This window comes from Micromonospora sp. NPDC003241, assembly GCF_053589795.1.
In genome coordinates, this window is sequence record NZ_JBSFSO010000028.1 from 1 (window position 1) to 57,671 (window position 57,671).

A 57,671-nucleotide genomic window follows, 5' to 3' on the forward strand; every position below is an offset into this window, starting at 1 on the left:
CGTTGATCCTGTTGTTCACCGCCGCGAAGTTGCTGCGTGACGCGTTCACCGGGCACGAGCAGTCGGTGGACATCGGCAACATGCGTTCGGTGCGGTTGCTGCGCCGGTTCATGCCGGTGGTGCAGGAGTACCACGGCACCAAGATGACCGTGCGGGTCGACGGCCGGCGTGCTCTCACTCCGCTGGCGCTGGTGGTGGTGGCGGTCTTCGCCACCGACGTGGTCTTCGCGGTGGACTCGGTGCCGGCGGTGTACGGCATCACCGAGGACCCGTACCTGGTCTTCGCCACCAACGCCTTCGCGCTGCTGGGCCTGCGGGCGCTCTACTTCGTGCTGCACGCCGCGCTCAGCCGCCTGGTCCACCTCACCTACGGCCTGGCGATCATCCTGGCGTTCATCGGCGTCAAGCTCGGCCTGCACTGGGCGCACGGCATCTGGGAGGGCGTGCCGGAGATCCCGACCGTGGCGTCCCTGCTGGTCATCATCGGTGTGCTGACGGTCGTGACGATCACCAGCCTGCGCGCCACCCGCAACGTGGTGCCGGGCTCCAAGGAGGTCGTGACCGAACGGAAGTGACCGACCCCCGCGGCGGGGCCGGGCGTGGTACGACTGTGCGGTGGGTATCGTCACGCCCGGCTTCCAGGGTCGGCCACGCGCCGACGCACCGGACCTGCCACCCGGTCAGTACCTGACACCCGACTTCCCCGTGCTCTCCGCCGGCCCGACACCGAAGGTGCCGCGCGAGAGCTGGGAGTTCGTCATCACCACCGAGACCGGCGCGGAATACCGCTGGTCCTGGGCCGAGATGATGGCGTTGCCGCAGGAGACCCCGACGGTCGACATCCACTGCGTCACCCGCTGGTCGAAGCTCGGCACCACTTGGCAGGGCGTCTCGCTGGACACCCTGCTGGACGGGGTGGACACCGCGGCGGACTACGCCCTCGCCCACTCCTACGGCGGCTACAGCACGAACCTGCCGCTGGAGGACCTGACGGACGGTCGGGCCTGGCTGGTGCACACCTACGACGACGCGGAGTTGCCCGCCGAGCACGGCGGGCCGGCCCGGCTGCTGGTGCCGCACCTCTACTTCTGGAAGTCCGCCAAGTGGGTGCGCGGCATCCGGCTGGGCCTGGAGGACACCCCCGGTTTCTGGGAGACCGCCGGCTATCACGACTACGGGGATCCGTGGCGTGAGCAGCGGTACCAGGGCGATTGAGCGGGCGGATGCGGTGGCAGCCGGCCCGGCTGGTGCACCGCCGGGTCGAGACGCCCACCGCGCACACGCTGGTGCTCCAGGTGCCGGGCTGGCCCGCCCACGTACCCGGGCAGCACGTGGACCTGCGGCTCACCGCACCCGACGGATACCAGGCCGCCCGGTCGTACTCGCTGGCCGCGCCGGCCGACGGCGACCGGATCGAGGTGACCGTGCAGCGGGTGCCCGACGGCGAGGTGTCGCCGTTCCTGGTCGACGGCTACCGCGAGGGTGACCCGATCGAGGTGCGCGGCCCGATCGGCGGCTGGTTCGTCTGGCGGCCGACGCAGACCGACCCCGTGCTGCTGGTCGCCGGTGGCTCGGGGCTGGTGCCCCTGATGGCGATGATCCGCGCCCGCCGGGCCGCCGGCAGCCGGACCCCGTTCCGGCTGATCTACTCCGTCCGCACCCCGACCGACGTGTTCTACGCCGACGAGCTGCGGCGGCGGGTACGCGACGACGCCGGCCTGGACGTCGCGTACGTCTACACCCGCGAGGCGCCGGACGGCTGGACGGGCGAACCGCACCGGCTCGGCCTCGCCGACGTCAACACGCACGGCTGGCCGCCGGAGCTGACGCCGTTGGTCTATGTCTGCGGCCCGACCGGATTCGTGGAGACCGTCTCCGACCTGCTCGTCGGCCTGGGCCACCCGGCACGGCGGGTACGCACCGAACGTTTCGGCCCGACCGGCTGAGAGGAGCCGCGGATGACCGCGCTGCCGTACGTGGACGGGAACATGCTCGACGGCCCGCTGGGGGAGGTGTTCGCGGTGGACCTGAGCACGGCCACCGGCCGCTGCGCCCACTGCGGCACCGCCGGCCCGATGGCCGGCCTGCGGGTCTACTCGCACGCGCCGGGACTGGTGGCCCGCTGTCCGGCCTGCGCGGACGTGATGCTGCGGCTGGTCCGCGCGCCGGACCGGGCCTGGCTGGACCTGCGGGGCGCCACCTTCCTCCGGTTCCCGATGCCGCCGGACCGACCCGTGGGCCGGTAGGTCGCCGGGGCGACGTTTGTCGGCCTGCGGGGTGGGAACGGGCCCGGAATGACGAAGCCTCGTGTGGTGATTGTGGGGGCCGGTTTCGCCGGGTACCACGCGGCGAAGACGCTGAGCCGGCTGGCCCGCGACCGGGCCGAGATCGTCCTGCTGAACTCGACCGACTACTTCCTCTATCTGCCGCTGCTGCCCGAGGTGGCCGCCGGTGTGGTGGAGCCGGGTCGGATCGCGGTGCCGCTGACCGGCACGCTGAACGGCGTCCGGGTGGTCATCGGCGAGGCCGACCACGTCGACCTGCAGAACCGCTGGGTCGGGTTCACCCAGCCCGAGGGGGAGCGCAACCGGCTGGCGTACGACCGGCTGATCCTCGCCGTCGGCAGCGTGAACAAGCTGCTGCCCATCCCCGGGGTGACCGAGTACGCGCATGGTTTCCGGGGTCTGCCCGAGGCGCTCTACCTGCACGACCACGTGGTCCGCCAGATCGAGTTGGCCGAGCAGGCCGAGGATCCGGCCGAGCAGCGGGCGCGGGCCACGTTCGTGGTGGTGGGCGCCGGCTACACCGGGACCGAGGTGGCCGCGCACGGGCAGCTCTTCACCGACGAGTTGACCGCCCAGCGTCCCCGGTTGCCGATCCGCCCGAAGTGGATGCTGCTGGACGTCGCGCCCCGGGTGCTGCCCGAGCTGGACCGGCGGATGTCGCGTACCGCCGACCGGGTGCTGCGCCGACGCGGGGTCGACGTGCGGATGGGCACCTCGGTGGCGGTCGCCACCGCCGACGGGGTCACCCTCACCGACGGGGAGTACGTGCCGACCTGCTCCCTGATCTGGTGCGTCGGCGTACGCCCCGACCCGTTCGTGGCGCACCTGGGCCTGCGGACGGAGAAGGGGCGGCTGGTCGTCGACGAGTACCTCAACGTGCCCGGCTTCCCCGAGGTGTACGCCTGCGGCGACGCGGCCGCCGTACCCGACCTGACCCGGCCCGGTGAGATCTGCACGATGACCGCCCAGCACGCCCAGCGGCAGGGCAAGCTCGCCGCGCACAACATCGCCGCCTCCTACGGGCAGGGGCGGCGTCGGCCGTACAAGCACCACGACCTCGGCTGGGTGGTCGACCTCGGCGGCAAGCAGGCGGCGGCGAACCCGCTCAAGGTGCCTCTGTCGGGTCTGCCGGCGAAGGCGGTGACCCGGGCATACCACCTGTTGGCCATGCCGGGCAACCGGGCCCGGGTCGGCGCCGACTGGCTGCTCGACGCCGCGTTGCCCCGCTCGGCGGCGCAGTTGGGCCTGATCCCCGCCGACGCGGTGCCGTTGGAGAGCGAGTCGCCGGAGCTGCCGAGCCACGCCCGCTGACCGGCCGCCGGGCGGGGGACGCCCGCCCGGCGACGGGGATCAGCCGGCTGCCGGCGGGTCCAGCAGGTCGCGCAACCCGTCCGGTACGTCCAGCGACTCGACCAGGTCGCGGTCCTGCTCGGCGAGCGCCGCCAGCGTGGCCTCGGCCTGGTAGCGGGCCTGTTCCGGGGTACGGCCGCTGATCCGGCCCACCTCGGACAGGAACCCGGACAGGTCCTGGTGGCGTCGGATGCCGTCGACCGGCACGACATCGTGCAGCGAGGCCGGTACCGCCCGCAGCAGGCGCTGGCGTTCGCCGGCCTCCAGGGCTGCGGCCAGCACGAGCACGGTCGACTCGACTCCGACCTTGGCGGTACGGAAGTCGACCCCGGATCGCCGGACGACGTCGTCGACGAGTTCCCGGTATCCCATGCTGGTGATCCCTGGGGCGTTCGTGCCCGGCTCGGGTCGGGGCCGAGGGTTCGCGGCGACGCCGGCCGGCGGAGGTGTGGGTCCACCTCGCGTCGTGTCCGGTTTGCGGCCCTTTCCGGCCGGCGGCGGGCCGGCGCGCTTGGCCTGCTTCAGGTGCGTGGGCTGTTTGGAGGCGCTCAGGCTCGCGCCGGTGTCGGCGGCCTGCATGCCGCGCTCGCGGGCCTGCCGGGCCAGAGCACGGCGGCGCTGGTTGTCGCCCTCCATCTGCTTGCGCACGGTGACACCTCGCTTCCGTCGGTTCTCGTCGGGCCTCACCACGTCGCGTTCCCGTTGCCACCGAGCAGGAAACGGCCGCCCGGGACGGCGAGACGACCGCCCGGGCCCCGCCGGAGGGCTTCATCCGGCCCGGGTGAGGGGCGCTCACCCGCGTCGGCCGGACGATCGGGATGGCCGGAGAACCCGGTGTGAGGCACGAACTTCCGAGGCACGCGGAAGGGAAGGTCCGATGAAGCAGATTGTCGAGATCGTCCCCGCCCGACCGGGCTGGTACGCGCGATGGCGTCTGACCGCCGAGAGCACCCGGTGTTATCCGGTGACGTTGTGGGCGTTGCTGGAGGAGTCCGACGGCACCGGCCGGGAGGTGATCGGTGTCGACTGTGCCGGCCAGTGGCCCGGCGCGGAGGACGACGGCACGGACGGCGAGTTCGTCCGATATCTGTTCCAACCGCCGGAGGCGGGACCTCCCGACGACGCGGAGAGCATCGCCGAGCCGCAGCGCATGGGCACCCGTCCGGTGCCGACGCCCTGAGCCATCCTCCGGCCCCCGGCCCCTGGTCCCAGGGTCGGGGGCCACCCCTGCCGGGCTGCGTCTCGCGCGCTCAACCGACCGCGGTGATGCCGTCGCCGTCCACGGCCGGCGGCAGTTGCAGCAGCTCGGCCAGGCCGGTGCGGTCCAGCAGTTGACGCAGGGACGGGTTGACGTTGACCAGCCGGATCGGGTCGGACCCTCGGCGGTGAGCCACCACGAAGGCACTCAGCCCGGAGGAGTCGCAGAGGGCGACCCCGGCGAGGTCGATGACGAGTTGCTGATAGCCGGAACGGTGCAGCTCCGTGACGGCGGCGATCAGGTCGGGTGCGCTGTCGAAGTCCAGGTCACCGGTCAGCCGCAGCTCGGCGCGCCCGGCGTCGAGACGGCTGACCTCGATGGCCAACAGCGATGAGGACATGACTCCATGCTCCCAGCCCGTGCGTCTGACGCAAGTCGCGGGGTCGGCGTTTTCCCCGAAGACTGTTTTTTCACGCGGTGACGGTCGGCTGGTCCTCCGGCCCGGTCGCCGGTCCGCCGCCGCCGACCGCACGGGCGAGCAGTCCGGTGACACCGGTCATGTCGAGGATGGTCTCCAGGAAGCGCGGCACCGCGCGCAGCTCCACCGTGCTGCCGTGCCGCTGCCCCTCACGCCAGGCGTGCACGATGACGCTGAGCCCGGTGCTGTCGATGAACTGCAGGTCGGCGAAGTCGAGCACGAGCGTGGCGGGACCGGTGCCCAGCAGCCGGTCGATCTCCACCCGCAGCGGGGTCGCCGTGGTGTAGGCCAGGTCGCCGCCCACCCGGATCACGGGTGCCCGGGGATCGGCCCGGTCGACCGACATGCTCAGTGGCGTCGACTCGGGTCTCCGACCGTGTGACAGCAACGATCAGCCTTCCGCAGGGGTGGGTGGCAGGGGCGTTCCGGATCGTAACAATCCCTGAGCTGCCCCGCCTCCCGGGCGCGACCGGCCCGGACGCGTGCCCCGACCTGCGCTCCGAAGGCCCGGCCACCCGGCATCGCTGCCGGGTGGCGGTGCGGCGGGAGCAGCGTAGGGTGGGTGGAGGAACGCGACCGTGCACCCCGCGCAACGCGGGTGCGGAATCGACAAGGAGTAGGGCCGAGCTGGTGACGGGTGCCGACGTCAGGGATCTCGAGCCCGGCGACGGACGGTTTACCCCGCCGCGTGTCGCCCGGGTCTCGGCATGGCGCCCAGATGCGCCCCGGACCGCCGGTCTCTCCGCCCTGGAGCGCTCCCACGCCGCGGCCGACTGGCCCGAGGTGGTCGAGCACCTCCGTGAGGGACTCGTGGTGTGCGGTCCCGACGACACCGTGTGGCACGTGAGCCCGGTCGCCGAGCGCCTGCTGCCGGAGATCACCGTCGGCGGCACGCTCGGCACGGTCGACGGACTGCGTACCGACCAGACCGAATTCGTCCACCACGGCCGCCGACTCCGGACCCGACGGGTGCCGCTGACGGCCGGTCGCAGCTGCTGGTACGTGGAGGACGTCAGCGAGAGCGCCGCGCGCGCCGACGCGCTCTCGGCCGAGCGGGCCAGATCCGCCTTCCTGGCCGTGGTCGGCGAGAAGCTGGGCAACCCGCTGCATCCGGACCGGGCCGCCGCGGCCGTGGTCCGGCTCGCCGTACCCACCCTCGCGGAGGTGGCGGTGCTGGTCATGGCGCCGCGCTCCGGCCGGGCCCGCTGGTGGCGGGCCAGCCGCGCCGACGACGAGGCGCCGGTGGTGGACCGGGGCGTGCTCTCCGCCACCGAGCTGCCGCAGGCCGTCTCCGACAGCCTCCAGGTCGTCCAGCCGCACACCGTCGACTGGCTCGTCGAGCAGGCCGTCGAGGCGGGCTGGCTGCCCGGGATGTCCGCCGCCGACGTGTGTGCCCGGCTGGTGCAGCTACCCGGCCGCGACGCGCCCGCGGGTGTGCTGCTGGTGGCCCGGGCGGCCACCGACTGGTACGCCGAGGAGGACGTCGACCTGATCCGCGCGTTCGCCGCCCGCGCCGGTGCCGCGCTGACCACCGCACTGCTCTATCGCGAGCAGGCGGAGGTGGCCGACACGCTGCAGTCCAGCCTGCTCCCGGTGGCACCGGCCGAGGCGCCGGGCGTGCAGTGGGGTACGGCGTACCGTCCGGCCCAGGCGGGGCTGCGCATCGGCGGCGACTTCTACGGCTCGCACCGGCTGCCCGACGGCGGCTCGGTGTTCTTTCTCGGCGACGTCTCCGGCAAGGGTGTGGAGGCGGCCGTCTTCACCGGCCAGCTCCGGCAGTGCCTGCACGCGCTGCACCGGGTCGAGCAGCAGCCCGCCCGGCTGTTGCAACTGCTCAACGACGCGCTGCTGGAGACCACCCTGGCCCACGGGCAGGGCCGGTTCGCCACGCTGGTGCTGGGTGTGGTCCGGCCGCACCGCGACGGCGGCCTGTCGCTGACCCTGGCCGGCGGTGGGCACCTGCCCCCGCTGGTGCTGCGGGCCTCCGGCGAGGTCGAGCAGTTGCCGCTGCGCGGAATGCTCATCGGCGTCGTGCCGGACCCGCGCGTCGGTCAGGTCACCGTCCGACTGGCCCCCGGTGAGACGTGCCTGCTCTACAGCGACGGGGTGACCGAGGCGCGCGGCGGGCGGCGGGGCGACGAGCAGCTCGGCACCGACCGGCTGGTGCAGGCGGTCACCGGCTGCCAGCGGATGCCCGCACCCGCCCTGGCCGAGCGGATCGAGCAGGTCACCGGCGACTGGCTGGCCCACCGCGACCACGACGACATCGCGGTGCTCGCGCTGCGCGCCACCGGCACCGGCCCGCGCTCGCACCGGCACCTGCACGCGGTGCCCGCCCCGCCCGGGGACGGGACGACCGGGTCGTGACCACCGCGACCAGGGGTGTCCTCGACGCCACCGCGTACGAGGAGTATCTGCACTGTCTCGCCGAGGCGGACGAGCCGGCCGCCATCGAGGTGGCCCGGGGCCTGCTCGACGGTGGGGTGGCGGCCGAACGGGTGCTGCTCGACCTGGTCGCCCCGGCCCAGGCCGAGGTGGGGGAGCGGTGGGCCCGCAACGAGTGGAGCGTGGCCCAGGAACACGCCGCCACCCACATCAGCGAGCGGGTGGTGGCGGCGGTCGCCGCGTACTGCCAGGTGCGGCCGACCCGGGGCCGAATCGTGGTGGCCTGCATGGACGGCGAGTGGCACGCGCTGCCGGCCCGGCTGGTCGCCGAGATGCTGCGGCTGCGCGGCTGGCAGGTGACCTTCCTGGGGGCCAGCGTGCCCGCCGCGCACCTGGTGTCGTACCTGCACCGGCACGACGCGGACGCGGTCGCGCTGGCGTGCGCGCTGCCGATGCGGTTGCCGCACGCGCACCGCATGGTGGAGGCCTGCCAGCGGGCGGACGTGCCGGTGGTGGTCGGCGGGCGGGGCTTCGGCGTGGACGGCCGCTGGGCGCGGCGCCTCGGCGTGCTGTGGGCGCCCGACGGGCCGACCGCCGCCCGTCTGCTCGCCGACGAGCGCACGCTGCGGGCCGGGCCGCCGGCCGCCAGCCTGGCGCACCTCGCCGACGACGAGTACGCCGCCCTGGTCGCCCGGCGCGGCGAACTGATCGACAGCGCGTTGGCCGACCTGGCGCAGCGGCATCCGGCCGCCCGGGACTACAGCCCGGCACAGCTCGACTCGACGGTCAGCGACCTCGGCCACATCCTGGACTTCCTGGCCGCCGCGCTCTACGTCGACGACGACACGCTGTTCACCGAGTTCGTCGACTGGCTGGTGGCCGTCCTGGACAGTCGCGGCGTGCCGGAGGTCGCGGTGGACGTCGTCCTGAGCCACTACGCCCGCGTCCTGCAGGACTTCCCCCGTGCCGCCGGATACCTCCGGTCGGGACGCTCGGTGGTCGCGGCGCGCTGCGCCCGCTCGGCACCCGCCGGGGCGTAAGATCCGGCCGGCCGTCAGGCTGGCACTATACTTGCGCCACTGCAAGCATCCGGCTCTGTACGGCGGGAGGGATCACCGTGACGTTCACCGTCACGTACGCCGAGCGCCTCGGTGGCGGGCCGACCCGCCTCCGGCTCACCGGTGAACTCGACATGAGCACCGCCGGGGAACTCACCGCCGTCATCGACCGGCTGGCCGACTCGGGGGAACGCCGGTTGCTGGTCGACCTGACAGACCTCACGTTCTGCGACTCCACCGGCATCTCGGTCTTCGTCCGGGGGGACAACCGGGCGGCGGCCGAGGGCGGCTGGTTGCGCGTCACCGGCGCGACCGGCCGGGTGGAGCGGGTGCTCAAGGTGACGGGCCTCGCCGAGGTGCTGGGGTACGGTGCTGACGCCGTCGACCCGGCGGCCACGGACCGCCCGGGGATCGGCTAGATTTCCCGCCAGCGCGGGGCCGAGAGGCTCCGCCCTCGACGACCTGAGGGCAGGCAACGATGGGCGCACGCACCCTTGACCCGGTACACATCCTCGTCGTCGACGACGACCCGGGTGACGTGCTCATGATCGAGGAGGCGTTGGCCACCTCGACCGTCGACAAGGTCATCGACGTGGTCAGCGACGGCCAGGAGGCGATGGAGTTCCTGCGCCGCGAGGGGCGGCACACCGGGGCGCACCGGCCGGACGTGATCCTGCTCGACCTGAACATGCCCCGCATGGACGGGCGTCAGGTGCTGGGCGAGGTCAAGAACGACGAGGACCTGCGGACCATCCCGATCGTCGTGCTGACCACGTCGAACGCGGACACCGACATCATCAGCAGCTACACGTTGCAGGCCAACGCGTACGTCACCAAGCCGATCGACCTGGACGACTTCAACGACGTCGTGCACCGCATCGACGAGTTCTTCGGCCGGGTCGTGGTGCTGCCCAAGCGCGCCTGAGACCCGCCGTCGCGGTCGGTCCGGCCCCGCCGGCCCGGCTGTCGCCCACGCAGACGCGAGAACGGGCCGGACCGGCGACGACGGGTCAGGTCAGCGCCGCCACGATGGTGGCGGCCCGCTCCTCGTGCTGCGCGTACGCGTACGGGTAGGCGGAGATCTGCACGGCCTGGGCGGCCATGGTGAGGCTCATCTGCTGCCAGCCCGGCACCTTCAGCAGCGCCTCGTAGAAGGCGCGCGAGGCGTACGCGGGGCGCATCAGGTCGCGGACGCTGCCCCAGCCGCTGCTGGGGCGCTGCTGGAAGAGCCCGACCGAGTCGTGGTCCCAGCCGATGGCCTGGTGCGGGTAGTTCTGCGACTCGGGCAGCACGCCGCTGGCGTAGTTGAGCAGCGTGCTCTCCTGCATGGCGGTGGCGACGGCGACGACCAGCCCCTGGCGCGGGATCTTGAGGTCCGCGCCGACGTCCACGATCACCTTGGCGTTGTCCATCTGCGCCTGGGTCAGCCCGGCGACCGGCTTGGGGCGGGCCGGCGGGGCCGGGGTCGTCTTCTTCGGCTTCGGGGAGGTCGTCTTCTTCGGTGTCGGCGAGGCGGTCGGCGACGCGCTGGGGCTCGGGCTGGCCGGCGTGGGCGAGGGACTGCGGTCGTAGGAGCGGGAGGCGGGGTCGTCCTCGGCGGCCAGGGCGCGGTCGGCCACCGACTCGGCGACCTGGGCCCGGGGGGTCTCGTCGTCGTCCCGGTTCGCCGTCGCCACCGCCGCCGCGCCGAGGCAGCAGGTCACGCCGGTGGCGAGGGCCACCCGGACCGGGGTGGAGGCCAGCAGGGCACGGACGCCACGACGTGGGGTCACCACGCGTCGGTGTCGCCCTGTCGCCCGTTCGGACGATGCTCCGTCGGCCGTACGGCTCGCCGGTGGCTCGGGGTTCAGCTTCTGGTCGATGGGGTCGTCGGGATGCACCCGCCGAGGCTAGAAAGCCCTCGGCCCGATGCCACCGGCCCGCTTGGTGGCATGCGTCACAATTTGTGGTTGTCGACCGGTCGATACTGCACGGTTCACCGGATAGCGGATGCACCTCGGCTATCCGTCGTTCCCGCCATGCCGGATTTGCCGGTGTGAACAGGACGAAGTAGGGATCTCATCGCCGTCTATCGACGACCGGCGGTGCCTCCCCCGAACGGTGGAGGGTCGCCTGGGCTCACCGTGTCCTCGCCGCTCAGGCGGTCGGCCCCCCGGTTTCCACCCGCCCCACCACCCCCACGCGCCCCACAGCCCCGGGCGTCCCGTCGATCATGGACTTGTGGCGACGGCATAACATCCCAAATCCGACTAGCCGGGTGCCACAACGCCATGATCGGCGGGCCGGGCGCCACGACGCCATGATCGGCGGGGCGGGTGCCACGACGCCATGATCGGCGAGGGCCGGCGGTGCGGGCCGCTGCGCCCCGGGCGGGTCAGTGCCGGCCGTTTTCCGCCGGAGTGACCGTCAGCCGGTGCCGGCCGCCGTCGGCGCTGGAGAACGGCCACAGCCGGTCGGCCTGCTCCACCAGCTCGCTGAGCTGCTGGCGGGTCAGGCCCACCGACGAGATCGAGGCGTGCACGTCCGCCCGGTACCGGCCGTCGTCGTCGCGTCCGAGGCTGGCCTCCGCGCGTACCTGCACGGTGTGCGCCTCGTCGGTGATCCCCCCGGCCGCCTCGACCGCCGCGTGGTGCAGGCAGGAGGCGAAGGCGGCGGCGAGCAGCTGCGACGGGGTGAGCCCGCTGCAGTGCGCCGCCAACGGAGAGGCGAGGCCGGTGGAGAGCGCCTCGTCGTCGGTGTGGATGTGGCCACCCTCGGCGGTGGCCGTGGCAACCTCGTTCAGCCAGGAACTCATCGCGTTCCTCCCGTCGGTTCCCGCCCGGCTACCCGACCCCGATCGGGTGAAACTCACCGTGGATGCCGGCTCCACTGCACGCGCGGCGCGGCCTCGGTGACCTCGGCCGCCGCCCGTTCCGTCCACGGGCTCACCGCCGGGCGCTGGCGGGGCAGCAGGGGCTGGTGCATCGGCACGTACACCCGGGCGTCCACCGCCTCGGCCAGCAGCAGGGCGGTGACCAGGCTGGTCGGCCGCCGGTCGGGATCGTCGGCGAGGCAGCGCCGGCACAGGTCGGCCACCTCGGCGGGCAGGCCCGGCACCTCGGGCAGCGGGCGCGGGGGCTGCCGCCCGTGCGGCCCGAGCAACTGGGTGACGCTGTCCGCCGAGTACGGCAGCCGACCGGCCAGGCAGCAGTAGAGCAGCACGCCGAGGGCGTACATGTCGGCGGCCGGGGTGGCGGGCGCCCGGCGCAGCTGCTCGGGGGCGAGGTACGCGGGCGTACCCACCACCACGCCGTCGGGGGTGGGGTCGGCGGTGCCGGTCGGGGTGGCGATGCCGAAGTCGAGCACCTTGACCCCGGACGGGGTGAGCATCACGTTCGCCGGTTTGACGTCGCGGTGCACGATGCCGTGCGCGTGGGCGGCGGCCAGCGCCGCGCTGACCTCGGCGCAGACCCGGACCGCGATCTGCCAGTCCAGCGGCCCGGCGCGCAGGTGCGCGGCGAGCGTCAGCCCCTCGGCCAGCTCCATCACGATGTACGGCTGCTCGCGCCCGGGCAGACCGGCGCAGGTGCCGAAGTCGTGCACACTGGCGACGTTGGGATGCACCAGGCGGGCCGCCGAGCGGGCCTCGGCGCGGATCCGCTCGACCGAGGCGTCGCCGTCCGGCTGACCCGGCGACACCAGCTTCACCGCGACCGGCCGGTCGAGCACCGTGTCGTGGGCCCGCCACACCTCGGACATCCCACCGACGCCGATGCGCTGTTCGAGCCGGTAACGCCCGTCCAGCGTCCGCATGGACCGCTCCTCGCCCTCGTGTCGCCATGCCGCGCTCCACCTGACTGCGCGGCGTCGGGCACGGTACCCCGTCGTTGATCAGGGCAAACCGGCCTCCGACGGCGGCCGGTGCGTTAGCGTGCGAGCCGGGACGGCGACGAACCGGACGAACGGAGAGCGGAGCACACGATGAGTGAGGTGACCGTACGTTTCGTTGGCGGCCCGGCCGACGACCTGGTCCGGGCGTTGCCGGCCGGCCCCGACGGGGCGCCGCCCCGGCTGTGGGTGCTGCGCCGGCCGGAGTCCGCACCGGACCCCGCCGCCGACCATCTCTACGCGCGGCAGCGGCCCGACGGCACGGGGGACTGGACGATGCGCTTCGTCCGGACCGACCCGGTCGGCGTGAGCGAGTGAGCGAACCCGTACGCGGGGGGTCCACACAGCCGGCACACAGCAACCGCACAAGCGGAGCCCAGTCCGTCCGCTCACGATGGGGACCATGATGAGCGAGGGAGCGGCCGGGCCGGGTCGCGTCGAGCTGCGCCGGCCCGACGGCGAACCGGTCCGGGTGCTGGTCGTCGACGACGAACCGACGCTGACCGACCTGCTGTCGATGGCGCTGCGATACGAGGGCTGGCGGGTCCGCACCGCCGGGGACGGGACGGCGGCGGTCCGCGCCGCCCGGCAGTTCCAGCCGGACGCGGTGGTGCTCGACGTGATGCTCCCCGACCTCGACGGCTTCCAGGTGCTGCGTCGGCTGCGTGCGGAGAGCGCCACCCTGCCGGTGCTGTTCCTGACCGCCCGCGACGCGGTCGAGGAGCGCATCGCCGGGCTGACCGTGGGCGGCGACGACTACGTGACCAAGCCGTTCAGCCTGGAGGAGGTGATCGCCCGGCTGCGGGCGCTGCTGCGTCGCTCCGGGTTCGCGGTCGCCGCCCGCCCCGACTCGGTCCTCACCGTCGGTGGCCTCACGATGGACGAGGACAGCCACGAGGTACGCCGGGACGGTCAGTTGGTCACGCTCACCGCCACCGAGTTCGAGCTGCTGCGCTACCTGATGCGCAACCCGCGTCGGGTGCTCAGCAAGGCGCAGATCCTCGACCGGGTGTGGAACTACGACTTCGGCGGGCAGGCCAACGTGGTCGAGCTGTACATCTCGTACCTGCGCAAGAAGATCGACGCGGGCCGACCGCCGATGATCCACACGCTGCGTGGCGCCGGGTACCTGCTCAAGCCGGCGGAGTGAGGGTGCTGCGGCGCTGGCTGGCCGGCTGGTCGCTGCGTACCCGCCTGGTGGTCACGCTGGTCGCGCTGCTCGCCGTGGTCAGCCTGGCCATCGGCGGCCTGACCACGGTGGCGCTGCGGCAGTTCCTGATCTCCCGGGTCGACCAGCAGTTGCAGTCGATGCCCGGCGGTCGTCCCGGCGTGCCGTGGGAGCCCGGGCCGGGCGGCGGGCCGTGGAACGGCGACGTGCGGGTCCCGCGCGGCTTCCCGTCCGGCACGATCAGCGCGCGGGTCGTCGACGGCCGGGTCACCGAGGCGTGGACGCTCGTCGACCGCCAGGAGCGGGAGGTACCGGTCGAGGAGGTCTCGGCGCTGGCCCGGGTGCCCACCGACGGTCGCCCACGCAGCGTCGACCTGGGCGACCGGGGCGGCTACCGGCTGGTGGCCCGCCCGTCGGCCACCGGGACCGTCCGGGTGCTCGCGGTGCCGCTGTCCGGGGTGCGGGAGACCGTCTGGTGGATGGTCGCCGCGCAGACCGGTGTCACCGCGGCCGGGTTGCTGGTCGCCGGCACCGCCGGGGCGCTGATCGTGCGGGCCACGCTGCGTCCGCTGCGTCGGGTCGCCGCCACCGCCGCCCACGTCAGCGAACTGCCGCTGGACCGGGGCGAGGTGGCCCTCTCCGAACGGGTGCCGGTCGCCGACACCGACCCGCGTACCGAGGTCGGTCAGGTCGGGTCCGCGCTCAACCGGATGCTCGGGCACGTCGCCGCCGCGCTCGCCGCCCGGCAGGCCAGCGAGACCCGGGTACGCCAGTTCGTCGCCGACGCCAGCCACGAGCTGCGCACCCCGCTGGCCGCGATCCGCGGGTACGCGGAGGTGGCCCGCCGGGGTCGTGACCAGGTCCCGCCCGACGTGGCCCACGCGCTGCGCCGCGTCGAGTCGGAGAGCACCCGGATGACCCGGCTCGTGGACGACCTGCTGCTGCTGGCCCGGCTCGACTCCGGCCGACCGCTGGCCGTCGAACCGGTCGACCTCACCGCGCTGGTCGTGGACGCGGTCAGCGACGCGCACGTGGCCGGCCCGGAGCACCGTTGGCAGCTCGACCTGCCCGACACCGTCGTCCGGGTGTCCGGCGACCCGGCCCGGCTGCACCAGGTGCTGGCGAACCTGCTGGCCAACGCGCGGGTGCACACGCCGCCCGGCAGCACCGTCACCACCGGCTTGCGGCTGGCCGACGGCGTCGCCGAACTCCGCGTCGCCGACGACGGGCCGGGCGTACCGCCCGAGCTGTGTCCCGAGGTGTTCGAACGGTTCGCCCGGGGGGACAGCTCCCGTTCCCGGGCCCACGGCAGCACCGGCCTCGGCCTGTCCATCGTCGCCGCCGTGGTGGAGGCCCACCACGGGACGGTCACCCTGGACACCCGGCCCGGCCGGACCGTCTTCACCGTCCGTCTCCCGCACCTCGCCGCCGACGGCGGGTAAGCAGGGGTCCCCTGCTAACGCCTCGTGCATAGCAGGGGACCCCTGCTTGCATTCACGCCGGCTGGCGCGGGTGCCGGCGGTGCGGCGCGGGTGCGGGCGGGCGGAATCGAACGCGGGGAAGTGCTCGGTTGTGCCCGACCGGCAGCGCCAATCCGCGTACGGTGGCAGGAGTCCGGCAAAACGTGCGAAACGTGAATTGTGTGCCGGATCAATGACGAGAACGGCGAGGGGAAGGAGCGGTCGGTGGAGCACCTGGCCTACCTGGACGCGGGATCCGGCAGCCTGATCGTGCAGGCGGTGGTCGGCGGCGTCGCCGGCGTCGCGGTGGCGGCCAAACTCTACTGGCGCAGACTCGTCGACCGGTTCCGCCGCCAGCCCACCGACCAGAACTGACCCGCCGGCATGGCGATCCCCGACCTCGGCCGGTCCACCCGGCCGGCCTCGTCCGGCGTCGAGCTGCGGGCCGAACCCGGCTCCTTCCGCGACCCGGCCAACCGGGTCTTCCACGCCGGTGACGACGTGCTGCGGGCGCTGGACGAGACCGCGGCCCAGCACTGGCGGGCGCTCGCGGGCAGCACCTTCTTCCCGCCCCTGCTCGCCGCCGGCAAGGTCTGCGGCACCGAGGAGCTTCCGGCGGGCGCGCAGGTGCCGCCCTCCGCCGCGCCGGTCGGCACGGCGGACCCGACCGGCACGGAACACCCGGCGTGGGCGGCGGTGCTGCGGCACGAGCGCATCCCGTTCGTCTCCCACCCGTACGAGTGGTCCTTCGCCATGCTGCGCGACGCGGCCCTGCTGCACCTGGAGATCCTCCGGGCGGCCCTGCCAGCGGGCTTCACCACCAAGGACGGCTCGGCGTACAACCTCCAGTGGCGCGGCGTGGAGCCGGTCTTCATCGACGTCGGGTCCTTCGCCCCGCTGCGCGACGGCGAACCGTGGGCCGGCTACCGGCAGTTCTGCCAGACGTTGCTCTATCCGCTGATGCTCGGGGCCCACCTGGGGATGGACTTCCGGCCCTGGCTGCGGGCCCGGATCGACGGCATCGAACCGGAACAGATGGTCCCGCTGTTCCGGGGCGTACGGCGGCTGCTGCCGGGCGTACCGACCCATGTGCACCTGCACGGCAGCGTGCAGCGGCGCAGCGCCGACACCAGCACCGCCGACGTCCGCGCCCAGTTGCGCGCCGCCGGCTACACCCGGGAACTGGCCCTGGCCACCGTGCGGGGCATCGAGAAGCTGGTCCGCCGCCTCGACCACCGGCCCACCGCCACCCACTGGGTGGACTACCAGCGCACCTGCGGCTACTCCGGCGACGACCGAGCCGGCAAGGAACGGTTCGTCGCCGCCGCGCTGACCTGCGCCGCCCGGCCGCGCCTGGTGCTCGACCTGGGCGCCAACGACGGCCGGTACGCCCGCCTCGCCGCCCGGCACGCCGACTACGTCGTCGCCGTCGAGCAGGACCCGGCGGTGCTCGACCGGCTCTACCGGACGCTGCGCGACGAGGGGGAGCGGCGCGTCCTGCCGCTGGTGATGGACCTCGCCGACCCGTCGCCCGGCGGCGGGTGGCGCGGCGTGGAGCGCGCCTCGTTCGCCGCCCGCGCCGAGGCGGACACCGTGCTCGCCCTGGCCCTGGTGCACCACCTGGCCATCGGACGCAACGTGCCGCTGCCCGAGGTGGTCGCCTGCCTGGCCGGGTACGCCGCCCGGGGCGGCCGGCTGGTGGTGGAGTTCGTCCACCCCGACGACCCGATGGCCGCCCGGCTACTGGCGAACAAGCCCGACGGTCTCTTCCCCGACTACCGGCGGGACGCCTTCGAGGCGCTGCTCGCCGCGCACGGCACCGTCGAGGACCGGCTGGAGCTGCCCTCGGGCACCCGCACCCTCTACCGGGTGGCCCTGGGTGGCTGACCGACCCACCGACGCGACCGACCCCACGGACGCCGGCCCCACCGACCCCGACGCGACCGGTACGGGCGACGACGCCGACATGACCGGCCCGGGCGCCGACGCGACCGGTGCCGACTCGACCCGCGCCGACTCGACCCGCGCCGACTCGACCCGCGCCGACTCGACCCGCGCCGACTCGACCCGCGCCGACTCGACCCGCGCCGACTCGACCCGCGCCGACTCGACCCGCGCGGACGGGGCGGACGTCGACGGGGGCGGGGCCGCGCAGGCGGAGCGCCGGTGGGGACGGGGCACGTGGTCGTGGGGCTGGGGCGGCTGGCGGACCGAGGGCGGCCGGGTGCTGGAGGTGACCGCGCTGGTCGGGCTGGCGATCACCCAGCCGCTGCTGGACGTCCTCGGCCGTAGTCCGGACTTCTTCCTGTTCCACCGCGCCGACCGGGGCGAGATCCTGCTGCTGGTCGCCCTCGTCGCGGTGGTGCCCACCGTCGCGCTCGGGTTGCTCGGTCTGCTGTCCGGGCTGGCCGGCCGGCTCACCCGGGCCGCGACGCACATGCTGCTGCTCGGCCTGCTGGTCGGCGCGCTGGCGGTGCAGGTGGGTCGGCACGTGACGCCGCTGCGGGGCGTACCGCTGCTGCTGGTGGCGGCGGTGGCCGGGGTTGGTGCGGCGCTCGTCCACCGGCGGTGGCGGGCACCGGGGCGGGTGCTGCGGGCGGCCGCCGTGGGGCCGCTGATCTTCGTCGCGCTGTTCGTGTTCGCCTCGCCGACCGGGCCGGTGGTGCTGCCCCGGGGCGACGGCGGCGCGGCCGGCACGGCCGTCGGCGACCTGCATCCGCCGGTGGTCATGCTGGTGCTGGACGAACTGCCCCTGGTCTCGCTGCTCGACGCGGACGGCGGCATCGACGCGGCCCGCTTCCCGCACTTCGCCGAGCTGGCCGCCGGCTCCACCTGGTATCGCAACTCGACCGGGGTCAGCGGCTGGACGCCGTACGCGCTGCCGGCCATGCTGACCGGCCGCTACCCGGCCCAGCCGTACGCCCCGCACTACTCGCACTACCCGGACAACCTCTTCACCGCCTTCGGCGGGTTGTACGACATCCGGGCCGAGGAGAGCATCACCCGGCTCTGCCCGCCCAGCCGCTGCGAGCAGCCGGTCACCCCGGAACAGGGGATCGGGGTACTGGTCCGGGAGACCGGCACGCTGGCCCGGCAGATCACCGCCCCACACGACAGCCGGATCGACCCGGAGGACTCGTACCGGGAGCGCACCGCCGAGGAGGCGGGCATCGACGCCGCCGAGCCGGTGCCGAGTGACCCGAAGTTCCGCTGGGACAGCCTCAACGTCAACCAGCCGGCCCGGTTCACCGGCTTCCTCAACGGCCTCACCCCGTCGACCCGGCCCACGCTGCACTTCCTGCACCTGCTGATGCCGCACAGCCCGTGGGCGTACCTGCCGTCCGGCGCCCGCTACGAGGCGCCCGAGGACTTCCCGAACGAGGGGCGGGGGTGGGTGGACCTGGCCCGGCAGCGGCACCTGGCGCAGCTCGGCTACACCGACCGGCTGATCGGCGAGACGATCCGTACGCTGCGCGCCAATGGGCTGTGGGACCGGGCGCTGGTGGTGGTCACCGCCGACCACGGCGTCAGCTTCACCGAGGGGGCGCAGGGCCGGGGCGAGGGCGCCATTCGTGCCGCGCCCGATCAGGTGGCCTGGGTGCCGACGTTCGTCCGGACGCCGGGGCAGCGCGCCGGGCGGGTGGACGACCGCAACTGGGAACACGTCGACCTGCTGCCGACCATCGCCGACGAGGCGGCCATCCGGCTGCCGTGGCGGGTCGACGGCCGCTCGGCCCGGCAGACGCCGCGTACCGATCCGGGCAAGGTCTTCTACGACCGGCCGTCACAGCCCATGCCGATCAGCGGCGGCGTGCCCGCCGCGCTGCCGTCGCCGGCACCGCACCCGCTGGTCGGCACCACCGTGGGTGACGCGCCGCCCGGCGGCACCGCGGTCGTCGGCGGGCAGGACGCCTTCCAGGCCGTCGACCCGGACGACGGCCGGCTGCCGGCGATGGTCTGGGGAACGGTGCCCGACCAGGTCGCCGACGGCACCTCGCTGGCGGTGGCGGTGAACGGCGTGGTCGCGGCCGTGGTGCCGGTGGTGGCCCCGGACCCGGGCGGTCGCCGCTTCGCCGCGCTGCTCGCCGACGACAAGCTGTTCCGTCCCGGCGCCAACCGGCTCGACCTGTACCTGGTCGACGCCGCGGGTGACCTGCGTCGGCTGACCGTCACCTGACGTCGCGAGGGCGGTCCGGTCGGCCGTCAGCCGACGCTGCCGACGCGCCCGCACACGACCTGGCCGTCGCCCCGCGCCGGGTGCGTGACTGAGCGCTCGGACAGTTCCGTACCCGTCGCGTACCGACACTCTTCGTGCTTTCTTCGTGCCTGTACGTCCTCGTCGTCGGGGTTTCCCAGCGCTGTGGTCGGGAATCGGGTGACGCATACCTCACCGCCGAACCACGGCAGGCGGTGTCGCCGCAACCGCAATTACGGTAGAAGCGAAGGCAATTCAACGTAGATCTGCCGGCGAAGCGAGGAACCACATGACGGAAGTCAAGCTCGATCACCCCGGCGGGCAGCTGTCGATGCCGGTACATTCCGCGGTCGAGGGCCCCGGCGGGGTCGGCGTGGGCAAGCTGCTGAAGGAAACCGGGATGACGACCTACGATCCCGGTTTCGTCAATACCGCCGCCTGTTCGTCCGCGATCACCTATATCGACGGCGATGCGGGCATCCTGCGCTACCGTGGCTACCCCATCGAGCAGTTGGCCGAGAAGAGCTCCTTCCTGGAGGTCTCGTACCTCCTGATCTACGGTGAGCTGCCTTCCACCGAGCAGCTCACCGAGTTCACCGAACGCATCCGGCGGCACTCGCTGCTGCACGAGGAGATGCGTCGGTTCTTCGACGGGTTCCCCCGGGACGCGCACCCGATGGCCGTGCTCTCCTCGGCCGTCAGCGCCATCTCCACCTTCTACCAGGACAGTCTGGACCCGTTCGACGCCGAGCACGTGGAGATGTCCACGGTCCGGCTGATGGCGAAGGTGCCCACCATCGCCTCGTACGCCTACAAGAAGTCGATCGGGCAGCCGCTGCTGTACCCGGACAACTCGCTGGGCTACGTGGAGAACTTCCTGCGGATGACGTTCGGCGTGCCGGCCGAGCCGTACGAGGTCGACCCGGTGATGGCCCGCGTGCTGGACATGCTGTTCATCCTGCACGCCGACCACGAGCAGAACTGCTCCACGTCGACCGTGCGGCTGGTCGGCTCCAGCAACGCCAACCTCTTCGCCTCGGTCTCGGCCGGCGTGAACGCGCTGTTCGGCCCGCTGCACGGCGGTGCCAACCAGGCGGTGCTGGAGATGCTGGAGCGGATCCAGGCCGAGGGCGGTGACGTGCAGTCCTTCGTCCGCAAGGTCAAGGACAAGCAGGACGGCGTCAAGCTGATGGGCTTCGGCCACCGGGTCTACAAGAACTACGACCCGCGTGCCGCGATCGTCAAGAACGCGGCGCAGGACGTGCTCGGCCGGATGGCCAAGCCGGACCCGCTGCTGGACATCGCCATGCAGTTGGAGGAAATCGCGCTCGCCGACGACTTCTTCGTCGACCGCCGGCTCTACCCGAACGTGGACTTCTACACCGGGCTCATCTACAAGGCGATGGGCTTCCCGACCAAGATGTTCACGGTGCTGTTCGCGCTGGGCCGGCTGCCGGGCTGGATCGCGCAGTGGCGCGAGATGATCAACGACCCGGAGACCAAGATCGGCCGTCCGCGGCAGGTCTACACCGGTGCCGTCGAGCGGGACTACCTCCCCTTCGAGAAGCGCTGAGGTTAGCAGGGGTCCCTTCCTATGCCGTAGGCGTTAGGAAGGGACCCCTGCTTACATCCAAGACGCGCGCGAACGGTCAGTGCGCCGGGTGGCCGTCGTCGTCCTCGCCCGCCGTGGTGGGCAGCGAGCCGAGGACCCGGTTGATGACATGGATCCGGGTGCCGGCGGCCTGGTAGTCCGCACAGACGGTCTGCGCCTCGTCGCCGAACCGGGCGGCCTCGCCCTGTCCGGTGACGGTGAGTTCGGTGTCGGCGAGGGTGCGTACGGTGCCGGCGGCGACCAGTTCGGAGGCCGACATCGGCCCGGTCACCACGTGCTCGCGCAGCAGGTCCCGCAGGTCGTCGACGTCGTGCAGCAGCAGCTCGTCGAGGTTGGTCCGGGAGAACTTCGCCGAGAAGGCGTCGTCGGTGGGGGCCAGCACGGTCACGCCGGCCAGTTCGCCGCCCAGCCCGGTGGCCCGGACCGCCGCCTCGAAGGTGGTCAGCACGGGAATCCACTGGAGGGCCTGGTCGGCGGGCTGGCCGACCAGCGAGCCCGGGTTGCCGGGTTCGCTGCCCGCCGGCAGTTGTTCGCAGAGCGGGCCGGTCACGGCGACGGCGACGGGAGTCCCGGCGTCCGCCGCGTCGGCGTCGCGATCCGCGCCGCCGGTGCAGCCGGCGACCGCGAGCAGCGTGGCCAGGGCCGCACCGGCGACCGGGACCGCGCGCCGTCGGGCCCGTCGCAGGTCCGTCGTCGAGGGTCTGAGGGTGTCGGTCACGGTTGCCTCCACGTGCGTAGGTGAGAGGGGGGTACCGGCAGGCCGGGCGCGGATCCGGCCTGCCGGTACGTCGGTCGGTCGAGGTTCAGCAGGTCACAGGCGCGCGCACTGGCCGGACTTCGGACCGCTCACCGAGTTGACGACCTCCAGGCTGACCGGCGCGGCGGTGTTGCCGGAGCAGGACAGCGGGCCGTTCACGGTGTTGCCGGCGACCAGCGGAGCGTCACCGGTGTTGTTGACCACGTTGACCGGGCCGTTGGTGCGGTTGCCGACCAGGACCACCGGGCCACGGACGCCGGTCGCGTTGACCGGTCCGTGCACCGTGCTGGCGGTCAGGACGAACCCGGCCGCACCGCTGGCGTCCACCGGCCCGTTGATCGAGCTGCCGTTGACGATCAGCGCGGCACCCGGCTGGACCTTGATCGGACCACGGAGGGTGGCGTCGGCCACGCAGGTCACCCCGGAGACCGTCAGCGGACCGTTACGGGTACCGGTCACGGTGGCGGCGATCCGCTCGCCGACGACCAGACCCTCCACGGCCTGCTCGTCGAGGAGCAGCGGCACCAGACCCCGCTCGGGCTGGGACAGCGGCACGACGTACCCGTCGGCGACCTTGATCACCTTCCAGCCGTGCGCGGCGAGCCGCTGGGCCACGGTGGTCTGCCGGCCGGCGGGACCGTCGGTGCGGGCACCGTTGTACTGCGCCTCCGTGAGCTTGTACGCGCACGGCGCCTGCTCCAGGATCCGAGCCGGCGTGGGGGCGTCGACCGGCGGCGGGGTGTCACCCGGGTGCGGGGCGGGGTGCGCCTCGATCGGGCGGGAGCCGCGGAAGACGATCCGGCCGGTGTTGGCCGACTGGAACTTGATCGCCTCGGCCCGGGCACTGGTGAGGTTGGTGGCGCTCGCCTGGTGGTAGGCCAGGAACTGGTTGAACGTCCACAGCGCCGAGTAGGTCTTGCGGCGACGGTTGTTGGCCGTGTTGGTCTCGTCCGGCCGGGTCGGGCCGCCCGAGCTGCGCAGCTCCAGCAGGGAGTTGACCACGTTCTTCAGACCCAGCGTGTTCCGGAGGATGGTCTCCTCACCCAGGCCGACGTTGGCCCCGGTGCACCCGTACGGGCAGGCCCACCAGCCGTCCTTGGCGCCCTGGGTGTACATGTGACCCTCGATCATGTTCTGCGACTCGTCGAAGATCCCCTGCGCCACGTTGGCGTGCCGCGGCGGCAGCATCGGCAGGTCACCGGTGTTGGCGTTGCCGTACTCGTGACCGTCGTAGCTGGCGATCGGGCGGTAGTCGCGGATCATCTCCACGAAGGTCTGCGTCTCCGGCTGGCGGATCAGCGAGTAGTCCCGGTTCAGGTCCTGGCCGGTGGAGTTGCCCCGGCTGTTGGCGGCCCGACCGTCGCCGTTGATCGTCGGCAGGATCAGCATGGTGGTCTTCGACAGCCGGTCGAGGGTGGCCGGGTCGTCGGTGAAGGCCAGCTGGCGGGCCATGATGAAGCAGGCCTCGCGGTCACCCGGCTCGTTGCCGTGCACGTTGCAGTTGAGCAGCAGCGGGTTCGTCGCGGCCACGGCCTCCGGGGTCGCCGGCGGGGTGGGGTAGCCGATGACGAACATGTTGATCGGCCGGTTGTTGATGGTGCGGCCGAGCTCCACGACGCGGACCCGCTCGCTCAGCTCGTCGATGGCCGCCGTGTAGGCGTACTCGTTGACGTCGCTGGTGTACTGCGCGCCGAGGGTGTTCTCCCACTGCGTACGCAGGTTCTGGCCGGCAACGTTCGGGTCGCCCCAGTGCGCCTTGGTGGCGCCGCTGACGGCCGCCGAGTACGGCTGCGCCTCGGTGCCGAAGCGGGCGCGTACCCGCCACTGGAACCGGTTGCCCGGCACGAAGCCGGCGTCGGCGAAGGTGGGCTCGGAGTTGTTGATCTGACGATTCGGCCGCCAGACACCGACGATCACACCGTTAGCGGAGGGGGTCCCGTCCTCCGCGAGAGCGGTGCGCTCGATCTGGTAGTCGGTGGCGCCGTCGACGTGGGTCCAGGCCAGCGTGGCGTACCCGTCGCTCTGGACGACCGTCAGGCCCTGGACCTGGTTCGGTTCCGCCTGCGTCAGGGCCGTGGCGGGCAGTTGCCCGTACGCCGGGACGGGCTGGGCGGTCGCCGCGAGTACCGCGACGAGGAGTGTGGAGAAGACACCGGCCGTTGTCCGTCTGTATCTCAAGGGGGGTTCTCCAAACAGGAGGGAGGGCTTGGATACCGACAGCACACCTGCAGACGGCCGACTACGGGGCTGCGAGCAGGGATTCTTGAGGATGCCTTGAGGTTCGCGCACCCCGGGCCTGAGTCGACGCTCAGCCGGCCCGAAGGCGATAACCGACACCGCGTACGGTTTCGACCAGTCCGGTGTCGTCGAGCTTGGCGCGCAGCGCGGCCACGTGGACGTCGAGGTTGTGCCGGGTCGCCCAGGTGGTCTGCCAGACCTCCAACTGCAGCCGGTCCCGGGGCACCACGGTGCCCGCCTGCCGGGCCAGCGCCAGCAGCAGGTCGAACTCCTTGCGGGACAGCCCGACCTCCCGGTCGGCCACCCAGACCCGCCGGGCGTCCACGTCGATGCGCAGCGTGCCCACCTGCACCAACGTCGCCGGCTGGGCGGTCCGCGTGGTCCGCCGCATCACCGCCTCGATCCGGGCCTGCAACTCGACCATCGAGAAGGGCTTCACCACGTAGTCGTCCGCCCCGGCCCGTAACCCGGCCACCCGATCGTGCTCCTCGGCGCGCGCCGTCACGGCGATGATGGCGACCCCCTCATTGTGCTGGCGGATCCGCCGGCACACCTCCAGGCCGTCGCGGTCCGGCAGGTTCATGTCGAGCAGGATGAGGTCCACCGGCTCCGCCTCGACCGCCTCGGCGGCCGTCAACGCCTGCACGACCTCGTGCCCCCGCCGCCGCAGCGCGGCGGAGAGACCCGCCGACACGCGTAGGTCGTCTTCCACCAGGAGCACCCGCACGCACACCCTCCTCGACCTCGCGTAGGCGGGGGCCTTCCCCGAATCCTTGCGAGTCTGTCGGATGTTAAGGAGCGGTGACCAGTGCGGATACAAGATCGTAACGACAAAAACCTCTGGCCGAACGGGTCTGGCCGCCACCCGGAGCAGGCCGACAGCCACCCGTTTGGTTCGGATTGGACGGATCTGTCATCCGCGCGTCGCCGTCAGGTCGGTGCGCTGGGGGCTGCTCGCCGTCGCGGTGGTCGACCACCCTCGACGCCTGTCGAGCTGACCCGTCCGTGCGTTCGCGGCCAGGGCCGAGCATCTGGGCGGCCTCCGTTCGCGGCCAGGTCGAGCATCTGGGCGGCCTCCGTTCGCGGCCAGGGTCGAGCATCCGTCGGCCCTCGTCCACCAGCCGGTCGAGCGGACCTGGACGGCGTCGGCGATCCGTTCTCGCCGTCAGCTCGACAGGCGCGGCGAAGGAGTACCTCTTCCGCCGCCACCGACCGCCAGGCTGGCCACGTCCCGGTCGGTGGCGACATCTGCGGCGGTCGCATCACCCGGGCAGCGCCCACGCGGCACTCCCGCCACGCGGCACTCCCGCCACGCGGCCCGAACGGCGGCGGCCGGAGACGGTGACGGCCGGAGACGGTGACGGCCCTGGCGCCCGCGTGCGGCGGGAGCCAGGGCCGTGTCGTGCGACGGCGCGGGGTGTCGGTCAGCGTAGGCCGGCGGCGGCCAGCAGGTTGCCCTCCGGGACCACCGGGCGCGACCGACCGTGCGCCATGAGCTGCGCGGCGCGTTCGGCGGCGACGTTCGGGGCCTGGGCGATGGCCGCCGCGTACGCCGAGCCGGTGCGGCTGGCGATGGCCGCCCAGCCGTACTGCTCGTGCACCATGGCACGGGCGCGACGGGCCAGCGCCCGGGCACGCTCCCGGTCGGAGAGCACCGCGTGCACCGCGTCGGTCAGCGCGTCCGGGTCGTGCGGCCGGAACGTCATGCCGGTGACGCCCGGCTCGACGATCTCGGCGAGCCCGCCGGTCTCGGCGACCGCGAGTGGGGCACCGGCGGCGGCACCCTCCAGCGCCACCATGCCGAACGGCTCGTAGATGCTGGGCACCGCGAAGCAGTCCGAGGCGGCCATCACGGCCGGCAGGTCGGTGCCGCCGAGGAAGCCGGGCAGGCTGACCATGCCGCCCAGGCCGAGCCGGTGCACGTCGGCCTCCAACTCGCCACGGTACGGCCCGTCGCCGACGATCACCGCGCGCAGCCCGGGGTGCCGTTCGCGCAGCTTGGGCAGGCCGGCGAGCAGGTGCTGCACGCCCTTCTCGTAGACCAGCCGCCCGGCGAAGGTGACCAGCGGGCCGTCCCCGGCGAACCGGGCCCGGGCCTGCGCCACCGCGCTCGCCGACACCCGCCAGCGGTGCGGCTCCACCCCGTTGGGCACCACGTCGACGCGGTCGGTCGGCACCCCGAACAGGGCGCTGACCTCCTCGCGCATGTATCCGGAGCAGACCACCACCCGGGTCGACTCGGTGCTGAGCCAGTGCTCGACGCCGTGGATGGTGCGGTTCATCTCCTCGGGCAGCCAGCCCTGGTGCCGGCCCGCCTCGGTGGCGTGGATGGTGCTGACCAGCGGCAGGTCCAGGTGGTCGCGCAGGGTCATCGCGGCGTGCGCGACCAGCCAGTCGTGCGCGTGGATGACGTCGTAGCCACCGGAGGAGGCGGCGCGCAGCGCGGCCCGGGTCAGCGTGTGGTTGAACGCCATCGTCCAGGCGAGCAGACTCTCGGTGGCCAGCGGGAAGGCCACCGGGTCCTCGGCGGCGCGGACGACGCGGACGCCGTCGACGTACTCCTCCAGCGGAGCGCCCTCGCAGTGACGTGTGACGACGGTGACCTCGTGGCCGGCGGCGGCCAGGGCCACCGAGAGCGCGTGCACGTGCCGGCCCAGGCCGCCCACGAGCACCGGCGGGAACTCCCACGACAGCATCAGGATGCGGTGGGTGCGCGGCGGGGTGGCCGGACCGGGCTGGGCCGGGATCTGGGGTCGCGAGGTGAGGGTGGGCCGGTGGATTCGGTCCGTGGCGGTGGCGGTACGCCCGCCGATCCGCAGGGTCGTCACAAGAGTCTCCGTCCGTGCAGCAGAGAGTGCGCCGGCATCGGTGGCGGCGGGGGAACAGCGTCGGATTTCGGGCACGCGAGAACTTGCCCGGTAACAAGGAAACGGCATGATGGCCGATAACGCACCTTGAGAACGGTCACAGTGACGGACGGCACCGCAAGGGTTCATCTCGCATCAGTCGGCCGGATACCGGGCATTCACCCGATCGGATGGATTGGTGGCGGACCGTGCGGGGCATTACCGCCGCGCGCCTCGGCCGGGCTCCCCCGGACGGGTGCGCTCACGGGCGCGGGCGCGCGCTCGTGACAGGTGGCCGAAGGAGCGACATGCAGGTCTGGCCGGGCGAGCGGTACCCCCTCGGGGCCACGTACGACGGGATGGGCACCAACTTCGCGATCTTCTCCGAGGTGGCGGACAAGATCGAGCTGTGCCTCTTCGACGAGTGGGACGTCGGACACGAACGTCGGGTGGAACTGCGCGAGGTGGACGCGTACGTCTGGCACGCGTACATCCCGGGGATCGGGCCCGGCCAGCGGTACGGCTACCGCGTGCACGGCCCGTACGAGCCGGGGAACGGGCTGCGCTGCAACCCGCACAAGCTGCTCATCGACCCGTACGCCAAGGCGATCGACGGGGACGTGCAGTGGGACCCGGCGGTCTACGACTACGAGCACGGCGACCCGGACCGGATGAACGTCACCGACTCGGCGCCGTTCATGCCCAAGTCCGTGGTGGTGAACCCGTACTTCGACTGGGGCAACGACGCCCCGCCGCGCATCCCGTACCACCGCTCGGTGATCTACGAGGCGCACGTGCGCGGGCTGACCATGCGGTTGCCCGGCATCCCCGAGGAGCTGCGCGGCACGTACGCGGGCATCGCCTCGCCGCCGATGATCGAGCACCTGACCCGGCTCGGCATCACCGCCATCGAGCTGATGCCGGTGCACCAGTTCGTCAACGACCACCGCTTGGCCGACATGGGGCTGCGCAACTACTGGGGTTACAACACCATCGGCTTCTTCGCACCGCACCACGCCTACTCCGCCCTGGGCCACCTGGGCCAGCAGGTGCAGGAGTTCCGGGGCATGGTCAAGGCGCTGCACGCGGCCGGCATCGAGGTCATCCTCGACGTGGTCTACAACCACACCGCCGAGGGCAACCACCTCGGCCCGGCGCTCAGCTTCAAGGGTGTCGACAACCCCAGCTACTACCGCCTGTCGGAGGAGAACCGGCAGTACTACGTCGACTACACCGGGACCGGCAACAGCCTCAACGTCCGCAGTCCGCACTCGCTGCAACTGATCATGGATTCGCTGCGGTACTGGGTCACCGAGATGCACGTCGACGGCTTCCGGTTCGACCTGGCGGCCACCCTGGCCCGCGAGTTCTACGAGGTCGACCGGCTCTCCACCTTCTTCGAGGTGGTGCAGCAGGACCCGGTGGTGAGCCGGGTCAAGCTGATCGCCGAGCCGTGGGACGTCGGCCCCGGCGGCTACCAGGTCGGCAACTTCCCGCCGCAGTGGACCGAGTGGAACGGCAAGTACCGCGACACGGTCCGCGACTTCTGGCGCGGCGAGCCGGCCACCCTCGCCGAGTTCGCCTCCCGGATCTCCGGCTCCGCCGACCTCTATCAGGACGACGGGCGTCGCCCCTTCCACAGCATCAACTTCGTCACCTGCCACGACGGCTTCACCCTGGCCGACCTGGTCTCCTACAACGACAAGCACAACGAGGCCAACGGCGAGGACAACCGCGACGGCGAGAGCCACAACCGCTCCTGGAACTGCGGCGTCGAGGGCGACACCGACGACCCGGGCGTACGCGCGCTGCGCGCCAAGCAGCAACGCAACTTCATCGCCACCCTGCTGCTGTCCCAGGGCGTACCGATGATCGGCCACGGCGACGAACTGGGTCGCACCCAACGGGGCAACAACAACGCGTACTGCCAGGACAGCGAGATCGCCTGGGTCGACTGGGACGCAATCGACAGCGACCTGCTCGACTTCACCCGCCGGCTGGTCCAGTTCCGGCGCCAGCACCAGGTGTTCCAGCGCCGCCGCTTCTTCACCGGCCTGCCGGTGCACGGTCGCGGGGTGGACGAGCCTCTGCCCGACCTGGCCTGGTACACCCCGGACGGGCGGGAGATGACCGGCGAGGACTGGGGCAACGACTTCGGCCGCTCGGTGGCGCTGTTCGTCAACGGCGAGGGCATCCGGGAACGCGGTCAGTACGGCCAGCGCCACCACGACGCCTCGTTCTGGCTCTGCTTCAACGCCCACGACGCGCCACTGGACTTCACCCCGCCGCCGGCCGAGTTCGGCCAGCGCTGGAAGCTCGTGATCAGCACCGCCGAACCCGACCAGGACAAGGGCACCACCGTGGAGACCGGCGATTCGGTCTGCGTACCGGACCGCTCGCTGGTGGTGCTGGAGAGGGTGGACTGACCATGACCGTGACCCCCGTCGGGGCGACCTACCGGGTGCAGGTGAGCCCGGGATTCGACCTCGACGCCACCGCCGGCCTCGCCGACTACCTCGCCGACCTCGGCGTCACCCACCTCTACAGCGCGCCGCTGCTGGCCGCCGCACCGGGCAGCACGCACGGCTACGACGTCGTCGACCACCGGCAGGTCAACCCGGAGATCGGCGGCGAGCCCGCCCGGCAACGCCTGCTGCGGGCACTGCGCACGGCCGGGCTCGGGTTGGTCGTGGACATCGTGCCCAACCACGCCGGAGTCGCCGTACCGGCCGCCAACCCGGCCTGGTGGGACGTGCTGCGCCGGGGACGCGACTCGGCGTACGCCCGCTGGTTCGACATCGACTGGACACGCGCCCGGCTGCTGCTGCCGGTGCTCGCCGACGACCCCGACGCGCTGGCCGACCTCAAGATCGCCGACGGCGAGCTGCGCTACCACGAGCACCGCTTCCCGATCGCCGACGGCACCGGCGACGGCAGTCCCCGCGAGGTACACGACCGGCAGCACTACGAGCTGGTCTCCTGGCGACGCGGGGACGCCGAGCTGACGTACCGCCGGTTCTTCTCGATCGCCGCCCTGGCCGGGCTGCGGGTGGAGGACCCGGAGGTGTTCGCCGCCACCCACGAGCTGATCCTGGCCTGGGCGGCGGCCGGCGAGGTCGACGGCATCCGGGTCGACCACCCCGACGGGCTGCGCGACCCCGGCGGCTACCTGGCGCGGCTGCGCGAGGCCGCCCCCGACGCGTGGCTGGTGGTGGAGAAGATCCTGGAGTACGGCGAGGAGCTGCCCTCCTGGCCGGTGGAGGGCACCACCGGCTACGACGCCCTCCACGCCGTCGGTGGACTCTTCGTCGACAGCGACGCCGAGGCCGACTTCACCGCCCTGGACACCCGGCTGGTCGGCCGGGCCACCTCCTGGGCCGACCTGACCCACGACACGAAACTCGGCGCCGCCACCCGACTGCTCGCCACCGAGCTGGCCCGACTCGCCGCACTCGCCCCCGACGTGGAGCCGGACGCGGCCCGCGCCGCCCTGGCCGAGCTGGCCGCCGCGTTCCCGGTCTACCGGGGCTACCCGCCCGACGGGGCTCGACACCTGGCCAACGCCCGTGCCGAGGCCGGCCGCCGCCGCACCGACCTGACCGGCGCGCTGGACGCGGTGACCCGGCGGCTGCGCGACCCCGACGACGAGCTGGCCCGACGCTTCCCGCAGTTCACCGGCGCGGTGATGGCCAAGGGCGTCGAGGACACCGCCTACTACCGGTGGACCCGGTTCGTCGCGCTCAACGAGGTCGGCGGCAGCCCCGCCCACTTCGGCACCCTGCCCGGCCGCTTCCACCGCTTCGCCGCCGCCCGGCACGAACGCTGGCCGGCGAGCATGACCACGCTGTCGACCCACGACACCAAACGCGGCGAGGACGTCCGCGCCCGCCTGGCCGTCCTCGCCGAGCTGCCGCGCCGCTGGGCCGAGCAGGTCACCGCCTGGACCGCCGCCGTGCCGCTGCCGGATGCCGCGCTGGCCCACCTGCTCTGGCAGACCGTCGTCGGTGCCTGGCCGATCGCGCGCGAGCGGATGCACGCGTACGCCGAGAAGGCCGCCCGGGAGGCCGCCGCCTCGACCGGTTGGACCGACCCCGACCCGGCCTTCGAGCAGGCGATGCACGCCCTGGTCGACGCCATGTACGACGACCCCGCGGTGCACGCCTCGATCGCCGCGTTCGCCGCCGAGATCACCCCGCCCGGCTGGTCCAACTCGCTCGGGCAGAAGCTGGTGCAGCTCGCCATGCCCGGCGTGCCGGACACCTACCAGGGCACCGAGCTGTGGGACGACTCCCTGGTCGACCCGGACAATCGACGCCCGGTCGACTTCGCCGTACGCCGGGAGCTGCTGGCCCGGCTCGATGCCGGCTGGCAGCCGGCGGTGGACGAGACCGGCGCGGCCAAGCTGCTCGTGGTGTCCCGCACCCTACGGCTGCGTCGCGACCGCCCGGAGCTGTTCGGCGACTACCAGCCGATCGTCGTGCACGGCCCGGCCGCCCGGCACGCCGTCGCCTTCGACCGGGGCGGCGCGCTCGCCGTCGCCACCCGGCTTCCGCTCGGCCTGGCGGCGGGCGGCGGCTGGCGTGACACCACCCTGTCATTGCCTGTTAACGAGATGTCGTGCCAGTTCACCGGGCGGGTCTACAGTGACGGTCAGGTCCGTCTGGCCGACCTGCTCGCCACCTATCCCGTCGCGCTACTCGCCCCTCTCGATGGCTCCGGGAAGGCGTCATGACCGAGTTCACCGTCTGGGCACCGGAGGCGTCCCGGGTCCGACTGCGCCTGCCGGGCGCCGCCGACCACGAGATGCGGGCCTCCCGGGGTGGCTGGTGGCGGGTCGAGGTGCCCGACGCCGGCGACGACTACGCATTCCTGCTCGACGACGACGACCGGGCGCTGCCCGATCCCCGCTCGCGGTGGCAGCCCGCCGGGGTGCACGGCCCGAGCCGCCGCTACGACCACGCCGCGTTCGACTGGACCGACACCGCCTGGACCGGGCGGCAACTGCCCGGCAGCGTCCTCTACGAACTGCACGTCGGCACGTTCACCCCGGAAGGCACCTTCGACGCCGCGATCGGCAAGCTCGACCACCTGGTCGACCTCGGCGTCGACATGATCGAGCTGCTGCCGGTCAACGCCTTCAACGGCGAGCACAACTGGGGGTACGACGGCGTGTGCTGGTTCGCCCCGCACGAACCGTACGGTGGCCCGGACGGCCTGAAACGCCTCGTCGACGCCGCCCACGCCAAGGGGCTGGGGGTGATCCTCGACGTCGTCTACAACCATTTCGGGCCCTCCGGGGCCTACGCGCCGATGTTCGCGCCGTACCTCAGCGAGCGGGACACCCCCTGGGGCCAGGCGGTCAACCTGGACGGCCCGCACTCCGACGGCGTACGCCGCTTCATCACCGACAGCGTCCTGATGTGGCTGCGCGACTACCACGTCGACGGCCTGCGTCTGGACGCCGTCCACGCGATGCCCGACTCCCGCGCGGTGCACCTGCTGGAGGAGATCGCCGTCGAGGTCGAGTCGCTCTCGGTGCACCTGGGCCGCCCGCTCTCCCTGATCGCCGAGTCCGACCTCAACGACCCCCGACTGATCAGCCCCCGCGAGGCCGGCGGCTACGGCCTGCACGCCCAGTGGAACGACGACGCCCACCACGCCCTGCACACCCTGCTCACCGGCGAACGGCAGGGCTACTACGGCGACTTCGGCACCATGGAGTGCCTCGCCGAGGTGCTCACCGGCGCGTTCTTCCACACCGGCACCTGGTCCACCTTCCGCCACCGCCAGCACGGCCGCCCGGTCGACCCGCGTACCCCCGGCCACCGCTTCGTCGCGTACCTGCAGAACCACGACCAGATCGGCAACCGCGCGGTTGGTGATCGCCTCTCCGCGACGCTGTCCCCGGCGCTGCTGCGGGTCGGCGCGACGCTGCTGATGACCGCCCCGTTCACGCCGATGCTGTTCATGGGGGAGGAGTGGGCGGCCTCCACACCCTGGCAGTTCTTCACCAGCCACCCCGAGCCCGAACTGGCCACCGCCGTGGTCACCGGCCGGCGCAGCGAGTTCGCCGCCCACGGCTGGCCGCCCGGCGACGTGCCCGACCCGCAGGACCGGCAGACCTTCGTCCGCTCCCGGTTGGACTGGGCCGAGCTCGACAAACCCGAACACCGCCAGATGTACGAGTTCCACCGCCGACTGATCGCGCTGCGCAAGTCCCGCCCCGAACTGTCCGACCCGCACCTGTTCGCCATCGACGTCCGTCACGGCGACCGGTTCCTGGTGATGCGACGTGGTGGCTGCCTGGTGGCGGCGAACCTCGCGGACAAGCCGCAGCGGGTGACCCTGCCCGGAGTGGCCCGTCGGGTGCTGCTGGCCACCGGGGAGGGCGTCACGGTGCAACGCGACCGCATCGAACTACCGGCGGAAACGGCAGCGATCGTGGCGGTTTGACCGGCCGGTCGTCCTGGACCACGGGTGCGGGTCGCCGACTACCAGAAGCGCCACTCGGCGGGATCCTCGCGGCCCTTGACCAGCCGGATCGAGGCCGCCAGCTTCAGCGCGTCGTCGCGCTCCCCGACTGCGGCGGTAGCGCTCCGGGCGATGTGGAGGTACGCGACGCACTCGGCGCACCCGCCGGGCAGCTGCGCCACCCGGTAGACCCCCACAGTTCCGCTACCGCGCGATTCGGAGGCGGTGGCGGGCCGGCCCGCCACGGTGACTTCGTCGTTGTGTCTGGTGCGGAGCAAGCTCTCGGTGCTGATGCCGACCGTGACGACCGGCCGCCGTTCCCGGTGATTTTCGTCGATCTGCTCGACCTGCCCCACCAGGTAGTCGGCAGCGAACCAGATAGGCTGGTCCGCGTCCCAACTCAGGTGTGCACGTTCGAGTAGGGCACCGTCAGGCAGGCCCTTCACTCGGAACGGGAGGGCTCGCGGCGTGGTGTCGAGACGAACGCCCTCGGCTACCTGACGCGCCAACTCGTCCCGGCGGTAATCGAAGCTCACCGTGCTCAGCGTCATTCGGATCCATGCGTCCGGTGCGTACTCCCAGGCCAGCACCCGATTGGAGTCCGATATGCCCTCGAAGGCGGGTCGACCGTGCACCGGCGCGATGGGGTCATCGGGAACGGGCGGCTTGCCCGAGTCCTCGTCGTCTGGAACGAATCGGTGGACGTCGGCGCCCCGCGCTGCCATCAGGATGTCAATGTGCCAGTCAGAGCCGCCCGAGGAGGTGTCGTCCTTCTCGGGGGTCGAGGCGGCATCGAATGATCCGCGAAGAGCGAGACGGTGAACCTCCGGCCCGGTGGTGTAACTGGCGCTGTCCACGGGGCCAGGCAGATAGCCGAAGCGGAGCAACTGCTGGCTCGGGTCGAAGCGGACGGGTACCGACGTGGCGATGCCGCCCGTGTTCGAGGCCCGTCCGGCGACCCACACGCTCAGACCCGCCACCACCGCCACCACGACCGTCACTGTCACCAGGATCAGGAACCGACGGTTGGTGCTCGCCATGGACATCCTCCCCGATGCGGTGCGCCGTGCGGCGGCGCGGTGTGGCAGTTCCGATTACCAGGTGCGCCACTGGGCGGGATCCTCGTGGCCCTCCACCAGCCGGATCGAGGCTGCCAGCTGCAGTGCGGCCTTCCTGTCCTGCACCATGGTGGCGCCGGCGCTTCGCTTGGGTATGTGCAGCTCCGCGACGCACTGGGCGCACCCACCGGGGAGTTGACCCACCCGGTAGGTCCCTGCGCTGCTCTTCCTACTGAAGACGTGTGCGGTGGCGGCCCGGCCCGACACGGTCACGGCTTCGGTGCCGCTATCCAGGCTCTCGGTGGTGAGACCCACCGTGAAGTCGGGATCGATGAAGCCTCCGTAGTCCTTCTGCTCCAGCAGGTACCCGGCGGAGGACCGAACAGGTCCGTCTTCGGTCCATTCCAGGACCGCACTGCCGAGTACGGCGCCTTCGGGCAACCCCGCCGTCTCGAACGGCAGGGCGAGCGGTCTCGTCTCCCAGCGAATGCCCTCGGCAACCTGACGAGCGAGCGCGAGCTCAGCGCTCCGGTCGACACCGTGCACCGTTATCCGGATCCATGAATACCGCACGTACTCCCAGGACAGCACCTGACCCTCGTTGGTGAAGGCGGGACGCCCGCGCACCGGCGCGATCTCATCGCCCGGTAACTTCCATCCGGCCTCTTCGTCGTACTCCCGGTCCCAACGGTGCGCGTCGACGTCCTGTGCCGCCATCCTGACCTCGACCCGCCAGCTCCGATCGACGGGCTTTGGGGGGTCTCCCGACTGCCAGTTCCAGTCGCTGGGCGGCTGCCCGCTCACCATGATGCTCTGCATTCCGGGCTCGGTCTCGTATCTCGCCCAGCGGACGGTGCCAGGCAGAAAAGTGAGGTGGATCAGTTGCTGGCCGGGGTCGAATCTGAAGGGCACCGATGTGGGTAGGCCGTGGGAGATGTCGTCCGTCTGCGAAACCCGTCGGGTGGCCCAGACAGTCAGGCCCGCCACCACCGCGACCAGGGTCGTCACGGTTACCAGGATCAGGGCCCGGCGGTGGGTGCCGCGTCTGTCGACCCGGGGCATCTCGGCGGCGGAGGCAGGAGGCAGCTTCCCCGGTTCGTGCGCGTCACTCGCCACGGACGTCCTCCCCGGGTCGGTGCGCCGTGCGGCGGCGCGACCCGGGGAGTCTATGACCTATCCCGTCCCGGCTGCTGTCCCTTAGCTCGACCAGGGTCCCTGTTGATGCCGCACTCACCGATGCCGCACCGGCGTCCACCATCATCGTGGCAGTGCAGCTGTTTCCAGCCCGGCGTGTCGAACAGCTACGCTGCCACGATCACGGCCGCCGACTGAGGTGCGGCCGCCGGCGCGTACTTTCCTCGCCGAGATCGCGCGGGGACCGGCGCAGGCCGGCGTGGCCACTCTGGTCGGCCTCACCCGCTGATCATTCGCGCCAAGCCGATTGCGATGGTCGATCCGTCAGGACAGGCTCCAAGGGGCGTTGGAGCCCGTCGGCCGGCAGTGCGTATCAACGGTTGCTTGACGCTTCATCAATGAGCTTGCGTGGTTGCTCCATGCTGAGGTGCGGGATAGCCGGTCTGGTGATCATCGGGGAGTGGCATGTCCAGTTGGTCGTCGTGGAAGCGGTGGGCTCCCAGAATGATGATTCCCCTGCTGGCTGTGCTGTCCGTGGGGCTGATCGGATTGTCTCCGGTGGCGATGACGTGGATGGCGAGCCTGCCCGTGCAGTGGAATGACCTTTCCGACATGGGGCAGGCGTACGGCGGCACGTCGGCGGTCCTCTCCGGGCTCGCGTTGGCCGGTGTGTCGGCATCCCTTCTGATGCAGAACAGGCTGAATCGGGTCAGTCAGCTCCATGCGATTCGGCAGCGGCACTTCGACATCGTCAGACTGGCCTCGACAATCCCAAGTACCTCCATGTCGACGGATCCGCAGCGCTCGGCGACCCGGACAGCCAACTCAAGGCGTACACCAACCTGGTCGTCAGTCACTGGGCGATGCTCTGGGATCTCGCGGAGGTGCCTGAGGAAAGGCTGCATGTCATTTCGAGGCGTTTGTTCGAGTCGGCGGTGGCGCGCGACTGGTGGAAGGTCAACGGCCAGTCGTACAGTTCACGCTGGCGGAAGAAGTTCGTCGCGATTCTCTCCGATGAGTGTGATCGTGCGGCCCCGGCGGCCCGGTCGTCTTCCCTTTCGACGGTGCCCGCTTCGGCGCCGACCCCGCCGCAGCTCGCGTCTTCGACCGACGGTCGGAGCCGTGCTCTCGCGGTCGGTGTGGTCGCCGGCATCGGTATGGGGATCCTGCTGTACTCCGCGACGCGCAAACGCAGGGTGATGTGCCTCGTCGGCTCTCGTTCGTGATCCGGCCGCAGGTCACGCGCTTCCGCTTGTGGTTGCCGGGTCTAGCGTTGTGCAGGTGGGGTCGGTGGGGAGGTAGATCGGCCTGCGTCGGGATCGGGCGTGGAGAGCGGCGCTGATCCGGTGGGCGACTGCGGCGGGGAGGCGCTTCTCGGCTTCGGTGGGCGGGAAGAAGGCGGCCTCGGTCAGTTCGTCGTCGGGCAGGTCGAAACGCTCCGTGCCGGTGAGCGTGCCGCAGTCGAAGGTGAAGTGGACCAGGGAGCGCAGGCGCGGACCGTCGGGCGGTGCCCAGTCCACCACGAGCAGGTCACCGACGGGCAGGGTGAGGCCCAGTTCCTCGTGGACCTCGCGGGCGCACGCATGGTGCGGGTATTCGTCGGACTCGATACCGCCGCCGGGGAACGCCCAGTAGTCGCGGTAGCGGGGCTTGACCAGCAGGACGTCACCGGCCGGGTCGGTGATCAGGGCACCGGCCGAGGCGTGGAAGGTCGGCAGGTCGGCGTACCAGACGGAAGGCTCGGTCCAGGTCACGAACCGACGGTAACGGCCCGGGTGCCGACGGTGGGAGGTCCCACGCCGAGGTCGGTCGGTGCTGCTGATCCGTCTACGCCGTCAGCTCGAAAGGGGCCGAGGGAGCACACTTCGGGGCGCGGGCGGGGGTGCGCCTGCGTGAGGCGCGGGCGGGGGCCATGCGCCGTGTCGTGAGGCATGAGCGGGGGGCGCGCCTGCGTGAGGCGCGGGCGGGGGCCGCGCGCCGTGTCGTGAGGCATGAGCGGGGGGCGCGCCTGCGTGAGGCGGGGGCGGGGGCGGGGGCGATGCACCGTGTCGTGAGGCGCGCAAGCGGGGCCAGGCGCGGCGCGAGCGAGGACCAGGTGTCACGCGGGTCAAAGGCGGGTCGGTGGTCGGCGCGTACTCCTGGGAGGCAATGTCTGGCGACGGGCCGCACCGGCCGGCGTCGCGCGCCTGGCCGGTGCGGCCGTGCCAAGGGTTCGCGGTCAGCGGCGCGTCGCGAAGACCACGCCGGTCAGGCAGAGCGCACCGCCCAGCAGGGCGAGTGGCGCCGGTACCTCGCCCAGCAGCGTCCAGGAGAGCAGGACCGTGACCGGCGGGACCAGGTAGGTCGCGGCGGTGGTGCGGCCCGCCGTCCAGCGGGACAGGACGTAACCCCAGGTGAGGAAGCCGATCGCGGTCGGGAACACGCCGAGGAACAGCACGCCCAGGGTCGCCGGGAGCGGGGCGGCGGCGAACTCCGTGAGCAGCGTGGGCGCGAACGGCAGCAGGGCAGCCGTCCCGGCCAACGCACCGAGCCAGGTCATCGTCACCGCGTCGACCCGCGCCAGGAGACGTTTCTGGAGCAGTACGCCGAAGGCGTAGAGCGCGGCGGCGAGTACCGCCAGCGTGACGCCCACCGGGTCGGCGTGCCCGGTGAAGCCGCCGACCGCGATCAGGGCCACGCCCGCGAAGGCGATCGTCACGCCGACGCCGAGGCGGCCGGTGAGCCGCTCGCCGAGTACCAGCGTCGCGGCGATCGCCACGAGGATGGGTGCGACCGCCACCAGCAGCGCTGCCGTCCCGGCGTCGACCAGCCGCTCGGCGGCGTTCAGCGCCACGTTGTACCCGCCGAACCAGGCCACGCCCCAGAGCACGATCAGCCTCAGCGTGCCGCCCCGGGGAACGGCGACCCGGCGGGGCGCCGCCACGTCGGTGTGCAGGACCCGGAACCGTCGGGTGACGACGACGAACAGGGTCAGCGCGGCGGACGCCGCCACCATGCGGCCCAGCGCCATCGCGCCCGGCGAGTAGTCGTGTCCGGCGAAGCGGATGCCGACGAACGCCGAGGCCCACAGCACCACCGTGGTCCCGGCGGCGGCCAGGATCGGCCACGACCGTCGGCGCGGTGCCACAGGTCGGGAGTACGCCGTGCCACGGGACCTGTCGGCGGCGGCCCTGGCAGGGGCTTCGGTGAGCGTCATGGAACGATTCTCGAACGCCCGACGATTCAGCACCAGCGACTGTTTCTTCACGACTGTTAAGTTCTGCTTTACGGTTGGGGGGTGCTCGACGTCCACCGCCTCCGGGTCTTCCGTTCCGTCGTCGCGTCCGGCTCCGTGCAGGCCGCCGCCGCCAACCTCGGCTACACCCCCTCCGCCGTCAGCCAACACCTCACCGCGCTGCAACGCGAGACCGGCCTCACCCTCCTCGCCCGCGCCGGTCGTGGCCTGCGCCCCACCGCCGCCGGCCACGCCCTCGCCGCCGAGGCGGACCGGGTGCTCGCCCGCGTCGGCGCGGCCGAGTCGCTGATCGCGGACCTGCGTACCGGCCGCACCGGCTCGCTCTCCATCGCGTACTTCGCGTCGGTGGGCGAGGCGTGGATGCCGCTGGTGGTGCGGCGCATCCTCACCGAACTCCCCGGCGTCCGGATCGACCTGCAACTGCGGGAGCACATCCCGGACAGCCGGGAGGAACGCGCCGACGTCCAGGTCGTCGTGGCGGACCCCGGCTTCGAGCCCGGTACGGGCTTCACCGCCCAGCACATCGTCGACGACCCCTACGTGGCCGTCCTGCCCGCCGGGCACCCCCTCGCCGGCCACGACGAGGTGGACCTGGCCGAGCTCGCCGAGGAACGCTGGGTCGACAACGACTTCGCCCGAGGCTGGTGCCGCGCCAAACTCCTCGAAGCGTGCACCGCCGCCGGATTCAGCCCGGCGTTCCGGGTCGAGGCGCACGACTACCGGACGGCGCTCGCCTTCGTCGCCGCCGGTATCGGCCTCACGGTGCTGCCCGCGCTCGGCGCCGCACACCTGCCCGACGGGGTGACCCCGATCCGGGTGGTCCGCCCGACACCGATGCGCTCGATCCACGTGGTGGTGCACGACGCCGTCGCGCACACTCCCGCCGTACGCACCACGATCACCGCCCTCCGAGAAGCCGCCGGCACTGCGCACACGCGATAGGGCGCTCAGCGGCCGGCGCGTTTCCAGGCGCGGTAGAACTCCTTGTAGAGGAAGCGCTGGACCGGTGTGCCCGTGGCGGAGACCTGCTTCCCGATCGCCCGTGCGCCGATCCACATGCCGGCGACCTTGGGCACGCCGGGCACCGACTCGGTCACCGACGCGACCCCGTTGACCAGTTCCTGCTCCACCGCCGAGAGTGCGACCTTGCGTAGGCCGAGCCGTTCCAGCAACTGTCGCTTCGCCCCGCTGATGTCCCGGGCGAGACGCAGGTAGTCCTCGTCTGTGACGCATCTGGCGACGGCGACGCGCAGGTCGACTGCCTTCTCGCGATACTCGGCGATGCGCGCGACGACCAGCCCGATCCAGTCGCGCTCGTTCATCCGGCCGGTCTCCGCAGCCTGCCAGAGACGCCCGCCGAGCAGCGGAAGTTCGAGTTCCAGAAGCTGCACCCGGTGGGTGTCATTGTCGTCCGCCGCCGTCACGAGAGTCTCGTGGATGCCGCGAATGGCCTTGATGACGTCGAGTACGACACCTTCCGTCGCGCCTTCGGCAGAGAGATCGAAGGTCAGCAGGAAATCACGTCGGATCGGATGCGCCTGATAGGTCAGCCCGGTGGCGTCGGCCCGCGAGCGGTACTTCAGGCCCCGCGCGAGAGTCGCCGCGACGTACACCTCCTCGCCGGGCGGAGCCATCGACCGCAGCGGACCACGGAGCACGATCGATGCCGCCCGCGCCCAGATACCGAATGGATCGTCCTCCACACCGTCGGCGGTACCGATGCGATCGGTGTGGTGGCCCTCCACCCGTACGTGTGCCGCCTGGAAGGCACACCATCCATGGATCCGCTTCGACAGCGAGTTGCGCTCGCCGGGTATCGCGTCATCGCACGCGATCGCCTGCTCGATGAACTGGCCGAGCACCTGATTTCCGCGCCGGCTCTGCAACTCGTCCAGTGCCTCCTCCTCGGCACCGCGTACCCGGCTCGTCTCGGCGTCGTCGAGTTGCAGTGGGTGCAGCAGCCCGGCGTCGGCGAGCGCACGGAGCAGGTGCGGTTTGCCACCGAAATCAGCGGCGAAGGGTCGGGCGAGGACCGGGTGGGCGACCCAGACCCGCTCCATGAAGATCAGGGACTGGATCAGTTCCACGAACGACTGACGGGCGAAGGGATCGCCAGGGCGAGTGCCGTGATTCTGGGCTACCACGAAATCTTCGGCACTGATGATCGACGTGACGTCTACGAGGACTTCGGTGTTCCGGTGGGGGAGTCCCGAGCTAGCTCCACGAACCACTTCACGGCCTCCGGGCGACCCATCACGGTGCTGGCGAAAGTCGGCTCTGGTTGGGCGAGCGTTTCCATCGACACCGGAAGGCGACGATTGGCATTCACGTCCGTGGACATTAGACCGACGATCTCACCGAGGCACAAGCCCGCGAGGCCGTCCCAGACCTTCTGCCGAGGACGGTAGAAGAGGTCGAAACGTGGCGAGTCCGCCGCGAGATCGGTGAGGTCCAGGGCAGTGCGGAGCATGTCCAAGGTCTGTGACGTGGTGCGCGTCTTGACCGCGTACCCGGCGTCGATCATGCCGCTCTCGTGCGGCGGGGCCGCCGAGCCTGCGCTACGCGTCAGGGATACGACACGTGTTGGCTCCTCGCGGTGACGGGCGGGCCTGCCGTTGACGGTGATCGTCCGTCCAAATCGTGAGGCGACGACGACGACCGGCGTGCGACCGGTGCCGAGTTCGGGGGCGACGATGAGTGCGGCCACCGGTTCCCGGTGCTCCAACAGGCAGACGACGGAGCAGAACTCCGCGCTCTCCGGCTTGACGAACTCGGCGGTGCCGTCGATCGGATCGATGACCCAGATCCGCTCGGGCTCCTCGTCCGAGCCCGGCCGCCACGTGCCGCTGCCGGACTCCTCCGCGAGTATCCGTGCCTCGGGATCGATCTCCCGGATCCTTCCGATGATCATTTGCTCGATTGCGAGGTCGGCTTCGGTGAGCAGGGTGTGGTCGGCCTTCTCCCGTACGTCCAGCTCGGCCACTCGCGACCGGTACGTCGTGAGTTTCTCCAGCAATTCCGCCGTGAGGTCGGCCCACAATTTGCCAAGATCCATCGGCTCGACTCTCCTCGCGACCAGCTCGGGATGGCCTTCGATCGACATGTCCCATCATTCCATCCACCGCCCGTCTGGCCGAGCGCTCCGATCGTCGGAGAGCCGTTCGACGCGGAGCCACCCTGGGCACGCGGCACCCGGATGTAAGGAAGGGTCCCCTGCTATGCACGAGGCGTTAGCAGGGGACCCTTCCTTGCGCCGCCAACTTGCATGGGTATGCGGGGTGGTGCATACTCTTCCTTGTGTCCAAGGTTCTTACCTCCCTGCCCACGGGTGAACGTGTCGGCATCGCCTTCTCCGGCGGCCTCGACACCTCGGTCGCGGTCGCGTGGATGCGCGACAAGGGCGCGGTGCCCTGCGCCTACACCGCCGACATCGGCCAGTACGACGAGCCCGACATCGCCTCGGTGCCCGGTCGCGCGCTCAGCTACGGCGCCGAGTTGGCCCGCCTGGTCGACTGCCGGGCCGCCCTCGTGGAGGAGGGGCTGGCGGCGCTGACCTGCGGCGCCTTCCACATCCGCTCGGGCGGACGGGCGTACTTCAACACCACGCCGTTGGGGCGCGCGGTCACCGGGACGCTGCTGGTGCGCGCGATGGTCGCCGACGACGTGCAGATCTGGGGCGACGGGTCGACCTTCAAGGGTAACGACATCGAGCGCTTCTACCGGTACGGCCTGCTGGCCAACCCGCAGTTGCGGATCTACAAGCCGTGGCTGGACAGCAGCTTCGTCACCGAGCTGGGTGGCCGCACGGAGATGTCCGAGTGGTTGCAGGAGCGCGGCCTGCCCTACCGGGACAGCACCGAGAAGGCGTACTCCACGGACGCCAACATCTGGGGCGCCACGCACGAGGCCAAGACCCTCGAACACCTGGACACCGGTATCGAGACGGTCAACCCGATCATGGGCGTCCGGTTCTGGGACCCGGCGGTGGAGATCCCCACCGAGGACGTGACGATCGGCTTCGACCAGGGCCGCCCGGTCACGATCAACGGCAAGGAGTTCGGCAGCGCGGTGGACCTGGTGCTGGAGGCCAACGCCATCGGCGGCCGGCACGGCCTGGGCATGTCCGACCAGATCGAGAACCGGATCATCGAGGCCAAGAGCCGGGGCATCTACGAGGCCCCCGGCATGGCGTTGCTGCACGCCGCCTACGAGCGGCTGGTCAACGCCATCCACAACGAGGACACCCTGGCGAACTACCACAACGAGGGTCGCCGTCTCGGCCGTCTGATGTACGAGGGTCGCTGGCTGGACCCGCAGGCGCTGATGCTGCGCGAGTCGCTGCAACGCTGGGTCGGCACGGCGGTCAGCGGCGAGGTGACGCTGCGACTGCGTCGCGGCGAGGACTACTCGATCCTGGACACCACCGGCCCGGCCTTCAGCTACCACCCGGACAAGCTGTCGATGGAGCGTACCGAGGACTCGGCGTTCGGCCCGGCGGACCGGATCGGCCAGCTCACCATGCGCAACCTGGACATCGCCGACTCGCGGGCCAAGCTGGAGCAGTACGCCAACCTGGGCATGGTCGGCGGTGCGCCGCAGCGGGTGCTCGGTGCCGCGCAGGCCGCCTCGACCGGGCTGATCGGGGCGATGCCGGAGGGCGGCGCGGAGGCCATCGCCTCCCGGGGCGTCTCCTCGACCGAGGACGCGGCCCTCGACCGTGCCGCCATGGAGTTCGGCGTCGACTGACCGCCGGGGCTCCGACCAGGCTCGTCCGCCCGCCGTCGACGGTCACCCACCGTCTGCGGCGGGCGGTGCCGTCTCCGGCGGGCCGATCCGCGACCGGTACGCTGGCCGCCCCCGGGTGTCCCGCACGTCCGACGCCCCGGGTGTCCCCGAAGGAGGTGGCCGTGCCCGCAGCCGTCCGACCCTGGCTGGCGGTCGCCGTGGCGAGCGTCGTCGCGTTCCTCGCCTGGGCCGGCTTCTGGTATCTGGCCGTGCCGCGCGTCGACGTGTGCCCGGCGATCCATCCCGCGCCCGCCGGATGCCGGGTCGACGAACGGATCTCCACCGCGTGGGCCTGGACGATCATCGTGGCGCTGCTCTACGTGGCCACCGTCGTCGCCCAGGTGCGTCCGAGTGCCCAGCGCCGCCAGGCGGTCGTGTTGGGCACGGTGGCACTCGGCGTCTCGGCCCTCTATGGCCTCTGGAAGGTGTGGCAGGCGGGCGGCTGATCCGCTGCCGCGCGTCGACCGCGCCGAGTCCGGCGGTACGCCCGGCGACCGGGGGCGGTGTGACTGGGCGGCGCGCGGCCATCGATCGATGACCGATCGACCGAGGTGACCTTCTCGCGGTGTGCGCTCTACTGTGCGTAGCCGTCCGGTCGCGTTTCGTCCACGCTCGGTGAGAGGCGGCGCCGACCGGTCACCCGCTTCCCGAGGAGGACCCGTTGAGGTTGTCGACCCGCCTGTCCGCCGCCGTGACCGCGACCGTGCTGGTCGCGTCCGCGCTGACCGTCCTGCCCGCCTCTGCCGCCTACGCCACCCCGCTCACCTACCGCGCCGTCGACCTGGGCACCCTGGGCGGTGCCGCCAGCGCCGCCACCGCGACGAACGACCGGGGCACGGTCGTCGGCTGGAGCCTGACGGCCGGCGGCGCCCGGCACGCGTTCGTGTGGCGCGGCGGGGTGATGACCGACCTCGGCGTCTTACCGGGGCACCTGGAGTCCACCGCCGTCGACGTCAACGAACGCGGCGACGTGGTCGGCACCTCGACCGGGCCGGAATGGATCACCCGGGCGGTGCTCTGGCGCAACGGTCAGATGATCGACCTGGGCACCCTCGGCGGCGACTACAGCGAGGCGGTGGCCGTCAACGACCGGGGGCAGGTGCTCGGGCTGAGCAACCCGCCCACCGACATCCCGCACCGCTTCCTCTGGCAGGACGGCGTCTTCACCGACCTGGGCCGGCAGGACTTCTACGAGACGACCGACGGGCTCAACAACCGGGGCGACGTGGTGGGCACGTTCAACGTCCCGCCCTACGACTACCCGTGCACCTGCGTGGGCGGCCGGCTGCGCGACGGCGTCGTCACCCCGATCGGTCACCACGCGATGGCGATCAACAACCTGGGCCACGTGGTCGGCTCGGCCGGCGGCCGGGCCTTCCACTGGCGCGCCGGGGTGCTGACCGACCTGGGCACGCTGGGCGGGCCGAGGAGTCGGGCGACCGACGTGAACGACCTGGGCGTGGTCCTCGGATACAGCGAGACCCCCTCCTACGCGCAGCGACCGGTGCTGTGGTGGGCCGGTCGCACCGTCGACCTGTTCACCCGGGGGCTCGATACCGCCGACCAGGTGAACGACCTGGACATCCGGGGTCGGCTGGTGGGCAGCCGCGACGGGCGCGCCACGCTGTTCCGGTAGCGGTCCGGCTGCGGGCGTACGCGGTCGACGACGGGCTGCCCGACGCGGACCGCGCGCTGCTGGTCGACTGGCTGCGTCGCAACACCACCGGCGACACCACGATCCGGGCGGGTGCGCCGGACGGCTGGGTGGTGGGGGACAAGACCGGCTCCGGCGGGTACGGCACCCGCAACGACATCGCGGTGCTCTGGCCGCCGGACCGGCCTCCGATCGTGCTGGCCGTGCTCTCCCGCCGTGGCGAGAAGGACGCCGGGTCGGACGACGCCCTTCTCGCCCGGGCGGCTGCGCTCACCCTGGCCGCCCTGCGCTGAGTCGGGCTCACGGCACGGCGGCACCGGTGAAGTCGAAGTGCGCGGTCAACGGGGTGCCCCGTACCCGCAGGGGCTGGGCGCCGCCGATCTGCGCGGCGTTCGGATACCAGCGGCTCGGCGTGTACGCGCAGTCGCAGCGCAGCACCACCGACTGCCCCGGCAGCAGCCGCAGCGTGTACTCGGAGGCCGCGTCCGCCACGCCCAGCACGTCACCGGTGCCGGCGTGGAACGCGATCACCTGCGCGTAGTGGGAGATGTCCGGGGCGGTGACGGTGCCGCTGACCACGGTGCCGGGGCGCAGCGTCTGGTCGAGGGTGGCGGTCGCACCGGCCCGGACCCGCACCGTGCGGGCCTGGCGCCAGTCACCGGTGCCGCCGGACCACTGGCTGGCCAGCCGGGTTCCGCTGAAGTACAACGGCCAGTGGTACGGCCCGAGGCCGGTCAGCGTGTAACGGCCGTCGTCGTCGCTGAGGGCGCCCCGGCCGCCGTACTTGGGGTCCGGGACGTCCGGCATCGTCGAGGCGTACCCGGAATAGGCCAGCGGCGTACCGTCCGTCCTGGTCAGTCGGCCGGTCACCGCGCCCGCCGGGTCGAAGCGGACCGTCGGCGCGGTCACGGTCCGGCCGGCCCGCACCGTGACGACCGTCGCCTTCTCCCGTTGTCCGGTGCCGCCGTGCGCGCCGACCCACTGCAGGCCGTGGTGGGGTTCGTAGGGGCGGGCCAGCAGGCGGTAGCGGCCGGGGGGCACGTCGGTGGCGACCACCGCGCCGCCTTCGGTCCCGGTGCAGCCGGCGAGCCGCCCGACCTGTTCCTCGCCGATGGCGACGACGGTGAGCGGGTCGCGGTCGACCGGGACCAGGTGCAGGCAGCCGCGGGCATCGGCGCCGGTGGCGGCGTCCCGCACGGTGGTCCGTAGCTCGCCGGTGGTGCCGGTACGCGCACCGGCGGTGGCGGGCAGGGGATGGACGGCGCCGCCGACCAGGGCGAGCGCGAGCAGCGGTACGGCGGCGCGGGCGACGGAGTGACGGTGTGACGGTGGCATCGGCGGATCCTCTCGACCCGGCGGAAGGAAGTCGCTCCTACGCTAATGCCCGTGCCCGTCCGGTCACTCTCTGTGTCGGGAGGTCGTCAGGGGATCGGCCACTCGTGGACCGGGCGGTTGCTGTGCATCAGCTCCACGTAGTGCCGCAACACCTCGCGCAGCGCCTCCGGTCGGTCGAGCTGGTCGGTCGACTCCAGCCGGTGCAGCGTGGCCACCTGCCAGCTCGCGCCGTTGCGGCCGGTGAGGCAGCGCTGCTCGATGACGCCGAGCAGGCGGTCCCGCTCGTCCGGGTCGACGCCCGACCGGTCCAGGCCCTGCTGGGCCAGCGGGAGCAGGCGACGCAGCACCAGTTCGGTGACGGGCAGGTAGCCCAGGCCGGGCCAGAAGACGTGCGCGTCGATGCCGTGCCGGGCGCAGGTGTTGAAGTTCTCCTCGGCGGCGCTGAACGACATCTGCGACCACAGCGGACGGTCCGCCTCGGCGAGTGCCCGGACGAGTCCGAAGTAGAACGCGCCGTTGGCGACGGTGTCCAGCACGGTCGGCCCGGCCGGCAGCACCCGGTTCTCCACCCGCAGGTGCGGCCGGCCCCGGTGCACGTCGTACACGGGTCGGTTCCAACGGTAGACCGTGCCGTTGTGCAGCCGCAGCTCGGCCAGGTTCGGTACGCCACCGGCGGCCAGCGTCTCCGAGGGGTCCTCGTCGTCGCAGACCGGCAGTAGTGCCGGGAAGTAGCGGACGTTCTCCTCGAACAGGTCGAAGACCGAGGTGATCCAGCGTTCCCCGAACCACACCCGGGGCCGTACGCCCTGCGTCTTGATCTCCTCGGGGCGGGTGTCGGTGGCCTGCTGGAACAGCGGGATGCGGGTCTCGCGCCACAGCTCCCGGCCGAAGAACAGCGGCGAGTTCGCGCCGAGCGCCACCTGGATCCCGGCGATGGCCTGGGCGGCGTTCCAGTAGTCGGCGAACTGCGTCGGGGAGACCTGAAGGTGGAACTGGGTGCTGGTGCAGGCGGCCTCCGGGGTGATGGTGTCGGCGGTCACCGACAGCCGTTCCACCCCGTTGACCGAGATCCGCAGGTCCTCGCCACGGGCGGCGAAGATCTGCTCGTTGAGCAGCGCGTAGCGGGGATTGTTCGACAGCGTGTCGGCGGTCAGGTGCTCGGGGCGGACGGTCGGCAGGATGCCGATCATCACCAGGTGCGCGCCGACCGTCCGGGCGCGCTGGTCGGCGGCGTTCAGGCTGGCCCGTACGCTCTGCTCGAACTCGCGGAGGCCGGTGCCGGCCAGCCGTCGGGGCGCCACGTTGATCTCGACGTTGAACTGCCCGAGCTCGGTCTGGAAACTCGGGTCGGCCACCTCCCGCAACACGTCGGCGTTGCGCATGGTGGGCATGGAGTTCTCGTCGACCAGGTTCAGCTCGATCTCCAGGCCGGTCATCGGCCGGTCGACGTCGAACCGGGACTCGCGCAGCATCTCGGCGAAGACGTCGAGACAGCGCCGCACCTTGTCCCGGTAGCGAGCCCGATCCTGGCGACTGAACGTCTGCGCGCCGACTTCCTCGCCCATGGTCACCACCCTGTCACCCCTGGTACCCCCGACGTGACCCGTCCATGCATCCGGGCGGAGGCCCCGACCGCGTGCGGTTCCCGGATCCGCTGGCACATACCATGGCTGACGTGCGCGAAAAGGTGACCCGACTGTTCGTGGTGGCGGCGATCGCGGAGGCGATCTCCTGGGCCGGCCTGCTGGCCGGCATGGCGGCGAAGTACGGCCCGCCCGACAACGAGCTGGGGGTCAAGGTGTTCGGCCCGATCCACGGCGCGCTCTTCGTGGTGTACGGGCTGCTCGTGCTGGCCGTGGCCCGGGTGCACCGGTGGAGCCTGACGGCCACCGTGGTGGCGCTGGCCTGCGCGGTGCCACCGTTCGCCACCATCGTCTTCGAGCGCTGGGCCCGCCGACGCGGCATGCTCGACACCAGCCCCGCGCCGGAGCGGGAGCCCACCCCGGTCGGCTGAGGCTCAGGTCAGCGCGGTGCAGGCGGCCAGACCGGCCAGGAGCAGCAGGCCCAGCATGGCCTGGAGCAGCAGCGGCGGGCCGAGGTGCGACCACACGGTGGCGGTGCGCGGCCGCAGCAGTTGACCGGTGGTCAGGTTGACGATCCGTTCGATCTTCGGTGCCAGGTCCGGGTCGCCCTGGTCGCGCAGGGTGAGCTGGACGTGGTCGGCCGGGTGCAGCGCGCTCTGCGGCAGGTGCCCGTGCAGCTCCACCTCGTACAACTTGCCGTCCGAGTCGCGCAGGCGGACCGGGGTGACCAGGTACTCCGGCCCCTTCTTCAGCTCCTTGAAGCTGCGTCGGCCGGTGCCGGACCCGGCGCTGAGCGCGGCCCGGACCAGCTTGGCGAGCAGGCCGATCAACCCGGCGGCGGCGACCACCACCACCAGCACCGGTTGCCCCACGCGCACCTCTCGCGGGTAACCGTCCATCAGCCGCACGATCTGCGCGGTGAGGATCCGACCCGTCGGATGCAGGCTGCGTCGGGAGTACGACGTCGTGTCCATGTCCACCACCCAGAGTCCGCTTTCGCCTACAGATCGTATCGATCCTCGGGGTTGAACGACGTGAATGAAAACCGGTCACGCAGTGGCCGGCAGGTGACAAGCCGGGTGGTGCGGGTAAGCGGTGGGCCGAGCCGGAAAGGGGTCGAGCATGCAGCTGTCCTTCCTGCGCCCGCTCTACCAGCGCCCAGGTCCGTGGTGCTCGGTCTACCTGGATGCCTCGATGGACACCGAGGACGCCCACGCCGCACTCGACCTGCGCTGGCGCGGTCTGCAACAGCAGCTCGCCGAGCAGGGCGCCGACGAACCGACCATCGCCGCCATCGACCGGGTGGTGCGTGGCCACGACCCGATGCCCGGGGACTACGGGCTGGCCGTCTTCGGCGCCCAGGGGCGGGTGGTGCTCTCCGAGTACCTGTCCGCGCCGCCCCGGCGGGACCTGGCCGCGTACGCGCCGCTGCCGCACGTGATGCCGTTGCTGGCCCAACGGGGCGAGCAGGTCGCGTGGGTGCGGGTGCTGGCCGACCGGACCGGCGCCGACGCGATGTCGGTCAGCGCCGGTGGGGTGCCCCGACGGGCGCACGTCACCGGTCGGGAGAGCTTCCAGTTGCGCCGGGTCAAGCCCGGCGGCTGGTCCCAGTCGCGCTACCAGCGCGCCGCCATGGAGGCGTGGCACCACAACGCGGGCGACGTCACCGCCGCCACCGTGGAGCTGGCCGAACGGGTCGGTGCCGAGGTGGTCGTGGTGGCCGGTGACATCCGGGCCACCGGCATGATCGCCGCCCAGATGCCGGCCCGCTGGCAGGACATGGTGGTCCGCACCGACGCCGGGTCCCGGGCCGAGGGGGCCGACCAGAGCCTGCTCGACGACCTGACCGTGCAGACCATCGCCGAGGTGGCCGACCAGCGGGTCACCGCCGCGCTGGACCGCTTCGGCACGCAGGAGGACGTCGGCGCCGGACTCGACGCCGTGGTCGCCGCGCTGCAACGCAACCAGGTCGACACGATGCTGCTGGTGGACGACCCGTCCGCCGACGGGGAACTCTGGATCGGCCCGGCGGCCACCGACATCGCCACCGACCCGAGCCAGCTCGCCACCGTGTCGGACCCGGCCCGGGTACGCGCCGACGCGGCGCTGGTGCGGGCCCTGGTCGGCACCGACGCCGAGCTGACCGTGCTGGGCCCGGACGAGGCTCCGGAGCTGGTGGAGGGCGTCGGCGCGGTGCTGCGCTACGTCGACCCGGTCACCCCGGGACGGGGCGGTGCCTGACCCGGCCGTCGCGGACGCGGTCGTCGCACGGTTGCTGGCCTGGCGGGTCGCGCGGGTCTACGGCGCGCCGGGCCCGGCGACCGCGCCGCTGGTCGAGGCGGTGCACGCGGCCGGTGGCGAGCCGGAGTTCGTCCCGGTGCGGCACGCCGAGAGCGCCGCACTGATGGCCGCCGGGCACGCCCGGTTCGCCGGTGGGGTCGGCGTCTGCCTCTCCGACGGCGGGCCGGACGCGCTGGGGCTGCTCGGCGGTCTCGACGCCGCCCGCCGGGCCGGCCTGCCGGTGCTGGCGGTGCTCGGCGAGCAGCAGCTCGACGGGCACCGCGACGACGGGCCCCGCTTCGCCGGGACGTGCCGGCACGTCCGGTACGCCGCCGACCCGGCCCGCGTGCCGGAGCTGGTGGACGAGGCGCTGGGCAGCGCGCTGCGCGGCGGCGGCCCGGTCTGCCTGGTGCTGCCCGGTGACGCGTCCGGCCGCCGTCCCCCCGGAGACGCCGGCCGGGCGGTCGACCCGGGGCAGGCCCTCGACGACCTGGTCACCCGACTGCCGGCGGGCGGCGCGGTGACCGTGGACGGTGGCGGCACCGTTGCCGGGTACGCCCGCCACCTGCGCGTACCGGCCGGTGTCGAGGTGCTGCGCACCGATGGTGCACCCGGCACCGCCCTGCCGTACGCGCTGGCCGCCAAGCTGGCCGCGCCGGACCGCCCGGTGCTCGCCGTCGTCGCCGACGAGGGGATGCGCGCCTCCGGGCTGGCCGAGTTGGTCGCCGTCGCCCGGCACCGGGCGGCGTGGACCGACCCGCGCCTGGTGCTGCTGGTGCTGAACACCCGGTCCGGGCATCCCCGGTACGCGCAGGCGCCCCGCCCGCCCGCCGACGACGTCCCGTACGCGGGCTGGGCCCGTCTGCTGGGGCTGCGCGGCATCCGAATCGACCGGCCGGAGCTGATCGGAGCGGCCGGGGCCGAGGCGTTCGGCGCTGATCGGCCGTGCCTGCTGGAACTGGTGGTCGGTCCGGTCGGCGTGGGCCTCGCCGGGGCGTTGCGCACCGTCGGGGTGGACGGACGAAGATCACCTGATTGATCCCGCTCGGTGGAGGGATGCCCTGTTTAAGCCGCATCCGGGCGGGAAGCCGGGCCGCGTGAGCGAACGGGGCACGGTGGGGCCGGCGCGAGGATCGCGACCGGGACTCACGGCAGCGGGTGCGGGGCTGGCCGGCGACCGGGTGGTCGCGGTGGGCAGCACCTCCCGGATTCTCGTCGCGGCCATCGCCCGCGCGCTCCGCGGCGCCGACTGTGCCGATCTCGGTCACGTCGGGCCGGTGTCCCGCTTCGCCGGCACCCCGGACCCGATCCGTCGGGCCGCCGCCGCGCGTACCGCCGGTCGGGTGGCCCTGACCGCCGGACAGGCCGCCGAGGTCGACGCCGCCCGGGTCGCCGGGTGGTTCGTCGACCAGTACCCGCGCGGCCGGTACCCCGGGGTGCTGCTGGGCTCGCCGCACGGCGCCGCCGCCCACCTGGCGACCGCGCTCGGGATGCCGTGGCTGCCCGCCGGGTTCGAGATGACCGCGCACTGGCCGCGCGGCGCGGTGGACCGCCCCCGCGCCGCCCTGGACCACGGCGCCGCCCTCACCGGACGGCTGCTGGCCGGCAATCCCGACCTGCACGTACGCCAGGTGCACTGCCCGGCCAGCCGGGGCTCGCTGGCCGGCGTCACGGTCTCGTTGACCGCCCGCTGGCGGACACTGCCGACCGCGTACCGGCGGTTCCTGACCGACCGGTTGACGCCCGGCGCGCCGGTGCTGGTGCTCAGCGACGCGCGGACCTGGCCGGTGCACGACGCCGCCGACGGGCACAGCTTCCAGGTCGGCTCCCCGGCCAGCGGGCTGGAACCGGTCGACTTCCACCCAGACAGCCACGCGCTGCGGCAGGTGCTGCGCTCGGCCGGGGGCGACGGCGTGAACTGGGACCCGCCGGAGATCTCCGCCCCACCGGCCGCCGCCGAGCACGGCGTGGAGCCCGGTCTGGACCGCGCCGTCCGGGAGTGGACCGCCCGCGCCGGACGACCGGTGCACCGGCTGCTGTTCCCGGGACCGGAGGTGCTCAGCGCCGCCGTGGCCGACCTGTACCGGAGCTGGCTGCGCGCCGCCGGCAAGACCGGTGACCGGTTGGTGGTGGAATGCGGCCGACTGCTCGACCCGTGGCAGGTGGTGCGGGCGGGGATGGTGCCGTACTGGTGCGAGAACGCCACCCGGCGCAGCGTCGAGCAGGCCGAGTGGTGGCTTGCCGGCAGCGAGCCGTTCGCCTCGGTGGACGTCCTCCCCGAGCCGCCCGGGGTGCGCTCGCCGGCGCTGGCCGGGCTGCCGCAGTGGCTGGCCGTCGCCGGGTTCGGGCGTCGCCGTCGGGCCCTGGACCGCGCCACCGCCCGGGGCTACCCGGTCACCTCCGTGCCCACCCGCCGGGCCACCGAGGTGCTCCGCGCCCAGCCGTACGACCTGCCCGTCCTGCCGCCGCTTCGGGTGTCCGACGCCCTGGCCGCGCTGCGCGCCAGCGGCACCCCGCTCGGCCTGCTCATCTGTTGAGGCGGGGCTGACGAAACATCCTCGCGAACCCGTGCCGCCGTGATTGAGTACCTACGGAGCGGGAACACCGCCGGCTGCGACAGGCTGATCACCTGTGCCGTGGCGTGGCGTCGCCCGCTGGCATCCCAATCACGAACCCACTTTTCGGCCCGTGCGTGTCCACGCGCGTGCCCGGTGTCCACGAATCCGGGCGGGGGTCCTTCCTGAGGGAGGCGCGGATGTTCGGACAGACCACCACGACCACACCACCACCGACGGATCGGGGACTGGAGGATCTCGACGCGGCGGCGCTCGCGTACGCGGCGCGGATCGAGGGTCTGCCGCCCGAGCGCCGCCACGAGGCGCGCGACGACCTGGTCCGCTTCGCGTTGCCGTTCGCGGGCCGGCTGGCCCGGCGCTACCGGGGACGCGGGGAACCGCTGGAGGACCTGGAACAGGTGGCCCGTCTGGGGCTGGTCAACGCCGTCGACCGGTACGACCCGGAACGCGGCTCGTTCACCGCGTACGCCGCGATCACCATCGTGGGTGAGATCAAGCGGCATTTCCGGGATCGCACCTGGGGTGTGCACGTGCCCCGCCGACTGCGTGACCTGATCCTGGAGGTCGGGCAGGCGACGGCGGCGCTGACCAGCGAACTGTCCCGCGCGCCCACGGTGGCCGAGTTGTCCAAGCGGCTGGAGACGCCGGAGGCGGAGATCCTCGCCGCGCTGGAGTCGGCGGCCGGCTACAGTCCGGCTTCGCTCAACGCGCCGGTCGGCGGGGAGAGCTCGGCGGAGTTCGGCGACCTGGTGGGCGAGTCGGACATCGCGCTGGAGTCCGTCGACGACCGGGTGACGGTCAGCGGACTGCTGCACCGGCTGCCCTGGCGGGAACGGCGGATCCTGGCGATGCGCTTCTACGGCAACCAGACCCAGGCCGAGATCGCCGCCCGCTTCGGCATCTCCCAGATGCACGTGTCCCGGCTGCTGTCCCGGGCGTTGACCTGGCTGCGCCAGGCGATGCTCGCCGACGCGCCGCCGCCGTGGCAGAACGGCCCGGCCGAGTCCGAGACCACGAAGACGGCGCGGACGACAGTTCGGTAAGGAGGGGTCCCCTGCTAACGCCTCGTGCATAGCAGGGGACCCCTCCTAACGCTTCCCCCCGCCCAGCGGTACGTGCGATCCGGCTCAGTTCTCGGTGCCGTCACCGCGCCCGCGCGGGTGCCGCCACCGGTCGTTCTGCTCCCGGCGCTCGGCGCCCAGCGGGTTGTCCTCCGGCTCGTCGGTGTCGGCGAAGCTGGGACGACGCACCTCCTCCGGCGCCGGCACCTGCACCGGCCGGGCCCCGGACTGCGGCGCGGGTTGGTACGCCTCGGCCTCCGGCGCGCCGTGTGCGCCCCCGGCCGCCGGCGACTCGGGCGGCTGCGTCTCGCGGTGCAGTTCGTCGCGGAAGTCCTGCGGCGGCTTGACCGTCCGCTGCGGAAGGTCGCGACCCAGGTCGGAGACGAGTTCGCCGTACTTGGCGTCGAAGGCCGGGCGCTCGGAGCGGATTCGCGGCATCCGGTCGAAGTTGCGCAGCGGCGGCGGGCAGGTGGTCGCCCACTCCAGGGAGTTGCCGAAACCCCACGGGTCGTCCACCGTCACCTGGGCGCCGAACCGCCAGGACTTCCAGGCGTTCCAGATGAAGAACAACGTGGACGCGCCCAGCACGAAGGAGAAGACGCTGGAGATCGTGTTGAGCGTGGTGAAGCCGTCGGTGGGCAGGTAGTCGGCGTACCGCCGGGGCATGCCCTCGTTGCCCAGCCAGTGGTGCACCAGGAAGGTGCCGTGGAAACCGACGAACATGGTCCAGAAATGGATCTTGCCGAGCCGCTCGTCGAGCAGCCGCCCGGTCATCTTGGGCCACCAGAAATAGAAGCCGGCGAAGAGCGCGAAGACCACCGTGCCGAAGACCACGTAGTGGAAGTGCGCCACCACGAAGTAGGTGTCGTGGGTGTGGAAGTCGGCCGGCGGGCTGGCCAGGAGTACGCCGGTGAGGCCGCCGAGCAGGAAGGTCACCAGGAAGCCGATGGAGAACAGCATCGGCGTCTCGAAGGTGAGCTGCCCCTTCCACATGGTGCCGATCCAGTTGAAGAACTTCACCCCGGTCGGCACCGCGATCAGATAGCTCAGGATGCTGAAGAACGGCAGCAGCACCTGGCCGGTGGCGAACATGTGGTGCGCCCACACCGTCATCGACAGCACGGTGATCGCGATGGTGGCCAGCACCAGGCCGGTGTAACCGAAGATCGGCTTACGGGAGAAGACCGGGATGACCTCGGTGATGATGCCGAAGAACGGCAACGCGATGATGTAGACCTCGGGGTGCCCGAAGAACCAGAACAGGTGCTGCCACAGCATCGGCCCGCCGGTGTCCGGGTTGAACACCTGCGCGTCGAGCAGCCGGTCGGCGGTCAGCGCCAGCAGCGCGGCGGCCAGCAGCGGGAAGACCAGGATCACCAGCACGCTGGTGAACAGCATGTTCCAGGTGAAGATCGGCAGCCGGAACATGGTCATGCCGGGCGCACGCAGGGTCAGGATCGTGGTGATCAGATTGACCGCGCCGAGGATGGTGCCCAGACCCGACACGACCAGGCCGACCACCCACATGTTCGCGCCGACGCCGGGGGAGTGCTCCACCGTGCTCAACGGCGTGTAGGCGGTCCACCCGAAGTCCGCCGAGCCCTGCGGGGTGAAGAACCCGCCGATCACCATCAGCCCGCCGAACAGGTACAGCCAGTACGCCAGCGCGTTCAGCCGGGGGAACGACACGTCCGGCGCGCCGATCTGGATCGGCACGATGTAGTTGCCGAACCCGAACGCGGCGGGCGTGGCGAACAGCAGCAGCATCACCGCGCCGTGCGAGGTGAACAACTGGTTGTACTGCTCCGGCGAGAGGAACTGCAGACCCGGGCGGGCCAGTTCGGCGCGGATCAGCATCGCCTCGATCCCGGCCAGCACGAAGAAGCCGAACGAGGTGAGCAGATAGAGCAGGCCGATCTGCTTGTGGTCGGTGGTGGCCAGGAACCTGACCAGCTTCGCGCCGGGCAGTGGCGTGCGGAGCGGGCCCGGGTAGCCGCCGAACCGGGCCGGGGCCAGGATGGCCGGCCCTCGGTCCTGTCCGGGTTCGGTGGTTACCCGCTTGGGCATGCGCTCTCACCCCGCTGACGACGCAAAAGGACGGGCGTGGCTACCCGCCCCGTCGACCATGTAACCAGGCGAGAGGGGGAATTTCGGTCAATTGGCCGGTAGCGTGGCCCAAACGGCCTTTCCGTCACCGGCCGGCGCGCTGCCCCAGCGGTCGGTCAGCTCGCGTACCAGCAGCAGGCCCCGACCGCCCTCGTCGCGGTGCCCCGACCGGCCGGGTCGGGCCGGCACGCTGCTGCCGTCGACCACCGCCAGGTGCAGCCACGGCCGCCGCAGCGTCACGGTCACCTGCATCGGCGTGCCCGCGTGCCGGACCACGTTACCGACCAGTTCGCTGAGCACCACCGAGGCCGGGCCGACCGCCTCCGGCAGGTTCCACCGCGCGCAGGCGTCCACGACCAGCTCCCGGGCCCGCCGGCAGGCTGCCGCCACCGGCTCCAGCCGCACCCGCAGCCGGGGCACGGCCGACGCGCCGGCCACCCGGGTCGCCTCGTCGCAGGAGTTTCGCATCGGCACCACCCGGCAGGCCGTCGAGTCGGTCAGCGAGTCCGCCGTCGGGCCCGGCGCGCAGAGCACCATCGGCACCACCGGCCAGCCGGCGGCCCGGCGCGCGGCGGCGGCGAAGACCGACACCGCCAGCGGGTCCTCCACCCGCAGCCCGGACAGGTCCACCACCAGCGCGTCGGGCTGGGCCGACAGGCACCGGTCCAGCACGCCGTACGCCTCCCGCGTGGTGGTCAGGTCGAGAGTGCCGGCGAGCCGGAGGACCGTGACTGGTGCTCCGTCGGCTACCTCACAGGTGATCCGGCTCGCCATCTCCGCCCTCGACTTGTCTCGCCCGCTTCTATGCCCGCCGCAAGGTCTGCCAACTACCCGGCCGGCCGTCGGGCGAAACCGTGCCGGGCTGCGGTCACCCACCCGTACCGCGTGGGAGCGTTACCGCGACGAGCGGCGTCACGACGCGGCGGCCACCCGGCGTCGCGGCACCCGGTGCCGCAGCTCCGCCAGCGGCGGACGCTCCTGGACCGACACGTCGCTGACCACGATCTCCCGGTCCAGGTTCGGCAGCGCGTCGGACCCGCCCCGGCGGAACTGGGTGAGCAGCGCGGTGGGCAGCACGTCCGGGCCGGCCCAGCCCCGGCGCTGCAACCGCGACCAGGCGGTGAGCATGATCTGCGCGGACATCCGGCCCAGCGCGGCGGTGTCCTGGTGCCGATGCTTGCGCTCGCCGAGGTCGACCTGGGCCAGTGCGTCCAGCCCGACGAGCTCCAGCAGGTCGATCAGCATCGCGGTCTCCACGCCGTAACCGGAGACGAAGGGCACCTGGGCCAGCACCTCGCGGCGGCCGGCGTACTCACCGGCCAGCGGCTGCACGAAACCGGCCAGCTCCGGCCAGAACAGGTTGAGCATCGGTCGGGCCATCAGCTCGGTCACCCGGCCACCACCGTCGGCCTCCACCCCGCTGGTGTTGATCAGAGGCCGGTGGTAGAAGCCCTTGACGAAGTCGACCGACGGGTCGGTGAGCAGCGGGCCGATCA

50 protein-coding genes and 3 pseudogenes (1 of these 53 running past the window's edge) are annotated in these 57,671 nt (G+C 72.2%); 31 read left to right on the forward strand and 22 right to left on the reverse strand.

Annotation, left to right across the window (positions count from 1 at the left end; all coding sequences use genetic code 11):
* The 5 genes from ACWDVW_RS21040 to ACWDVW_RS21060 all read left to right on the forward strand — a co-directional run.
* The coding region (locus tag ACWDVW_RS21040) for a TerC family protein (protein WP_449951433.1) at window positions 1-575 on the forward strand (575 nt) is incomplete at its 5' end.
* Between the two features lie 40 nt (window positions 576-615).
* On the forward strand, window positions 616-1,215 hold the full coding sequence (locus ACWDVW_RS21045) for a sulfite oxidase-like oxidoreductase (RefSeq protein WP_449951435.1): 600 nt from the start codon (window positions 616-618) through the stop codon (window positions 1,213-1,215).
* Between the two features lie 8 nt (window positions 1,216-1,223).
* On the forward strand, window positions 1,224-1,946 hold the full coding sequence (locus ACWDVW_RS21050) for a ferredoxin reductase (RefSeq protein ID WP_449951438.1): 723 nt from the start codon (window positions 1,224-1,226) through the stop codon (window positions 1,944-1,946).
* 12 nt (window positions 1,947-1,958) lie between these two features.
* The gene (locus ACWDVW_RS21055; protein WP_449951442.1) at window positions 1,959-2,246 is read left to right on the forward strand and encodes a DUF6510 family protein; all 288 of its coding nucleotides are present in this window, start codon (window positions 1,959-1,961) and stop codon (window positions 2,244-2,246) included.
* 48 nt (window positions 2,247-2,294) lie between these two features.
* Complete coding sequence (locus ACWDVW_RS21060) at window positions 2,295-3,596, forward strand: NAD(P)/FAD-dependent oxidoreductase (RefSeq protein WP_449951445.1); 1,302 nt, start codon at window positions 2,295-2,297, stop codon at window positions 3,594-3,596.
* A 42-nt stretch (window positions 3,597-3,638) separates the two neighbouring features.
* On the opposite strand, the pseudogene ACWDVW_RS21065 reads toward ACWDVW_RS21060, so the two are convergent.
* Window positions 3,639-4,283: pseudogene (locus ACWDVW_RS21065) on the reverse strand (DUF2267 domain-containing protein); the annotation flags it as partial.
* Between the two features lie 229 nt (window positions 4,284-4,512).
* Here ACWDVW_RS21065 and ACWDVW_RS21070 point away from each other — a divergent pair.
* The gene (locus ACWDVW_RS21070; protein WP_396747614.1) at window positions 4,513-4,815 is read left to right on the forward strand and encodes a hypothetical protein; all 303 of its coding nucleotides are present in this window, start codon (window positions 4,513-4,515) and stop codon (window positions 4,813-4,815) included.
* 70 nt (window positions 4,816-4,885) lie between these two features.
* Here ACWDVW_RS21070 and ACWDVW_RS21075 read toward each other — a convergent pair whose 3' ends face one another.
* Together ACWDVW_RS21075 and ACWDVW_RS21080 are read right to left on the reverse strand one after the other, a co-directional pair.
* Window positions 4,886-5,233 (reverse strand): STAS domain-containing protein, encoded by a 348-nt coding sequence (locus tag ACWDVW_RS21075; protein WP_396747617.1) that lies wholly within the window; start codon window positions 5,231-5,233, stop codon window positions 4,886-4,888.
* A gap of 70 nt (window positions 5,234-5,303) precedes the next feature.
* Window positions 5,304-5,657, reverse strand: a complete 354-nt coding sequence (locus ACWDVW_RS21080) for an STAS domain-containing protein (protein ID WP_449951448.1) — start codon at window positions 5,655-5,657, stop codon at window positions 5,304-5,306.
* 284 nt (window positions 5,658-5,941) lie between these two features.
* Between ACWDVW_RS21080 and ACWDVW_RS21085 the strand changes: the two genes are divergently transcribed.
* The 4 genes from ACWDVW_RS21085 to ACWDVW_RS21100 all read left to right on the forward strand — a co-directional run bounded on the left by ACWDVW_RS21085 (window position 5,942) and on the right by ACWDVW_RS21100 (window position 9,679).
* A complete protein-coding gene (locus ACWDVW_RS21085; RefSeq protein WP_449951451.1) occupies window positions 5,942-7,678 on the forward strand; it encodes a PP2C family protein-serine/threonine phosphatase in 1,737 nt (578 codons plus the stop codon).
* On the forward strand, window positions 7,675-8,736 hold the full coding sequence (locus tag ACWDVW_RS21090) for a cobalamin B12-binding domain-containing protein (RefSeq protein ID WP_449951453.1): 1,062 nt from the start codon (window positions 7,675-7,677) through the stop codon (window positions 8,734-8,736). Before ACWDVW_RS21085 ends, ACWDVW_RS21090 begins: the two co-directional genes overlap by 4 nt.
* A 77-nt stretch (window positions 8,737-8,813) precedes the next feature.
* Window positions 8,814-9,173, forward strand: coding sequence for an STAS domain-containing protein (locus ACWDVW_RS21095; protein WP_449951456.1), 360 nt, complete (start codon window positions 8,814-8,816; stop codon window positions 9,171-9,173).
* A gap of 59 nt (window positions 9,174-9,232) precedes the next feature.
* Complete coding sequence (locus ACWDVW_RS21100; protein ID WP_350697328.1) at window positions 9,233-9,679, forward strand: response regulator; 447 nt, start codon at window positions 9,233-9,235, stop codon at window positions 9,677-9,679.
* An 85-nt stretch (window positions 9,680-9,764) separates the two neighbouring features.
* Here ACWDVW_RS21100 and ACWDVW_RS21105 read toward each other — a convergent pair whose 3' ends face one another.
* The 3 genes from ACWDVW_RS21105 to ACWDVW_RS21115 form a co-directional block, all read right to left on the reverse strand.
* Complete coding sequence (locus ACWDVW_RS21105; RefSeq protein ID WP_449951458.1) at window positions 9,765-10,634, reverse strand: hypothetical protein; 870 nt, start codon at window positions 10,632-10,634, stop codon at window positions 9,765-9,767.
* 494 nt (window positions 10,635-11,128) lie between these two features.
* Window positions 11,129-11,548, reverse strand: a complete 420-nt coding sequence (locus tag ACWDVW_RS21110; RefSeq protein ID WP_350697330.1) for an OsmC family protein — start codon at window positions 11,546-11,548, stop codon at window positions 11,129-11,131.
* Between the two features lie 53 nt (window positions 11,549-11,601).
* A complete protein-coding gene (locus tag ACWDVW_RS21115; protein ID WP_449951461.1) occupies window positions 11,602-12,546 on the reverse strand; it encodes a serine/threonine-protein kinase in 945 nt (314 codons plus the stop codon).
* 168 nt (window positions 12,547-12,714) lie between these two features.
* Here ACWDVW_RS21115 and ACWDVW_RS21120 point away from each other — a divergent pair, with 168 nt between their 5' ends.
* From ACWDVW_RS21120 to ACWDVW_RS21150, 7 genes are all read left to right on the forward strand, one after another.
* On the forward strand, window positions 12,715-12,939 hold the full coding sequence (locus tag ACWDVW_RS21120) for a hypothetical protein (RefSeq protein ID WP_396747644.1): 225 nt from the start codon (window positions 12,715-12,717) through the stop codon (window positions 12,937-12,939).
* A gap of 88 nt (window positions 12,940-13,027) precedes the next feature.
* Entirely contained in the window at window positions 13,028-13,771 is a 744-nt protein-coding gene (locus ACWDVW_RS21125; protein ID WP_449951464.1) for a response regulator transcription factor, read from the forward strand.
* 17 nt (window positions 13,772-13,788) lie between these two features.
* Window positions 13,789-15,231 (forward strand): HAMP domain-containing sensor histidine kinase, encoded by a 1,443-nt coding sequence (locus tag ACWDVW_RS21130; RefSeq protein ID WP_449951593.1) that lies wholly within the window; start codon window positions 13,789-13,791, stop codon window positions 15,229-15,231.
* A 243-nt stretch (window positions 15,232-15,474) separates the two neighbouring features.
* The gene (locus ACWDVW_RS21135; protein WP_191088694.1) at window positions 15,475-15,624 is read left to right on the forward strand and encodes a hypothetical protein; all 150 of its coding nucleotides are present in this window, start codon (window positions 15,475-15,477) and stop codon (window positions 15,622-15,624) included.
* A 9-nt stretch (window positions 15,625-15,633) separates the two neighbouring features.
* Window positions 15,634-17,136 carry a methyltransferase gene (locus ACWDVW_RS21140; protein ID WP_449951466.1) on the forward strand — a complete coding sequence of 501 codons (1,503 nt, stop codon included), beginning with the start codon at window positions 15,634-15,636 and terminating at the stop codon, window positions 17,134-17,136.
* Window positions 17,129-19,426, forward strand: a complete 2,298-nt coding sequence (locus ACWDVW_RS21145) for a sulfatase-like hydrolase/transferase (protein ID WP_449951469.1) — start codon at window positions 17,129-17,131, stop codon at window positions 19,424-19,426. The genes ACWDVW_RS21140 and ACWDVW_RS21145 overlap by 8 nt, the downstream gene beginning before the upstream one ends.
* Before the next feature lie 307 nt (window positions 19,427-19,733).
* Window positions 19,734-21,017 (forward strand): citrate synthase, encoded by a 1,284-nt coding sequence (locus ACWDVW_RS21150; protein ID WP_449951471.1) that lies wholly within the window; start codon window positions 19,734-19,736, stop codon window positions 21,015-21,017.
* Between the two features lie 76 nt (window positions 21,018-21,093).
* Here ACWDVW_RS21150 and ACWDVW_RS21155 read toward each other — a convergent pair whose 3' ends face one another.
* The 4 genes from ACWDVW_RS21155 to ACWDVW_RS21170 all read right to left on the reverse strand — a co-directional run bounded on the left by ACWDVW_RS21155 (window position 21,094) and on the right by ACWDVW_RS21170 (window position 26,879).
* Entirely contained in the window at window positions 21,094-21,774 is a 681-nt protein-coding gene (locus tag ACWDVW_RS21155; RefSeq protein ID WP_449951474.1) for a fasciclin domain-containing protein, read from the reverse strand.
* 93 nt (window positions 21,775-21,867) lie between these two features.
* A complete protein-coding gene (locus ACWDVW_RS21160; RefSeq protein WP_449951477.1) occupies window positions 21,868-23,991 on the reverse strand; it encodes a M14 family zinc carboxypeptidase in 2,124 nt (707 codons plus the stop codon).
* A 130-nt stretch (window positions 23,992-24,121) separates the two neighbouring features.
* Window positions 24,122-24,778, reverse strand: a complete 657-nt coding sequence (locus ACWDVW_RS21165) for a response regulator transcription factor (protein ID WP_449951479.1) — start codon at window positions 24,776-24,778, stop codon at window positions 24,122-24,124.
* Window positions 24,779-25,475: 697 nt separating this feature from the next.
* A complete protein-coding gene (locus ACWDVW_RS21170) occupies window positions 25,476-26,879 on the reverse strand; it encodes a glycosyltransferase family 4 protein (protein ID WP_449951482.1) in 1,404 nt (467 codons plus the stop codon).
* Window positions 26,880-27,205: 326 nt separating this feature from the next.
* On the opposite strand from ACWDVW_RS21170, the gene glgX reads away from it, so the two are divergent.
* Genes glgX through treZ form a run of 3 tightly spaced genes read left to right on the forward strand, consistent with a single transcriptional unit; the run spans window position 27,206 to window position 33,350 of the window.
* A complete protein-coding gene (gene glgX, locus ACWDVW_RS21175; protein WP_449951484.1) occupies window positions 27,206-29,323 on the forward strand; it encodes a glycogen debranching protein GlgX in 2,118 nt (705 codons plus the stop codon).
* Between the two features lie 2 nt (window positions 29,324-29,325).
* Window positions 29,326-31,629: a malto-oligosyltrehalose synthase gene (treY, locus tag ACWDVW_RS21180; protein WP_449951486.1), complete on the forward strand. Its 2,304-nt coding sequence runs from the start codon at window positions 29,326-29,328 to the stop codon at window positions 31,627-31,629.
* The gene (gene treZ, locus ACWDVW_RS21185) at window positions 31,626-33,350 is read left to right on the forward strand and encodes a malto-oligosyltrehalose trehalohydrolase (RefSeq protein WP_449951489.1); all 1,725 of its coding nucleotides are present in this window, start codon (window positions 31,626-31,628) and stop codon (window positions 33,348-33,350) included. The genes treY and treZ overlap by 4 nt, the downstream gene beginning before the upstream one ends.
* A gap of 38 nt (window positions 33,351-33,388) precedes the next feature.
* On the opposite strand, the gene ACWDVW_RS21190 is transcribed toward treZ, so the two are convergent.
* Complete coding sequence (locus tag ACWDVW_RS21190; protein WP_449951492.1) at window positions 33,389-34,408, reverse strand: hypothetical protein; 1,020 nt, start codon at window positions 34,406-34,408, stop codon at window positions 33,389-33,391.
* Window positions 34,409-34,462: 54 nt separating this feature from the next.
* Complete coding sequence (locus tag ACWDVW_RS21195) at window positions 34,463-35,434, reverse strand: hypothetical protein (RefSeq protein ID WP_449951495.1); 972 nt, start codon at window positions 35,432-35,434, stop codon at window positions 34,463-34,465.
* A 738-nt stretch (window positions 35,435-36,172) separates the two neighbouring features.
* Between ACWDVW_RS21195 and ACWDVW_RS21200 the strand changes: the two are divergent.
* Window positions 36,173-36,786, forward strand: a pseudogene (locus ACWDVW_RS21200) (DUF6082 family protein).
* Between the two features lie 12 nt (window positions 36,787-36,798).
* Here the strand turns inward: ACWDVW_RS21200 and ACWDVW_RS21205 are convergent.
* Both ACWDVW_RS21205 and ACWDVW_RS21210 read right to left on the reverse strand, forming a co-directional pair.
* The gene (locus ACWDVW_RS21205) at window positions 36,799-37,314 is read right to left on the reverse strand and encodes an NUDIX domain-containing protein (protein WP_449951498.1); all 516 of its coding nucleotides are present in this window, start codon (window positions 37,312-37,314) and stop codon (window positions 36,799-36,801) included.
* A 464-nt stretch (window positions 37,315-37,778) separates the two neighbouring features.
* Window positions 37,779-38,756 (reverse strand): DMT family transporter, encoded by a 978-nt coding sequence (locus tag ACWDVW_RS21210; protein ID WP_449951500.1) that lies wholly within the window; start codon window positions 38,754-38,756, stop codon window positions 37,779-37,781.
* A gap of 81 nt (window positions 38,757-38,837) precedes the next feature.
* Here ACWDVW_RS21210 and ACWDVW_RS21215 point away from each other — a divergent pair, with 81 nt between their 5' ends.
* A complete protein-coding gene (locus ACWDVW_RS21215) occupies window positions 38,838-39,737 on the forward strand; it encodes a LysR family transcriptional regulator (protein WP_449951503.1) in 900 nt (299 codons plus the stop codon).
* 5 nt (window positions 39,738-39,742) lie between these two features.
* On the opposite strand, the gene ACWDVW_RS21220 is transcribed toward ACWDVW_RS21215, so the two are convergent.
* Both ACWDVW_RS21220 and ACWDVW_RS21225 read right to left on the reverse strand, forming a co-directional pair.
* Complete coding sequence (locus tag ACWDVW_RS21220) at window positions 39,743-40,882, reverse strand: hypothetical protein (protein ID WP_449951506.1); 1,140 nt, start codon at window positions 40,880-40,882, stop codon at window positions 39,743-39,745.
* An 89-nt stretch (window positions 40,883-40,971) separates the two neighbouring features.
* The gene (locus tag ACWDVW_RS21225; protein WP_449951508.1) at window positions 40,972-41,898 is read right to left on the reverse strand and encodes an inositol monophosphatase family protein; all 927 of its coding nucleotides are present in this window, start codon (window positions 41,896-41,898) and stop codon (window positions 40,972-40,974) included.
* 194 nt (window positions 41,899-42,092) lie between these two features.
* On the opposite strand from ACWDVW_RS21225, the gene argG reads away from it, so the two are divergent.
* The 4 genes and pseudogenes from argG to ACWDVW_RS21245 all read left to right on the forward strand — a co-directional run.
* A complete protein-coding gene (argG, locus tag ACWDVW_RS21230; protein ID WP_396747687.1) occupies window positions 42,093-43,541 on the forward strand; it encodes an argininosuccinate synthase in 1,449 nt (482 codons plus the stop codon).
* Between the two features lie 161 nt (window positions 43,542-43,702).
* A complete protein-coding gene (locus ACWDVW_RS21235) occupies window positions 43,703-44,026 on the forward strand; it encodes a hypothetical protein (protein WP_449951511.1) in 324 nt (107 codons plus the stop codon).
* A gap of 257 nt (window positions 44,027-44,283) precedes the next feature.
* A complete protein-coding gene (locus ACWDVW_RS21240; protein WP_449951596.1) occupies window positions 44,284-45,216 on the forward strand; it encodes a hypothetical protein in 933 nt (310 codons plus the stop codon).
* Window positions 45,180-45,527: pseudogene (locus tag ACWDVW_RS21245) on the forward strand (serine hydrolase); the annotation flags it as partial. The gene ACWDVW_RS21240 and the pseudogene ACWDVW_RS21245, both read left to right, overlap by 37 nt.
* A gap of 7 nt (window positions 45,528-45,534) precedes the next feature.
* On the opposite strand, the gene ACWDVW_RS21250 reads toward ACWDVW_RS21245, so the two are convergent.
* Entirely contained in the window at window positions 45,535-46,569 is a 1,035-nt protein-coding gene (locus ACWDVW_RS21250; protein WP_449951514.1) for a hypothetical protein, read from the reverse strand.
* 86 nt (window positions 46,570-46,655) lie between these two features.
* Window positions 46,656-48,134 (reverse strand): glutamate--cysteine ligase, encoded by a 1,479-nt coding sequence (locus ACWDVW_RS21255; protein ID WP_449951516.1) that lies wholly within the window; start codon window positions 48,132-48,134, stop codon window positions 46,656-46,658.
* 101 nt (window positions 48,135-48,235) lie between these two features.
* Between ACWDVW_RS21255 and ACWDVW_RS21260 the strand changes: the two genes are divergently transcribed.
* On the forward strand, window positions 48,236-48,583 hold the full coding sequence (locus tag ACWDVW_RS21260) for a DUF3817 domain-containing protein (protein ID WP_449951518.1): 348 nt from the start codon (window positions 48,236-48,238) through the stop codon (window positions 48,581-48,583).
* Between the two features lie 3 nt (window positions 48,584-48,586).
* Here the strand turns inward: ACWDVW_RS21260 and ACWDVW_RS21265 are convergent, their stop codons facing one another.
* Complete coding sequence (locus tag ACWDVW_RS21265) at window positions 48,587-49,126, reverse strand: hypothetical protein (protein WP_396747703.1); 540 nt, start codon at window positions 49,124-49,126, stop codon at window positions 48,587-48,589.
* 148 nt (window positions 49,127-49,274) lie between these two features.
* Between ACWDVW_RS21265 and ACWDVW_RS21270 the strand changes: the two genes are divergently transcribed.
* From ACWDVW_RS21270 to ACWDVW_RS21285, 4 genes are all read left to right on the forward strand, one after another.
* Entirely contained in the window at window positions 49,275-50,393 is a 1,119-nt protein-coding gene (locus ACWDVW_RS21270; RefSeq protein ID WP_449951521.1) for a baeRF2 domain-containing protein, read from the forward strand.
* A complete protein-coding gene (locus ACWDVW_RS21275) occupies window positions 50,386-51,471 on the forward strand; it encodes a thiamine pyrophosphate-binding protein (RefSeq protein ID WP_449951524.1) in 1,086 nt (361 codons plus the stop codon). The genes ACWDVW_RS21270 and ACWDVW_RS21275 overlap by 8 nt, the downstream gene beginning before the upstream one ends.
* A gap of 76 nt (window positions 51,472-51,547) precedes the next feature.
* A complete protein-coding gene (locus ACWDVW_RS21280; protein ID WP_449951599.1) occupies window positions 51,548-52,969 on the forward strand; it encodes a hypothetical protein in 1,422 nt (473 codons plus the stop codon).
* A 218-nt stretch (window positions 52,970-53,187) separates the two neighbouring features.
* Window positions 53,188-54,051, forward strand: coding sequence for a SigB/SigF/SigG family RNA polymerase sigma factor (locus ACWDVW_RS21285; RefSeq protein WP_449951527.1), 864 nt, complete (start codon window positions 53,188-53,190; stop codon window positions 54,049-54,051).
* A gap of 84 nt (window positions 54,052-54,135) precedes the next feature.
* Here ACWDVW_RS21285 and ctaD read toward each other — a convergent pair whose 3' ends face one another.
* The 3 genes from ctaD to ACWDVW_RS21300 form a co-directional block, all read right to left on the reverse strand.
* Window positions 54,136-56,136, reverse strand: a complete 2,001-nt coding sequence (ctaD, locus tag ACWDVW_RS21290; protein WP_449951529.1) for an aa3-type cytochrome oxidase subunit I — start codon at window positions 56,134-56,136, stop codon at window positions 54,136-54,138.
* Between the two features lie 87 nt (window positions 56,137-56,223).
* On the reverse strand, window positions 56,224-56,949 hold the full coding sequence (locus tag ACWDVW_RS21295; protein ID WP_449951532.1) for an ATP-binding protein: 726 nt from the start codon (window positions 56,947-56,949) through the stop codon (window positions 56,224-56,226).
* A 138-nt stretch (window positions 56,950-57,087) separates the two neighbouring features.
* Window positions 57,088-57,671: the 3' portion of a glucosyl-3-phosphoglycerate synthase gene (locus ACWDVW_RS21300; protein ID WP_449951601.1), read on the reverse strand. It continues 403 nt past the right edge of the window; 584 of the gene's 987 nt are visible here — the last part of the coding sequence; its start codon lies off the right edge, out of view; the stop codon is at window positions 57,088-57,090.

Coding starts and splice junctions, on each gene's coding strand:
- ACWDVW_RS21050 (WP_449951438.1), top strand. CDS start 1,224: ATGCGGTGGCAGCCGGCCCGGCTGGTGCACCGCCGGGTCGAGACGCCC.
- ACWDVW_RS21055 (WP_449951442.1), top strand. CDS start 1,959: ATGACCGCGCTGCCGTACGTGGACGGGAACATGCTCGACGGCCCGCTG.
- ACWDVW_RS21060 (WP_449951445.1), top strand. CDS start 2,295: ATGACGAAGCCTCGTGTGGTGATTGTGGGGGCCGGTTTCGCCGGGTAC.
- ACWDVW_RS21070 (WP_396747614.1), top strand. CDS start 4,513: ATGAAGCAGATTGTCGAGATCGTCCCCGCCCGACCGGGCTGGTACGCG.
- ACWDVW_RS21075 (WP_396747617.1), bottom strand. CDS start 5,233: ATGTCCTCATCGCTGTTGGCCATCGAGGTCAGCCGTCTCGACGCCGGG.
- ACWDVW_RS21080 (WP_449951448.1), bottom strand. CDS start 5,657: ATGTCGGTCGACCGGGCCGATCCCCGGGCACCCGTGATCCGGGTGGGC.
- ACWDVW_RS21100 (WP_350697328.1), top strand. CDS start 9,233: ATGGGCGCACGCACCCTTGACCCGGTACACATCCTCGTCGTCGACGAC.
- ACWDVW_RS21110 (WP_350697330.1), bottom strand. CDS start 11,548: ATGAGTTCCTGGCTGAACGAGGTTGCCACGGCCACCGCCGAGGGTGGC.
- ACWDVW_RS21115 (WP_449951461.1), bottom strand. CDS start 12,546: ATGCGGACGCTGGACGGGCGTTACCGGCTCGAACAGCGCATCGGCGTC.
- ACWDVW_RS21120 (WP_396747644.1), top strand. CDS start 12,715: ATGAGTGAGGTGACCGTACGTTTCGTTGGCGGCCCGGCCGACGACCTG.
- ACWDVW_RS21125 (WP_449951464.1), top strand. CDS start 13,028: ATGAGCGAGGGAGCGGCCGGGCCGGGTCGCGTCGAGCTGCGCCGGCCC.
- ACWDVW_RS21140 (WP_449951466.1), top strand. CDS start 15,634: ATGGCGATCCCCGACCTCGGCCGGTCCACCCGGCCGGCCTCGTCCGGC.
- ACWDVW_RS21150 (WP_449951471.1), top strand. CDS start 19,734: ATGACGGAAGTCAAGCTCGATCACCCCGGCGGGCAGCTGTCGATGCCG.
- glgX (WP_449951484.1), top strand. CDS start 27,206: ATGCAGGTCTGGCCGGGCGAGCGGTACCCCCTCGGGGCCACGTACGAC.
- treY (WP_449951486.1), top strand. CDS start 29,326: ATGACCGTGACCCCCGTCGGGGCGACCTACCGGGTGCAGGTGAGCCCG.
- treZ (WP_449951489.1), top strand. CDS start 31,626: ATGACCGAGTTCACCGTCTGGGCACCGGAGGCGTCCCGGGTCCGACTG.
- ACWDVW_RS21190 (WP_449951492.1), bottom strand. CDS start 34,408: ATGGCGAGCACCAACCGTCGGTTCCTGATCCTGGTGACAGTGACGGTC.
- ACWDVW_RS21210 (WP_449951500.1), bottom strand. CDS start 38,756: ATGACGCTCACCGAAGCCCCTGCCAGGGCCGCCGCCGACAGGTCCCGT.
- ACWDVW_RS21225 (WP_449951508.1), bottom strand. CDS start 41,898: ATGTCGATCGAAGGCCATCCCGAGCTGGTCGCGAGGAGAGTCGAGCCG.
- ACWDVW_RS21250 (WP_449951514.1), bottom strand. CDS start 46,569: ATGCCACCGTCACACCGTCACTCCGTCGCCCGCGCCGCCGTACCGCTG.
- ACWDVW_RS21255 (WP_449951516.1), bottom strand. CDS start 48,134: ATGGGCGAGGAAGTCGGCGCGCAGACGTTCAGTCGCCAGGATCGGGCT.
- ACWDVW_RS21260 (WP_449951518.1), top strand. CDS start 48,236: ATGGCTGACGTGCGCGAAAAGGTGACCCGACTGTTCGTGGTGGCGGCG.
- ACWDVW_RS21265 (WP_396747703.1), bottom strand. CDS start 49,126: ATGGACACGACGTCGTACTCCCGACGCAGCCTGCATCCGACGGGTCGG.
- ACWDVW_RS21270 (WP_449951521.1), top strand. CDS start 49,275: ATGCAGCTGTCCTTCCTGCGCCCGCTCTACCAGCGCCCAGGTCCGTGG.
- ACWDVW_RS21285 (WP_449951527.1), top strand. CDS start 53,188: ATGTTCGGACAGACCACCACGACCACACCACCACCGACGGATCGGGGA.
- ctaD (WP_449951529.1), bottom strand. CDS start 56,136: ATGCCCAAGCGGGTAACCACCGAACCCGGACAGGACCGAGGGCCGGCC.
- ACWDVW_RS21295 (WP_449951532.1), bottom strand. CDS start 56,949: ATGGCGAGCCGGATCACCTGTGAGGTAGCCGACGGAGCACCAGTCACG.